Genomic DNA, 56,506 nt, shown 5'->3' on the forward strand with positions numbered 1-56,506 from the left:
CGGCGGGGTCGTAGCCGTGGTCCCACGCCATGGTGTAGACGACCTTGCCCGCGAAGCTCTCGATTCCGGGGATATCGGGGGACTTCGGCTGCGAGAGGAAGCCGGTCGCGGTGACCAGAAAGCGTGTCGTCAGGCTCGTGCCGTCGGCCAGCGCCACCTGCCACAATCGCTGGTCCTCGTCCCAGCTTGCGGACTCGACCGTCGTGTTGAACCGCATGTGGCGGTGCACGTCGTACTTGTCGGCCACGTTCTCGGCGTAGCGCTGCAGTTCCCGACCCGGCGGGAACAGCCGTGACCAGTACGGATTGGGCTCAAACCAGTACGAATAGGTGGTGGCCGGGATATCGACGGCCAGGCCGGGGTAGGTATTGACGTGCCAGGTCCCGCCCAGATCCGCCTCGCGATCGAGAATTGCGATCTTGTCGTATCCGAGCCGCTTGAGCTGGATGGCTGTGCCAATGCCCCCGAAACCGGCGCCCACTATGACGGCGTCGAGATTATCCATGGTGTGAGGAGGTCCTTTCGTGGAGTCCGGGCAACTGGTGTTTCGCCAGATGCCCCCCACGGCGAACTTGATCAGGTGGAATCTTAGTCGGAAATCCGATTCGTCGCCCACAGGCCCTGGCCACGGGTCGGCCTGAGCTCTGTCACATCTCGATAAAAATGGGGAGCGCTACTTCTCCAGCGTGAATTGGTTTACGTCGATATAGCCGATGCGAAACGCCTTGGCGCACCCGGTCAGGTACTTCATGTACCGCTCGTAGACCTCTTCGGATTGCACCGCGATGGCCTCGTCCCGATGCGCCTCGAGGGCCTCAGCCCACAAGTCGAGGGTCCTGGCATAGTGCGGCTGCAGCGATTGCCGCCGGGTCAACGTGAAGCCCGCTTTCGACGAGTGCTCCCCGACTTTCTCGATCGACGGCAACCGGCCGCCGGGGAAGATTTCGGTGACGATGAACTTGATGAAGCGGGCCATTTCGAAGGTCAGGGGGATGCCGCGTTCGATGCACTGCGTTCCGGTCAGCCCGGTGATCGTGTGCAGCAGCATGACCCCGTCGGCGGGCAGCACGGAGTGGGCCATCCGGAAGAAGTCGTCGTAACGATCGTGGCCGAAGTGCTCGAACGCGCCGATCGACACGATCCGGTCCACGGGCTCGTCAAACTGTTCCCAGCCGTTCAGCAACACCCGCCTGCTGCGTGGGCTATCCATCTCGTCGAACGTCTTCTGCACATGGGCGGCCTGGTTCTTCGACAACGTCAAGCCGATGACGTTGACGTCGTAGCGTTCGATGGCCCGCCGCATGGTGGCGCCCCAGCCGCAGCCGACGTCGAGCAGCATCATGCCCGGCCGCAGGCCCAGCTTGCCCAGTGCCAGGTCGATCTTGGCGATCTGCGCCTCTTCCAGCGTCATGTCGTCGCGCTCGAAGTACGCGCAGCTGTACGTCTGGGTGGGGTCCAGGAAGAGGCGGAAGAAGTCGTCAGAGAGGTCGTAGTGCGCCTGCACGTCGGCAAAGTGCGGCGTCAGTTTGTCGGCCATGATTGGTGCCCCCGTCACGAACGCTACTTGGTGAGCGTGTACTGCGCCACGTTCGAGATCCCTTTGCGGAAAAGGTCCGCGCAGCCGGTGAGGTAGCGCATGAAGCGGTTGTAGACCTCTTCGGACTGGACGGCGATGGCGCGTTCGCGATTGGCCTGCAGGTTGGTCGCCCACGTGTCCAGGGTCCGCGCGTAATGCGGCTGCAGATATTGGACCTTCTCGATCGAAAAACCGCTGTCTTGCGCAAAGTCGACGATGTCGCGTTCGCCGCACATCTGGCCGCCGGGAAAGATCTCCGTGCCGAGGAAGTGGAAGAAACGCAGGTCCGTCATCGTGATGGGGATGCCGCGCTCCTTCCATTGCGACTGCGGATACGTGAAGATGCTGTGCATCAGCATCCGGCTGTCATCGGGAAGGGTCTTGTAGGCCCAATCCCAGAACGCGGGCCAGCGTTCCTTTTTGAACGCGTCGAAGGCCTCGAAGCTCATGATCCGATCGACTTGCCCGTCAAACTCTTCCCAGCCCTGCAGCCGAGCCTCGGCGCGACGCGTCGTGGGGATCTCGGCCAGCCGCGCCTTGCTGCGCTCGTAGTGATTGCGGCTCAGGGTGAGGCCGATGACGTTGACGTCGTACTTCTCGACCGCGCGGACCAGCGCTCCGCCCCAGCCGCAACCGACGTCGAGCAGCGTCATGCCGGGCTCGAGGTTCAGCTTGTCCAGCGCCAGATCCAGCTTGGCGAGCTGCGCCTCTTCCAGCGTCATGTCGTCGTCTTTGTAGTAAGCGCAGGTGTACACCATGTTGGGGTCGAGGAACAGCGCGAAGAACTCGTCAGAAATGTCGTAGGTTGCCTGCGACTCTTCGTAATACGGCTTCAGCTCCGCCATTACCAGACATCCTCCCAACGCCAACGGTATCAACCGTGTGAGACGTGTGTGAAATTCGGCAGGGTTACCCTAAACGCCGCCCGATCCGGGATTCAGCGGGCCTCGGCGAAGTTACTAGTCAGCACGCTGATCAACGGGTCCCAGAGTTGCCGAGGCAGGTCGTGGCCCATGCCGTCGAACAAGATTAGTCGAGCGCCCTCGATGGCGCGCGCGATCGCCCGGCCACCGAAGGGCCGCATCAGCTTGTCGGAGCGGCCATGGACCACCACGGTCGGTGCGGCGATGCGGCGGTCGTACGGGGCCAGGCTGCCGCTGCCCAGGATCGCGGCGAAATGGCGGGCGATGCCTTGCGGGTAGTAGTTGCGGTCGTACCCCTCGGCCGCCTCGGCGCGAACCTGCTCTTCGGGTACGCGGTAGCGGGGGCTGCCGATGATATTGCTGACACGCACCGCGTTGTCGATGATCACATCGCGCGACGCGTTCTGCGGTGGGCCCTTGAGCAGCGCGAGCAACGCGCTCGGGGCCGGCGGCGGCAGGAACGGTGAGTTGTTGCTGGAGAACAGGATTCCCAGCGTCTTCGTCCGCGTCGGGAATCGTGCCGCGAAAACCTGGGCGATCATGCCTCCCATCGACGCCCCCACGATGTGTGCGCGCTCGAGACCCAGGTGATCGAGGAGGGCCGCCGCGTCGTCGGCCATGTCTTCCAGCGTGTATGCCGCGTTGCTGCGCAGACCGAGCCAGGACCTGGCCAGCCGCGTCACCAGCGGCTGCCCGGAGCTGCGGTGCTCGGTCTTGCTGGACAGGCCGACGTCGCGGTTGTCATAGCGGATCACCCGCAGGCCCTGCCCAACGAGCTTCTCGCAGAACGCCGTTCGCCACAGCAGCAGCTGCGCGCCCAGGCCCATGATCAGCAGCACGGGCGGGTCGGCAAGGTCGCCCATGTCCTCGTAGTAGAGCTTCAGGTCGCCCGATAGCGCGTTCCCGCTGCGGACCTCCACTAGACCTCCACGTCGGTCTGGTGCTCGCGGCTGACCTCGACCATGAAGTTCGCGAAGTATCCCGTCAGCTGCGGATCCGACATCATCTGCCACTTGGGCGCGAGCAGCTTCATGTAGCGCTCGACGTAGAGGAACTGCTTGCCGATCAGCACCAGCTCGCGGGGCAGCTTGACGTCGTAGGCGTCGGCCAGCGCGGAGAGCTGGCGGCCGATGTCGGCATAGGACAACTCGCCCAGCGTCTGCATGGTCAGCGGCGTGGCGAAACGCTCCAGGTCCTTGGCGGCCTGGGCTTCGGGCTTCATGGTGCCGACGGCGCCCATCAGCACGACGATCTTGCCGGCCGCGGCATGGTCCTTCTTCACCAGCAGCGCGTACACGAGTTCGCGCAGCAGCCAGCGGGTGCGCGGGTCGATGCGGCCCATGATCCCGAAGTCGAAGAAGACGATGCGGCCCTGATCGTCGACGTACAGGTTGCCCGCGTGCAGGTCGCCGTGGAACAGCCCGTGCCGCAGACCGCCCTCGAACAGGCTGAACAGCAACGCTTTGACCAGCTCGGTGCCGTCGAAGCCGGCCTTGCGGATGGCGGCGGCGTTATCGATGCGGATGCCGTGCACACGCTCCATCGTCAGCACCCGGTCGGTCGTCAGGTCCCAGTACACCTGGGGGACCCGGATGTTGCGGCCCAGCGGTGAGGCGTGCAGGTGGGAGACCCAGGCCTCCATCGACTGCGCCTCGAGGCGGAAGTTCAGCTCCTCGGCCAGGTTGTCGGAAAAGTCGGCGACCACGTCCTGGGCGGACAACCGCCGGCCGAGCTTGGCCAGCTCCACCGTCTGCGCGAAGCGCTTCAGGATCTGTAGGTCCGCGGCGACGCGGCGGCGGATGCCCGGCCGCTGGATCTTGACGACGACGTCCTCGCCGCTGTGCAGGGTCGCGTAGTGCACCTGGGCGATGGACGCCGACGCGAACGGTTCTTCCTCGAAGCTGGCGAACAATTCCGAGGGCTGACCGCCGAGCTCCTCGGCGAACAGCTTGTGCACCTCGTCTTTGTCGGCCGGCGGCACGCGGTCGAGCAGGTCGCGGAATTCGCGGGAGAGCGATTCGCCGAACGCCCCGGGGCTGGACGCGATGATCTGCCCGAACTTCACGTACGTCGGCCCCAGATCGGCGAAGGTCTGCGGGAGCTGCTTGATCACCTTCTGCTGCCACGGGCCCCTGCCCGGCAGCTTGGTGACGACGCGAGCCGCGGTGCGGGTGACCTGCCAACCGGTGGCCGCCACCCGGGCCGCTTCGACCGGCAACGGCACCCGGTCGAGCCTGGCCACCTCGCGGTGTTTGGTAGAACTCATTCCAGCAGTCTGCCAAACCGGCGGTGTCAAGTCCCAATTCGGTGTGAGGGCACTCACTTTGCTTTCCAGGGCTGAACCCAGCCCTCGATCTGCCAGTTCTCCAGGCCGGCGATCAATTCGTACATGGTGGCGCCGTCGATGGTTTCCCGGATGATGTCGGCGTGGCCGGCATGCCGGGCCAGCTCGTTGATCACGTGCAGGATCACCCAGCGCACCGACCAAGCCGGCTGGTTTTTGGGGAACCACGGGATTTCTTGTGGAACGGGCACGGCGGTGTCGAGATCCGCGGCTTCCACCAGCCGCAGCGATTTCTCGTTCTGCGCTTCGAAGGCCCGCAGCAGCCCCTCCAGCGTCTCGTCGGGCCGCATGACGTGCTGGTCGCCGAACTCCTGGGCGATCTGCTCGAAAGGGCGAGTGTCCTTCGGTGGCTCCGCCGGCGCGGCCGCCACGCGCGCCATCCAGGTGCGCTGCATCGCGGTGGCGTGCTTGACCAGCCCGCCGATCGAAAGCGCACTGGCCGCGGGGGCGGACCGGGCCTGCTCGTCGGTCAGGCCGTACGACACCGCGAAGTACGCGCTTTGGTGGAACGCTAGGTATTCGCGCAGGGCGCTGCGTTCGTCGGCGACGGGCGGTGCAAGGGCGGGCATTCTCAATCCTCCTGGATGGGGTGGCTGTGCAGGTAGAGGTCTCGGAGGCAGGCGATTTCGGCACCATGGTGGATCGCTTCTCGATTGATGTGCAACACCAGCTCGCTCAGCGGGTAGTCGGCGTAGGGCCCTTCGGCCGGGCCGCAGCGGCGGGTCAGGTCGGCGGCGGACAGCGACCGCACGCCGTTGATCCACGCCGCGTATGTCTCGTCCAATTGCCGCAGCGCGGTGGCGGCGTCGGTCGCGTAGTCCCAACTCTGGTAATCCGCGGGCGGTCCGCCGAAATGGTGATGGGCGCGCATCGCGAACACGCCGACGACGACGTGTGCGGTGCGCCACGCGATCGTGGTGAACGGTACGGGGCTGGGCGCCGGGAAGGCGAAGTCGATCGACCCGTCGGGATGCACGGTCCAGCAGTTGGGCACCGGCTGCCAGAAGTACTCGTCGTCGGTCAGGCCGTCCAGGCGAGGGCGCAGCTGGTTGCGCCAGTGCCAGTCGAGCTGGTCGGCCAGTTGGGTAGTCAGATCTGCCATGGCACCGAGCTTTCCACCAACCGGTGACAGCCGCCCCTGCGCGACGTCATATCGCGGCGCGGGCCGCGTAAAGTGCGGACATGCAGGTGATTTCGGCGGAGTCGACGGAGCTTTTCGTCGGGCCGCCGGACGCGCCGTCGCAACTGGTGCGTGTCAGCCTCGCCGAGGTGGGCGGGCCGACGCGGGTCCGCGTCGACGGCGACGGCCTGCGCGGCGAGGCGGTCGCCGACGCCGGCGCCGAGCTCCTCGAGGTTCCCGTCACCGTTGACCGTCCCGCCGTCGGTCAACGCCGCGCCGCGCGAGCGCACGCCGACCGCGCGGGCACGCCGTTCGAGTTCGTCGTCGCCGAACCCGGGTGGACGATGTACATGATCAGCCACTTCCACTACGACCCGGTGTGGTGGAACACGCAGGGTGCCTATACCAGCGAGTGGGCCGCGGACCCGCCGGACCGGCAGGCCAACGCCTTCGAACTGGTGCATGCGCACCTGGAGATGGCGCGGCGCGAGCCCGAATACAAATTCGTGTTGGCCGAGGTGGATTACCTCAAGCCGTACTGGGACACCCGGCCCGAGGACCGCGCCGACTTGCGCCGCTTCCTCGCCGAGGGCCGCGTCGAGGTGATGGGCGGCACCTACAACGAACCCAACACCAACCTCACCGGGCCGGAAACGACGATCCGGAACCTGGTGCACGGCATAGGTTTTCAACGCGAGGTGCTCGGCGCCGATCCGGCCACCGCATGGCAGCTCGACGTGTTCGGCCACGATCCGCAGTTTCCCGGAATGGCCGCCGACGCCGGGCTGACGTCGAGTTCGTGGGCGCGCGGGCCGCACCACCAGTGGGGCCCGACCCACTCCGGCGGTGTCGAAGGCATGCAGTTCTGCAGCGAGTTCGAATGGATCGCGCCGTCGGGCCGCGGCCTGCTGACCCACTACATGCCGGCGCACTACGGGGCGGGCTGGGGCATGGACTCGTCGGCCAGTCTCAGCGAGGCGCAGGACGCGACCTACCGGTTGTTCCGTCAGCTCAAGAAGGTGGCGCTGACCCGCAACGTGCTGTTGCCCGTGGGTACCGACTACACCCCGCCGAACAAGTGGGTCACCGCGATCCAGCGCGACTGGGCCCGGCGCTACACCTGGCCGCGATTCGTGTGCGCGCTGCCGCGGGAGTTCTTCGCGGCGGTGCGGGCCGAACTCGCCGAGCGCGGGTGTGCGCCGTCGCCGCAGACCCGCGACATGAACCCGATCTACACCGGCAAGGACGTGTCCTACATCGACACCAAACAAGCCAACCGGGCCGCCGAGAACGCTGTCCTGGACGCCGAGCGCTTCGCGGTGTTCGCCGCGTTGATGAGCGGCGCCGAGTACCCCCAGGCCGCCCTGGCCAAGGCGTGGGTGCAGCTGGCCTACGGCGCACACCACGACGCGATCACCGGATCGGAATCCGACCAGGTGTACCTCGACCTGCTGACCGGCTGGCGCGACGCGTGGGAGCTGGGCCGCGCGGCTCGCGACAACTCGCTTGCGTTGCTGTCCAGCGCGATCGGTACCGCCGGACGTTCGGTCGTGGTGTGGAATCCGCTGACGCACTCGCGCACCGACATCGTCACCGCCCGGCTCGATTCGCCGATCGCGGCGGGGGTGCAGGTGCTCGGCCCTGACGGCGCCGAGCTGCCCGCGCACGTCGAGCACGACGGCCGCTCGGTCACCTGGCTGGCGAGCGACGTGCCCTCGCTGGGCTGGCGGGCCTATCGGCTGGTGCCTGGCGGCGAAGGGGCCGGCTGGGAACCGGCGCCCGGATCCGAGATCGCCAACGAGTACTACCGGCTGGCGGTCGACCCGGCGCGCGGCGGGGCGGTCTCCTCCCTGGTTCAGGACGGCCGCGAGCTGATCGCGGCCGGCCGGGTGGGCAACGAGCTTGCCGTCTACGAGGAATACCCGGCGCACCCGAGGCAGGGCGAGGGCCCGTGGCACCTCCTGCCCAAGGGGCCGGTGGTCTGCTCGTCGGAATCGCCCGCGCGGGTGCGGGCCTACGATGGCCCGCTCGGTCAGCGGCTCGTCGTGCGCGGCGGCATCGGCACCCTGCTGCGCTACACCCAAACCATCACCCTGTGGCGGGGCGTCGCGCGGGTGGACTGCCGCACCACCATCGACGAGTTCAGCGGGGAAGACCGCTTGGTGCGCCTGCGCTGGCCGTGCCCGGTTCCGGGCGCCATGCCGGTCAGCGAGGTGGGTGACGCCGTCATCGGGCGAGGTTTCGCCTTGCTGCACGACGGGTCGCAATCCGTGGACACCGCGCGCTACCTGTGGACGCTGGACAACCCGGCCTACGGCTGGTTCGGGCTTTCGTCGGCAGCCCGGGTCCGGGTTTCGAATTCCGCCGTGCGCGCGATATCGGTGGCAGAGGTGGTGTCGCCGGCCGAGTCGACGTCCGGACCGCTGGCCCGCGAGCTGATGGTCGCGCTGGTCCGCGCCGGCGTCACGGCCACCTGCAGCGGCGCCGATCAACCGCGTTACGGCCACCTCGACGTCGACTCCAATCTGCCCGACGTGCGGATCGCCCTGGGCGGGCCCGGACGCAACGCCTTCACCAAAGCCGTGCTCGCCGAGGCGGATCCGGACTACACCGCCGAACTCGAACGCCAGCTGGCCGAGACCGGCCGGGCTCGCGTATGGGTGCCGGCGGCAACGCCGTTGGCGCGGGTGTGGGTGCCCGGCGCCGACCTGCGCGGGCTTCGCGCCCTGCCGGTGCTGGTGATCGCCGGCTCCGACGACGCCAACCTCATCGACGAAATCGCCTCGGTGACAAAGGATCTCGGCGACGCCGAGATAGTGGTCACCCAGCAGGCGCCGGCGGCGATGGAACCCTTCGAGGCCCGCACCGTGGCGCTCCTCAACCGCGGCGTGCCGAGCTTCGCCGTCGACACCGAAGGCACCCTGCACACCGCGCTGATGCGCTCGTGCACCGGCTGGCCGTCCGGCGTCTGGATCGACGAGCCCCGCCGCACCGCGCCCGACGGCTCGAACTTCCAATTGCAGCACTGGACACACGATTTCGACTACGCGCTGGTCGGCGGCGACGGGGACTGGCGGCGCGCCGGAATCCCCGCCCGCAGCGCGCAGTTCTCCCACCCACTGCTTGCCGTCGTCGTGGGCAAAGGGCGGGGCGGACTGCCGCCGACCGGATCGCTGCTGGGAGTCGAGCCCGCAGACGCGGTGCACCTCGGGGCGCTCAAGGCGGCAGGCAACCCGCTGACCGCGGGCAGCGCGAAGCCGGTCGACCCCGCCGCGGTGGCCCTGCGGCTGGTGGAAACCCGCGGCACACATGCCCGCGTCAGCATCGGTTCGGCGCTGGGCAAGGTGAGTGCGCTCGAACTCGCCGACCTGCTGGAAACGCCGCGGGGACGACAACGATCGATCGACCTGCGCGGCTATCAGGTCGCCACCGTGCTGGCCCGGCTCGACATCCCCGAGGCGTTCTCCGACGGCGACGGCCGGCCCGTCGCGCTGGCCCCGAACGCCGAGACCGCCCAGCCGCTTTACGCGCGATATTGGCTGCACAATCGCGGACCCGCGCCGCTCGGCGGGTTGCCCGCGGTCGCCCACCTGCACCCGCGCCTTGTCACCGCGCGGCCCGGCGACAAGGTGGTATTCCGGCTCACCGCGGCCAGCGACTGCGGCGATTCCCCGCTGGAGGGCGCGGTGGCGGTGGTGTGCCCGGGCGGCTGGTCGGCCACGCCCACCGAGCGGCCGTTCACGCTGGGCAGTGGCGAGTATCGCGAGACCGACGCGGCGGTGGACGTTCCGGCGAGCGCACAACCCGGCCTGTACCCGATCCGCGCCCAGCTGTGTCTCACCGGCGATTCGGTGCCGGCCGCGTGGCACCAGGCGGTCGAGGACGTGGCCGTGGTGGCCGTCGGTATGGAGGAGGTCGACCTCGCCGACCTGCTCTACCTCGTCGACGGGCCCGCCGACGTCACGCTGCGCGCCGGCGAGACGGCCCGATTGACCGTCACCGTCGGCACCCACGCCTGTGCAGAGGTCGGGCTGGAGGCGCATCTGATCAGCCCGTGGGGCACCTGGGAGTGGATAGGGCCGCTCGCGATCGGCGCGGTCCTGCCCGCACGCGGCACGGTCGAGCTCGGCTTCGCCGTCACTCCGCCGGCGTGGCTGGAACCCGGCCAGTGGTGGGCGCTGGTCCGGGTTGCCTGCGCCGGCCGGCTCGTCTACTCCCCGGCGGTGAAGGTGACCGTGAAGTGAGCGCCCAACTCGTCGCGACCGTCGCCGGCACGCCGGTTGCGGTCGACGAGGTCGACGCCCGCGAGGCTCGGTTGCGCAGCGGTCCGCGCGCGGCGGCGCTGCCGGCCGGCGGCACCAGCGAGGGACGGCAGCTGCGGCGCTGGCTCACGCAGTTGATCGTCACCGAACGGGTCGTCGCCGGCGAGGTGGCAGCGCGCGGCCTGACCGCGGGGGGCGCGCCCGGCGAGGCGGAGCTGCTGCCCGACGACACGGCCCGGCTCGAGATCGGGAGCGTCGCGGCGGCCGCGCTGGCCGATCCGGCCGCGCGGGCCCTGTTCGCCGACGTCACCGCCGCGGTCCGGGTCAGCGATCAAGACGTGGCCGACTACCACGCCCGCAACCCGCTGCGGTTCGCCGCACCGCGCCCGGGCCGTCACGGCTGGCGCGCCCCGTCGCGGGTCGGCCCGCCGCTGGGACAGGTGCGGTCCGCGATCTCCGAGCATCTGCGCGGCGCCGCGCGCCGGCGCGCCTTTCGGGTGTGGCTCGACGCGCGCACCGCGGAGCTGGTGCGGCTAGCTCCCGGCTACGAGCATCCCGGCGATCCGCGCCAGCCCGACAACACTCACCGGCACTGATCGCCCATGCTCACCCTCTGCTTGGACATCGGCGGCACCAAGATCGCCGTCGGCTTGGCCGACGACGGCGGCACGCTGGTCCACACGGCCATCCGACCCACTCCGCCGGGCGCCTCGGCCGAGGAGGTCTGGGCCGCGGTCGCGGCATCGATCGCCGACGCCCTCCACGCGGCCGACGGCGGGGTCGCGGCGGTGGGCATTGCGTCGGCGGGCTCGATCGACCTGCACACCGGATGCGTCAGCCCGATCAACATCGGGTCGTGGCGCGGGTTCCCGCTGCGCGACCGCGTTGCGGCCGCGGTACCCGGAGTGCCCGTGCGGCTGGGTGGTGACGGCATGTGCATGGCCCTGGGCGAGCACTGGCGCGGCGCCGGACGCGGGGCGCGCTTCCTGCTGGGCATGGTGGTGTCCACCGGCGTGGGCGGCGGGTTGGTGCTCGACGGCGTCCCCTTCACCGGGCGCACCGGAAATGCCGGCCACGTCGGTCACGTGGTCGTCGACCCGGACGGCCGGCCCTGCACCTGCGGTGGCCGCGGCTGCGTCGAGACCGTCGCGGCCGGCCCGTCGCTGGCGCGCTGGGCGAGGGCCAACGGTTGGTCCGCGCCGCCCGGTGCCGGCGCCGAGGAGCTGGCCGACGCGGCGGGGCGCGGCGACGCCGTGGCGCTGCGGGCGTTCCACCGGGGCGCCACCGCGCTCGCGGCGATGATCGCCTCGGTCGCGGCGATCTGCGACCTCGACCTCGTCGTCATCGGGGGAGGCGTGGCGAAATCCGGTCGCGTGCTTTTCGACCCACTGCGCGCGGCACTGGCCGACTACGCCGGACTGGATTTTCTGCACGGCCTGCGGGTAGTGCCGGCCGAGCTCGGCGGCGAGGCCGGTCTAGTCGGCGCGGCCCGGCTGGCGAGACTCACCGCGTAGCAGGCGTGACGCCAATCCCGTTGCGCTGCATGTGCTTTCGTCCCCAATCGCACAGCCCGGCCAGCACCGGGGCCAGGGTCATCCCGTAATCGGAAATCGAGTAGTGCACGCACGGCGGCACGGTACGAGCGTCGTGGCGCTCGATGATCCCGTCGTCGACCAATTCGTGTAGATGCCGGATGAGCATCCGCTCGGTGATGCCGGGGATGCTGCGCCTCAGCTGGGCGGTCCGCATCGGCCCGTCGCAGAGCCGCCAGAGGATCGTGCCCTTCCAGCGCCCGTCGATCACCGACAGCGCGGCGTCGATCGGGCAGTCGCTGGCTTCTTTTTTCGAGACCGCCATCGCAGCTCCCAGCCTCCCGCATATGCTGACTAATTTGTCAGTACCTTGATATTTGACAGCATAACAGCCAGGGTCGTCGTCATGAACGACATCACCGACGCAGTCGCGGTTGTCATCACCGGACCAATGGTCGGTGTCGAGCTGGCGGTCGCGGCCTTCTTCAATCCGCTGTTCGACCGGCTGCCCGACGATGCCTTCCGCGCGGTGCGCGGCGGGGCGGCCCGCGTCCTGGGCGCGGTGATGCCCTTCTGGTACTCCGCCGCACTGCTACTCATCGCGGTCACCGCCATCGGCGCGGGCGGCGGAACGCGCACCTGGCTGTGCGGCATCGCCGGGGGCCTGCTGGCCGCCGTGGTGGTGCTGACGGTCACCATGCTGGTGCCGATCAATAACCGCATCGCGAAGTGGCCCGCAACCGGTGAACTCTCCCGCGAGCTCGCGGCCCGATGGGACCGGCTGCACTGGCTGCGGGTGGCCGTGCTGGTGCTGCTCTTTGCCGTGCTGGTCGTCGCCGTCACCTGATGAGCGGAGCCGTTTTGGCTGATCGCGGGTGGTCACGCTATTGTGGTTGCCGATCCACCGAAGACCGTCGGTCACCGAGCAATCGGTTGAAGGTCCGGGAACATCCCGGCGGCCCACGCAGGAGGACGAGGCATTACCGCCGGCGTGCGCCGGCGCATTTCAACGCCCCGGCCGCTTCCTGCGCCGGGGCGTTCGTCGTTCTCCGGTGATCACAGACGGCTAGTCGCACTAGGACTTTCACCTCAGGAGGTATGCATGGCCAAGGCTGACAAGGCCACCGCCGTTGCAGACATCGCCGAACAGTTCACTGGCTCGACGGCCACCTTGATCACCGAATACCGCGGTTTGACGGTGGCCAACTTGGCGGAGCTGCGGCGGTCTCTGGCGGGGTCGGCCACCTACGCGGTGGCCAAGAACACGCTGATCAAGCGTGCGGCGTCGCAGGCCGGGATCGAGGGCCTCGACGAACTGTTCGTGGGTCCGACGGCCATCGCGTTCGTCACCGGTGAGGCGGTTGACGCCGCCAAGGCCATCAAGAAGTTCGCCAAGGACAACAAGGCGCTGGTCATCAAGGGCGGCTACATGGATGGCCACCCCTTGACGGTTGCCGAGGTCGAGCGCATCGCCGACCTGGAGTCCCGCGAGGTGTTGCTGGCCAAGTTGGCCGGCGCGATGAAGGGCAACCTCGCCAAGGCGGCCGGCCTGTTCAACGCGCCCGCCTCGCAGGTGGCTCGCCTGTTGGCCGCGTTGCAGGAAAAGAAGCCCGCCGAACCCGCCGCCGCGGCCGAACCCGCCGCCGAACCGGCTGCTGAAGCACCCGCCGAAGCGTCCGCGGCCGAAGCATCCACCGAGACACCGGCTGAAGCCGAATAACCCAACCCAAACCCACCCAGGAAGGACCACACCATGGCAAAGATCTCCACCGACGACCTGCTCGACGTCTTCAAGGAAATGACCCTGTTGGAGCTCTCGGACTTCGTCAAGAAGTTCGAGGAGACCTTCGAGGTCACCGCGGCCGCGCCCGTCGCGGTCGCCGCGGCCGGCCCCGCCGCCGGTGGCGCACCGGCCGAGGCCGCCGAGGAGCAGTCCGAGTTCGACGTCATCCTCGAGGCCGCCGGCGACAAGAAGATCGGCGTGATCAAGGTTGTCCGCGAGATCGTCTCGGGCCTGGGCCTCAAGGAGGCCAAGGACCTGGTCGACGGCGCACCCAAGCCGCTGCTGGAGAAGGTCGCCAAGGAGGCCGCCGACGAGGCCAAGACCAAGCTCGAGGCCGCCGGCGCCACCGTCACCGTCAAGTAGTTCACTGCACGAAACCCCCGGTCATTCCTCGGGAGGCCCGGGGGTTTCGCCCGCTTAGCCGGCGCGGATTGCTGCGTGCCGCGACTGCTCGACCCGCTCGGGTGAATCTCCCAGGGCGACAAGCAGATTCGTTGTGATCGCGCCAAGCACCGGCCCGACGGCCTCGCCTTCGTTGCCATAGAAACCGGCCAGTTCCAGCATCACGAACCCGTGTATCAGCGCCCAGAACTGGGCCGCGGTCGCCACAACCGAGGCGTCGTCGTCCGCGGAACACGCGGTGATGCGGCCCGCCAGGACAGACCGGTGCACAGCCCGTACGACGTGCGCGAAGCTGGGTTGGTGCTGCTCGATCTCGGCGATGGTCAGCGTCAGGACGTTCCCGGCGGGCGCGTTGATGCCGTGGGCGCTGGTACTGCCGAACATCAGCCGGTACATGTGCGGCCGCTCGATGGCATAGCGGCGATACGCGGCTCCGACGGCCATCAGATCCGCCACCGGGTCGGCCGTTTGAGGCACCGTCAGCGCCGTGTCGAACTGACGCAACCCCTCCTGCGCGACCTCGGCGATCAGCGACCGCATCCCGCCGAAGTGCGTGTACACCGCCATCGTCGAGGTCCCGGCGGCACCGGCCACCTTGCGGGTTTGCAGCGCGTCGGGCCCGTCGTCGTCGAGCAGGCAGACCGCTGCGTGGAGCAGCTCATCGCGCACCGTCCGTTGCGTCTGCGAAGTCATCTCGGAAGACATCCTTGCCATCTTCTCATCGGCGGCGTACCTTGCCAATAACAGCGAAATAACAATGTTATAGGAGCTCAGCCGTGACCGCCGCGCAAACTGTCAAGTCCCGCAATCCCTACCTCGAGGGCTTCCTGGCGCCGGTGAGCGCCGAAGTGACCGCGACCGACCTGCCGGTCACCGGACACATCCCCGAACACCTCGACGGGCGCTACCTGCGCAACGGGCCCAACCCGGCCGCCGAGGTGGACCCGGCCATCTACCACTGGTTCAGCGGCGACGGCATGGTGCACGGGGTCGCGCTGCGCGACGGTAAGGCCTGCTGGTACCGCAACCGCTGGGTGCGCACTCCGCCCGTATGCGCCGCGTTGGGTGAACCGGCGCCCACGGGACTGGACCCGCGGATCGGAATGCTGTCGGTGGGCCCCAACACCAACGTGCTGGCCCATGGCGGCCGGACGTTAGCGCTCGTCGAGGGAGGCGGCGCCAATTACGTGCTCACTGACGAGCTGGACACCGTGGGGCCGTGCGATTTCGACGGAACCCTGTTCGGTGGTTTCACCGCGCACCCGCACCGCGACCCGGCGACTGGCGAATTGCACGCGCTGTCCTACTCGTTCGCACGCGGACGGACCGTGCAGTACTCGGTGATCGACATCCAAGGACGTGCGCGGCGGACCGTTGACATCGAGGTCAGCGGGTCGCCGATGATGCATGACTTCTCGCTGACCGACAAATACATAGTGATCTACGACCTGCCGGTGACGTTCGACCCAATTCAGATCGTGCCCATGGAGGTGCCGCGCTGGCTGAGCTCGCCGGCCCGGCTGGTAATGCAGTCCGTGCTCGGTCGGGTCCGGATCCCCAGCCCGATCGCCACGATGATCAACCGCAATCCGCAGCCGATCAGCAAAATGCCCTACCGGTGGAACGACAACTATCCGGCGCGCATCGGCGTCATGCCGCGCGAGGGCGGCAATGAGGACGTCCGCTGGTTCGACATCGAACCCTGTTACGTCTACCACCCGCTCAACGCCTATTCCGAGATGCGCGACGGGACAGAGGTTTTGGTGCTCGATGTGGTCCGTTACTCACGGATGTTCGACCGCGACCTTCGTGGTCCGGGCGACAGCCGGCCCACGCTCGACCGCTGGACCATCAACCTGGCGACCGGTGCGGTGGCCAGCGAACGCCGCGACGATCGGCCACAGGAGTTTCCCCGCATCAACGAGACCCTGCTTGGCGGGCCGCACAGGTTTGGCTACACCGTCGGCGTGGACGGCGGGTATCTCTCCGGCGGCGCATCGGACATGTCCACCGCGCTGTACAAGCACGACTACGCGACGGGATCCAGCACGGTGGCCGCCCTGGACCCCGCCCTTTTGCTCGGCGAGATGTCTTTTGTGCCCAACCCCGGCGCCGACGCGCGGAATGCGGGCGAGGACGACGGCATCCTGATGGGCTACGGCTACCACCGCGGCCGCGACGAAGGCCAGCTGATCTTGTTGGATGCGCCAACTCTCGAGCCGATAGCGACGGTGCATCTGCCGCAGCGGGTGCCCATGGGCTTCCACGGCAACTGGGCGCCGGCCAGCTAACGCTGGCTTAGACACGTGTTGACCAGCGCGGCAGCGCTGATCTCGAGTTGGGTAATTTTTCCCCCGGGTGCTGTGCAACCCTGATGCGGCGCCTCGGGCGTGCGCTACAGTGACTCAAGCCACAACAAACGGGCAGGTTGCGGGCATGAGCGTCGACGGAAGGATTTCCCCATGGGCGTCGCTATCGAGGTGAATGGACTTACGAAGTCCTTCGGTTCCTCGAGGATCTGGGAAGACGTGACGTTGGATATCCCCGCCGGGGAGGTCAGCGTCCTGCTGGGGCCGTCGGGTACCGGCAAATCGGTGTTCCTCAAGTCCCTCATCGGTCTGCTGCGCCCGGAACGCGGCTCGATCATGATCGACGGCACCGACATCATTGAATGCTCGGCCAAGGAGCTTTACGAAATCCGCACCCTGTTCGGTGTGATGTTTCAGGACGGCGCGCTGTTCGGCTCGATGAATCTGTATGACAACACGGCGTTCCCGTTGCGTGAGCACACCAAGAAGAAGGAAAGCGAAATCCGTGACATCGTCATGGAGAAGCTGGAAATGGTCGGTCTTGGTGGTGACGAGAAGAAGTTCCCCGGTGAGATCTCCGGCGGTATGCGCAAGCGCGCGGGCCTGGCCCGCTCGTTGGTCCTCGACCCGCAGATCATCCTGTGTGACGAGCCCGACTCGGGTCTTGACCCCGTCCGTACCGCCTACCTGAGCCAGCTGATCCTCGACATCAACGCCCAGATCGACGCCACCATCCTCATCGTCACGCACAACATCAACATCGCCCGCACCGTGCCGGACAACATGGGCATGCTGTTCCGCAAGCACCTGGTGATGTTCGGCCCCCGTGAGGTCTTGCTGACCAGCGACGAGCCGGTGGTGCGGCAGTTCCTCAACGGCCGCCGCATCGGGCCGATCGGCATGTCGGAGGAGAAGGACGAGGCCACCATGGCCGAAGAGCAGGCCATGGTCGACGCGGGCCACCACTCCGGCGGCGTCGAGGAGATCGAGGGCGTGCCGCCACAGATCGTCGCGACGCCGGGCATGCCCGAGCGCAAAGCGGTCGCGCGGCGCCAGGCCCGGGTGCGCGAGATCCTGCACACCCTGCCCAAGAACGCCCAAGCGGCGATCCTCGACGACCTCGAGGGCACTCACAAATACCAGGCGCACGAGTTCGGCGGCTAGCGCGGCCGCGTCCCCGCACGCACTGCCCAACCAGCACGGTTCGGCGGGTTTTGTCGCCGCGCCCGCCCGATGGGCCGCGACCCGAAGTTTTCACGATAACTTCGCGCAACTTGCCGCTCTTCCTCTTGACGACGGGGCGTAAACGGGTCAGTCTGTTGGGCAGCATGTGCCCTCGGGAACTCAAGATGCCAGCCAGCGCCGATGTTCCCTGGATGGGTACTTGAGGAATGCGCGCGCCTGCGCTATTGTTGGACGTTGCGCTGGCTACTTCCTGCCCACCTCACCCGCCACTCGACACCGTGGTCTTAGCCTGAGCCCCCTCTTCGGCCCAGCTATTTAGTTGCGCGCGTGAGATCTGGGCAGATCGTTCGCCGGCCTAACCGACACAATTCGCGGCGAACAGGCCCGGTGGCCCCGGTTCTCGTGAGTCGCACGAGGTGCTGGAAGGATGCATCTTGGCAGATTCCCGCCAGAGCAAGCGTCGCCAAAAAAGTTCCACCAATGGCTCCGTGCCTGGAGCACCCAACCGAATTTCCTTCGCCAAGCTCCGCGAACCGCTCGAGGTTCCGGGGCTTCTTGACGTGCAAACCGACTCGTTCGAGTGGTTGATCGGGTCGCCGCGCTGGCGCGAGGCCGCGTCGGCACGTGGAGACGTGAAGCCGGTGGGTGGACTCGAAGAGGTGCTCTACGAGCTCTCTCCGATCGAGGACTTCTCCGGCTCGATGTCGCTGTCGTTCTCCGACCCCCGGTTTGACGAGGTCAAGGCGCCGGTCGACGAGTGCAAAGACAAGGACATGACGTACGCGGCCCCGCTGTTCGTCACCGCGGAGTTCATCAACAACAACACCGGTGAGATCAAGAGTCAGACGGTGTTCATGGGTGACTTCCCGATGATGACCGAGAAGGGCACGTTCATCATCAACGGCACCGAGCGTGTCGTCGTCAGCCAGCTGGTGCGCTCACCGGGTGTGTACTTCGACGAGTCGATCGACAAGTCCACCGAGAAGCTGCTGCACAGCGTCAAGGTGATTCCTAGCCGCGGCGCATGGCTGGAGTTCGACGTCGACAAGCGCGACACCGTCGGCGTCCGCATCGACCGCAAGCGCCGCCAGCCGGTCACCGTGCTGCTCAAGGCGCTCGGTTGGAGCAACGAGCAGATCACCGAGCGGTTCGGGTTCTCCGAGATCATGATGTCCACGCTGGAGAAGGACAACACCGCCGGCACCGACGAGGCGCTGCTGGACATCTACCGCAAGCTGCGTCCGGGCGAACCGCCGACCAAGGAGTCCGCGCAGACGCTGCTGGAGAACCTCTTCTTCAAGGAGAAGCGCTACGACCTGGCCCGCGTCGGCCGCTACAAGGTCAACAAGAAGCTCGGGCTGCACGCCGGTGAGCCGATCACCAGCTCGACGCTGACCGAGGAAGACGTCGTCGCCACCATCGAATACCTGGTTCGCCTGCACGAGGGCCAGGCCACGATGACCGTCCCCGGCGGCACCGAGGTGCCGGTGGAGACCGACGACATCGACCACTTCGGCAACCGCCGGCTGCGCACCGTGGGCGAGCTGATCCAGAACCAGATCCGGGTCGGCATGTCGCGGATGGAGCGCGTCGTCCGCGAGCGGATGACCACTCAGGACGTCGAGGCGATCACGCCGCAGACGCTGATCAACATCCGGCCCGTCGTCGCCGCGATCAAGGAGTTCTTCGGCACCAGCCAGCTGTCGCAGTTCATGGACCAGAACAACCCGCTCTCGGGTCTGACGCACAAGCGCCGCCTGTCGGCGCTGGGACCGGGTGGTCTGTCGCGCGAGCGTGCCGGGCTGGAGGTCCGCGACGTGCACCCGTCGCACTACGGCCGGATGTGCCCGATCGAGACCCCGGAGGGGCCGAACATCGGTCTGATCGGGTCGCTGTCGGTGTACGCGCGGGTCAACCCGTTCGGCTTCATCGAGACGCCGTACCGCAAGGTGGTCGACGGTGTGGTCAGCGACGAGATCGAATACCTGACCGCCGACGAGGAGGACCGCCACGTGGTGGCGCAGGCCAACTCGCCGATCGACGACGACGGCCGCTTCACCGAGGCGCGCGTCCTGGTCCGCCGCAAGGCGGGCGAGGTCGAGTACGTGTCCTCGGCCGAGGTCGACTACATGGACGTCTCGCCGCGCCAGATGGTGTCGGTGGCCACGGCCATGATCCCGTTCCTCGAGCACGACGACGCCAACCGTGCCCTGATGGGCGCCAACATGCAGCGCCAGGCGGTTCCGCTGGTGCGCAGCGAGGCGCCGCTGGTGGGCACCGGCATGGAGCTACGTGCCGCGATCGACGCCGGCGACGTCGTCGTCGCCGAGAAGTCCGGCGTCATCGAGGAAGTCAGTGCCGACTACATCACCGTGATGGCCGACGACGGCACCCGGCACACCTACCGGATGCGCAAGTTCGCCCGCTCCAACCACGGCACGTGCGCCAACCAGTCGCCGATCGTGGACGCCGGGGACCGGGTGGAGGCCGGCCAGGTGATCGCCGACGGTCCGTGCACCGACAACGGCGAGATGGCGCTGGGCAAGAACCTGCTCGTCGCGATCATGCCGTGGGAAGGCCACAACTACGAGGACGCGATCATCCTTTCCAACCGCCTGGTTGAGGAGGACGTGCTCACCTCGATCCACATCGAGGAGCATGAGATCGACGCCCGCGACACCAAGCTGGGCGCCGAGGAGATCACGCGGGACATCCCGAACGTCTCCGATGAGGTGCTCGCCGACCTCGACGAACGCGGCATCGTGCGCATCGGCGCCGAGGTTCGTGACGGCGACATCCTGGTCGGCAAGGTCACCCCGAAGGGGGAGACCGAGCTGACGCCGGAGGAGCGGCTGCTGCGCGCGATCTTCGGTGAGAAGGCCCGGGAGGTCCGCGACACCTCGCTGAAGGTGCCGCACGGTGAGTCCGGCAAGGTGATCGGCATTCGGGTGTTCTCCCGCGAGGACGACGACGAACTGCCGGCCGGCGTCAACGAACTGGTCCGCGTCTACGTCGCCCAGAAGCGCAAGATCTCCGACGGCGACAAGCTCGCCGGCCGGCACGGCAACAAGGGCGTGATCGGCAAGATCCTGCCCGTCGAGGACATGCCGTTCCTGCCGGACGGCACGCCGGTGGACATCATCCTGAACACCCACGGTGTGCCGCGACGGATGAACATCGGCCAGATCCTGGAGACGCACCTCGGTTGGTGCGCGCACAGCGGCTGGAAGATCGACACCGGCAACGGAGTTCCCGACTGGGCGGCCAAGTTGCCCAAGGAACTGCTGGACGCTGAGCCGAACGCCATCGTCTCGACGCCGGTGTTCGACGGTGCCCAGGAGGCCGAGTTGCAGGGGCTGTTGTCGGCCACGCTGCCCAACCGGGACGACGAAGTGCTGGTGGATGCCGACGGCAAGGCGGTGCTGCTCGACGGCCGCAGCGGTGAGCCGTTCCCGTACCCGGTGACCGTTGGCTACATGTACATCATGAAGCTGCACCACCTGGTGGACGACAAGATCCACGCCCGCTCCACGGGGCCGTACTCGATGATCACCCAGCAGCCGCTCGGTGGTAAGGCACAGTTCGGTGGCCAGCGCTTCGGTGAGATGGAGTGCTGGGCCATGCAGGCCTACGGTGCTGCGTACACACTGCAGGAGTTGCTGACCATCAAGTCCGACGACACCGTCGGTCGGGTCAAGGTGTACGAGGCGATCGTCAAGGGCGAGAACATCCCCGAGCCGGGTATCCCCGAGTCGTTCAAGGTGTTGCTCAAGGAGCTGCAGTCGCTGTGCCTCAACGTTGAGGTGCTCTCGTCCGACGGCGCGGCGATCGAGCTGCGCGAGGGCGAGGACGAGGACCTTGAGCGTGCGGCTGCCAACCTGGGAATCAACCTGTCCCGCAACGAATCCGCGTCCGTTGAGGACTTGGCTTAACTAGTTACTAAACCCGCAAGGGGAAAGGGAGTTACGTGCTCGACGTCAACTTCTTCGATGAACTCCGTATCGGCCTGGCCACCGCGGAGGACATCAGGCAATGGTCTTACGGCGAGGTCAAGAAGCCGGAGACGATCAACTACCGCACGCTGAAGCCTGAGAAGGACGGCCTGTTCTGCGAGAAGATCTTCGGACCGACTCGCGACTGGGAGTGCTACTGCGGCAAGTACAAGCGCGTGCGCTTCAAGGGCATCATCTGTGAGCGCTGCGGCGTCGAGGTGACCCGCGCCAAGGTGCGCCGCGAGCGGATGGGTCACATCGAGCTCGCCGCTCCGGTGACACACATCTGGTACTTCAAGGGTGTGCCCTCGCGCCTGGGGTACCTGCTCGACCTCGCGCCGAAGGATCTCGAGAAGATCATCTACTTCGCCGCGTACGTGATCACGTCCGTCGACGAGGAGATGCGGCACAACGAGCTGTCCACGCTCGAAGCCGAAATGGTGGTGGAGCGCAAGGGCGTTGAGGACCAGCGCGACGCCGAGCTGGAGGCCCGTGCGCAAAAGCTCGAAGCCGACCTGGCCGAGCTGGAGGCCGAGGGCGCCAAGGCCGACGCCAGGCGCAAGGTTCGCGACGGCGGCGAGCGGGAGATGCGCCAGATCCGTGACCGCGCCCAGCGTGAGCTGGACCGGCTGGAGGACATCTGGAGCACCTTCACCAAGCTGGCCCCCAAGCAGCTGATCGTCGACGAGAACCTCTACCGCGAACTGGTCGACCGCTACGGCGAGTACTTCACCGGCGCCATGGGCGCGGAGTCGATCCAGAAGCTCATCGAGAACTTCGACATCGACGCCGAGGCCGACTCGCTGCGTGACGTCATCCGAAACGGCAAGGGGCAGAAGAAGCTTCGTGCTCTGAAGCGTCTCAAGGTGGTCGCGGCGTTCCAGCAGTCGGGCAACTCGCCGATGGGCATGGTGCTCGACGCCGTCCCGGTGATTCCGCCGGAACTGCGCCCGATGGTGCAGCTCGACGGTGGCCGGTTCGCCACCAGCGACCTCAACGACCTGTACCGCCGCGTGATCAACCGGAACAACCGGCTCAAGAGGCTGATCGACCTCGGTGCCCCCGAGATCATCGTCAACAACGAGAAGCGGATGTTGCAGGAGTCCGTGGACGCGCTGTTCGACAACGGCCGCCGCGGCCGCCCGGTCACCGGGCCGGGTAACCGCCCGCTGAAGTCGCTGTCGGATCTGCTCAAGGGCAAGCAGGGCCGGTTCCGCCAGAACCTGCTCGGTAAGCGCGTCGACTACTCGGGCCGTTCGGTCATCGTGGTCGGCCCGCAGCTCAAGCTGCACCAGTGCGGTCTGCCCAAGCTGATGGCGCTCGAGCTGTTCAAGCCGTTCGTGATGAAGCGGCTGGTCGACCTCAACCACGCGCAGAACATCAAGAGCGCCAAGCGGATGGTGGAGCGTCAGCGTCCCCAGGTGTGGGATGTCCTCGAAGAGGTCATCGCCGAGCACCCGGTGCTGCTGAACCGCGCGCCCACCCTGCACCGGCTGGGTATCCAGGCGTTCGAGCCGATGCTGGTGGAAGGCAAGGCGATTCAGCTGCACCCGTTGGTGTGTGAGGCGTTCAACGCCGACTTCGACGGTGACCAGATGGCCGTGCACCTGCCGCTATCCGCGGAGGCGCAGGCCGAGGCGCGCATCCTCATGTTGTCTTCCAACAACATCCTGTCGCCCGCGTCGGGCCGGCCGCTGGCCATGCCGCGCCTGGACATGGTGACCGGGCTGTACTACCTGACTACCGAGGTCGAGGGCGACACCGGCGAATATGTCCCCGCGGCCAAGGACCGCCCGGAGACCGGCGTGTACGCCTCGCCGGCCGAGGCGATCATGGCGGCCGACCGCGGTGTGCTGTCGGTGCGGGCCAAGATCAAGGTGCGGTTGACCCAGCTGCGTCCGCCGGTCGAACTCGAGGCCGAGCTGTTCGGCGAGTCCGGCTGGCAGCCGGGTGACGCGTGGATGGCCGAGACCACCCTTGGTCGGGTGATGTTCAACGAGCTGCTGCCGCAGGGGTATGCGTTCGTGAACAAGCAGATGCACAAGAAGGTGCAGGCCTCCATCATCAACGACCTGGCCGAGCGCTACCCGATGATCGTGGTCGCGCAGACCGTCGACAAGCTCAAGGACGCCGGTTTCTACTGGGCGACCCGCAGTGGTGTCACGGTGTCGATGGCCGACGTGTTGGTGCCGCCGCGCAAGAAGGAGATCCTCGACCAGTACGAGGAGCGGGCCGACAAGGTCGAAAAGCAGTTCCAGCGTGGTGCTTTGAACCACGACGAGCGCAACGAGGCGCTGGTGGAGATCTGGAAGGAAGCCACCGACGAGGTGGGTCAGGCGCTCCGCGAGCACTACCCCGCCGACAACCCGATCATCACCATCGTCGACTCGGGTGCCACGGGTAACTTCACGCAGACCCGAACGCTGGCCGGCATGAAGGGTCTGGTGACCAACCCGAAGGGTGAGTTCATCCCGCGTCCGGTCAAGTCGTCGTTCCGCGAGGGCCTGACCGTGCTGGAGTACTTCATCAACACCCACGGCGCTCGAAAGGGCTTGGCGGACACCGCGTTGCGTACCGCCGACTCGGGTTACCTGACCCGTCGCCTGGTGGACGTCTCACAGGACGTCATCGTCCGCGAGCACGACTGCGAGACGGAGCGCGGCATCGTCGTCGAGCTGGCCGAGAGCCAACCCGACGGCACGCTGATCCGCGACCCGTACATCGAAACCTCGGCGTACGCACGGACTTTGGGCACCGACGCGGTCGACAAGGACGGCAACGTCGTCGTCGGGCGCGGCGAGGACCTGGGTGACCCGGAGATCGACGCCCTGCTGGCGGCCGGCATCACGTCGGTCAAGGTGCGCTCGGTGTTGACGTGCACCACGGGAACCGGCGTCTGTGCGACCTGCTATGGGCGTTCCATGGCCACCGGCAAGCTGGTCGACATCGGCGAGGCCGTCGGCATCGTCGCCGCCCAGTCCATCGGTGAGCCCGGCACGCAGCTCACCATGCGCACCTTCCACCAGGGTGGTGTCGGTGAGGACATCACCGGTGGTCTGCCACGTGTGCAGGAGCTGTTCGAGGCCCGCGTGCCGCGCGGCAAGGCGCCGATCGCCGACGTCACCGGGCGCGTCCGGCTCGAGGACGGTGAGCGCTTCTACAAGATCACCATCGTTCCCGACGACGGCGGCGAGGAAGTCGTCTACGACAAGCTCTCCAAGCGGCAACGGCTGCGTGTGTTCAAGCACGACGACGGTTCCGAGGGAGTGCTGTCCGACGGTGACCACGTCGAGGTGGGCCAGCAGTTGATGGAAGGCTCGGCCGACCCGCACGAGGTGCTGCGCGTGCAGGGCCCCCGCGAGGTGCAGATCCACCTGGTCCGCGAGGTCCAGGAGGTCTACCGCGCTCAGGGTGTGTCGATCCACGACAAGCACATCGAGGTGATCGTTCGCCAGATGCTGCGCCGGGTCACGATCATCGACTCGGGCGCGACGGAGTTCCTGCCCGGTTCGCTGATCGAGCGTGCGGGGTTCGAGGCGGAGAACCGCCGGGTGGTGGCCGAGGGCGGCGAGCCCGCCGCCGGCCGCCCGGTGCTGATGGGCATCACGAAGGCGTCGCTGGCCACCGACTCGTGGCTGTCCGCGGCGTCGTTCCAGGAGACCACGCGAGTGCTGACCGATGCGGCGATCAACTGCCGCAGCGACAAGCTCAACGGTCTGAAGGAGAACGTGATCATCGGAAAGCTGATCCCGGCCGGTACCGGTATCAACCGCTACCGCAACATCCAGGTGCAGCCCACCGAGGAGGCCCGGGCCGCGGCGTACACGATCCCGTCCTACGAGGATCAGTACTACAGCCCGGACTTCGGCCAGGCCACCGGTGCCGCCGTTCCGCTGGACGATTACGGTTACAGCGACTACCGGTAGTCAGTGCGAAAAGCCCCCGCCGCGTGCGGGGGCTTTTTCGTGCGGACCCGGGTTGACTTGCTTCGAAGTAAGTTTCAGCGTGTGCTCGTAGTTGAATAGGTGAGCGGCGGCACGATCGTAGTGAGGAGGTGTAAAACGCGATGGCGGCAACGGGCGGGATTGACGCGGGTGATGCGGCGGTCGAGGACCGGCTTGTTTACCAAGGCGAGGTGTTCATCAATTTCCAGACCAGCCGGCAATGGGTTTCGATCAAATTGTTCGACTTGCCCGCCGACACGGACGACGACGCGGTATTGGCGCTTTTGATCGGCCATGTGCGCTACCGCGACAGCTACGGGGGCACCGGTGACAAAGACATGAAAGACATTCACGGGCCGTACTGGTTGAACGCCATTAGCCCACAAGTGTTTTCGCGTGTATCGGCAGCCGACGCCGAAGCACTGATCAGGACCTGGGCCGACTACACCGTGCCCTTAACCGCCGACGATCGCGCCGCTATGGAACGCGAGGTCTATCCGCGGCTGGAACGCGCCGCCAGCTGCTACCAGTTACCCGACCTACGCGAGACCGCACTTCACGAATGGGGCTCCTCGGTCGGTTCGGACGGATTTCACGAGTTTGTATTGATCGATCGCCAGTCCGACACTGTGGCCTTGGTGGTGGCCAGCGATGACTAGCGGGCGCGATCCGGGGCTCTGAGCGCTGCAACGAACCCTTGGTACACAGCGTCGCCCATTTGGGAAATGTCTTCAGCCAGCCGGCCACGGGACGCGGCATCGACGAATACACTGTGCACGATTAGCCGGCCTGCGCGCGGCTGCTCGGATCCGGCCACGTAGTTGCTTTGCTGGACCCATACGCGCCGGCCACCGATGAGACAAGTGCCGCTACTCCGGAGTGCCGCCGCCCACCGCGTCGGTGGAATCGGCAGCACCTTTGTGACGATGTCGGTGGCACCAAGGTCGCGTAGCGTGCCGGCAGCGTTGCTCAACACCTCGTAAAACACAGGCCAGCCGGTGTAGCCAAACACGCTGATGGTTTCGGCAGCCTCCCAACCTCCGTCTTCTCGCGGTCCGAGCACCGCCATCCGCGCTAAAGGCACCCTCGGTATTTCGTAAAGCTGCACGAGCTGCCAGCCTTCCGGAATACCCAACTGCCGCACCCATCCGGGCACCTGGGCGATGCTGAGCGCACCCACGTCCTCGATGTCTTCATCGTCGATCAGCACGTCGACGAGTGAGGACGCTGTCGGGGGTTGCCCTTGTGGCGGCGGAGGCGGTGCGGTCATGGGGTGGGTACTCGCCCACCCTGGCCACCGAAGATTCCACCCACCAAAGCTCCCCCTATCACAATCCATGAAAACACCGTCTTGCCGGCCTCACCGAGGTCATGGCCGATCTCCGGTAACCACGACGACCCACCCCCCGGTGCTGGCGTCGTCGGCTGGGTTACTGGTGGTGCCGTAGAGCCCGGCTGATCCCATTCGAACACGGGCGGCGGCTGCACCGGGCTAACTTGAAATCCTGGCGGGGAGGGATTTCTCAACCACGGCGGTAGATCAGCCGGGTCTGCGAATTGAGTCGGCGGCAGCGGGACTGGAAGAGGATGTCCGGGTTGTGGTGGCGGGGGTGCCGTCGGTGGGTGATCGAGTACCGGCGGCAGCTGGGGCGGATCATCGACCAACGGCGACAAGGGCAAGTGAATCTTGGGCCCCTTATTGGCACCGGGGGGTATGACGTCGACGACGGGCCCTCCCGACTTGCTGTCAGGACGCAGGCTGATCTCGGTGCCGTCCTCGAGCACCTTCCGTGGAAATCCGACTGGCGGCAAATCACCGACGGCGCCCCTGCTCAGCCACTCCCAAAACTTTCGGATCTCCTCAGGAGTGTCCAACTCCCTGTTCGGCTTATTTTCGCCCGGACGCAATTGACGCAACGCATCGCGGACGTCTTGCAACGTTTTCGGCGGAGGCCGGTCCTGCCACGGTGTGTCAGGATCCGGTTCAGGCTTTGGCGCAGGGTCTTGCTTCCAGTGACGATCGACGGCTTGGATCTGGGGTTTCGGAGGTGTACTGGGGCTAGGACTTTGCGGGAAGGTCTCGCGGATTCCGGCCACGGCTGCGGTCACTTTGCCGGCGACCTGTTGATCGAGGGCGACCAGTTGCGCGGCGCGCTGGCGGATGTCGCCCGCCAACATCTGTGCCTGGGCTTGGCGGGCGACACGCTGCGCGGCCGACCCTCCGCTCGAGCGGTCGGTCACTGATAGGTCTTCACCAACATTGAACCCGGCCGTTCGGGCATCCTCGACCGCGTAGCCGACCCGGGATCGAGCTGCGGAGATATCTGAAGCCCCGCTGCGCGCAACCTTCGCCGCCGCGTGCAGCTGGTCTGCAACCGCGCTCGTCGTCACCATGTCGGAATGGGTTGCGGTACGCAGTGATTCCGCGGCCTCGCCTTGCCACTCGATTGAGAGCGCATCGCGCCAGACCTGGTTGGCCACCCCGTAGCTTCGCGCGCCGACGGTCTCCCAGTGGTCGGCCGCCTGGGTCAGATGGTCGGTGGGCCAGGCCAACAGTTGCGAAAGGCTGGGTATACCTGCGACCGCGGACATTGCTACACGCCGGTCACCGGAGGGGGCACAGCGGCGAGCTCGGTGGCCGAGTCAGCTTCGTTGGCGATGTAGTACGTGTTTGCGGCGGCGACGTGCGTTGCGCGGCTTTCTACTTGGGCGGCCAACGCAGCTGTGAAAGTGCTGACGTTGGCGTGGGCGACGCTCACCGCGGCGGCACTGGCCTGACACGACAAGCCAAGTCCTGCGGGTGCCGCTGTTTCCTCTAGTTCGCCCGCTGAAACGCCCCACCGGTTGGCCATCGCCAGCGCGGCAGCGGTATCAAAGCGCAGTTCCGACGGCATAGACCGAAGTTTAGTCGGACCATCCTGCAGCGAAAGTCAGTTGGCCGCGCCATCACATCAATCACAGCAGCACCTCATGGCAACCGATACTCGATCCGCGAAAGCACTATCGCATGCGCTAGCGGATTTGAAAGTCGTCTATCGATCCAGACGCGGCGGCATCGCCGTCTGTCACGATCCCTCACTAGACTGACCGACGTGCTCATCGGTTCACATGTCCACCAAGACGATCCCCTGGCCGCCGCACAGGCCGACGGCGCCGACGCGGTACAGTTCTTCCTCGGCAACCCGCAGAGCTGGAAGAAGCCGAAGCCGCGGGACGACGCCGAGGCGCTGAAGGCGTCGACCATCCCGCTGTACGTCCACGCGCCGTATCTGATCAACGTCGCATCGGCCAACAACCGCATCCGCATCCCGTCGCGAAAGATATTGCAGGACACCTGCGACGCCGCGGCCGCGATCAACGCGACCGCGGTGATCGTGCACGGCGGCCACGCGGACGACAACGACATGGAGGCCGGTTTCGAGCGCTGGGTCAAGGCGCTGGACTACCTCGAAACGGACGTGCAGGTCTACCTGGAGAACACCGCTGGCGGCGATCACGCGATGGCCCGCCACTTCGACACGATCGGCCGGCTCTGGGATCACATCGGGGACAAGGGAATTGGCTTCTGCCTGGACACCTGCCACGCGTGGGCCGCGGGTGAGGAGCTGATCGACGCGGTCGACCGGATCAGGGCCCTGACCGGACGCATCGACCTGGTGCACTGCAACGACTCACGGGACGCGGCGGGCTCGGGCGCCGACCGACACGCCAACCTGGGCAGCGGCCAGATCGATACCGACCTACTCGTCGCGGCGGTCAAGGCCGCCGATGCGCCGGTGATCTGCGAAACCGCCGACGCGGGCCGCAAGGACGACATTGCCTTCCTGCGGGAGAACACCGCCTAGGCGCTATTACAGCTCTTGTGCGCCTGTCGGAAAAATGTAACATGGACGGCATGCCCGATACTCATGCCGTCACCAACCAGGTTCCCCCGCTGGAGAACTACAACCCCGCGACGTCCGCCGTGCTCGTCGAGGCCCTGATCCGCGAGGGCGGGCAGTGGGGCGTCGATGAGGTGACCGAGGTGGGCGCGATCGCGGGTAGCCGCGAAGCCCAGCGGTGGGGTGAGCTCGCCGACCGCAACCGCCCCATCCTGCGCACCCACGACCGCTACGGTCACCGTGTCGACGAGGTCGAGTACGACCCCGCCTACCACGAGCTGATGCGCACCGCGATCGGGCACGGCCTGCACGCCGCGCCGTGGTCCGACGAGCGGCCGGGCAATCATGTGGTGCGGGCCGCCAAGATGTCGGTCTGGAACGTCGAGCCCGGACACACCTGCCCCGTCTCGATGACCTACGCCGTCGTACCCGCGTTGCGCTACAACCCCGAACTGGCGGCCGTGTACGAGCCGCTGCTGACCAGTCGCGAATACGACCCAGAACTCAAGCTGGCCACCACCAAGCGCGGCATCACGGCCGGCATGTCGATGACGGAGAAGCAAGGCGGCTCCGACGTGCGCGCCGGCACCACCGAGGCGACCCCGAACGGCGACGGCAGCTACAGCCTGACCGGTCACAAATGGTTCACCTCGGCGCCGATGTGCGACATCTTCCTGGTGCTCGCGCAGGCCCCGGGTGGTCTGTCCTGCTTCCTGTTGCCGCGGATACTGCCCGACGGCAGCCGCAACCGAATGTTCCTGCAGCGCCTCAAGGACAAGCTCGGCAACCACGCCAACGCTTCGAGCGAGGTCGAATACGACGGCGCCGTCGCGTGGTTGGTCGGCGAGGAGGGCCGCGGCGTGCCGACCATCATCGAGATGGTCAACCTCACCCGGCTCGACTGCACGCTGGGAAGCGCCACCAGCATGCGCACCGGCCTGACCCGTGCGATCCACCACGCCCAGCACCGAAAGGCGTTCGGCGCCTACCTGATTGACCAGCCGTTGATGCGCAACGTGCTGGCCGACTTGGCGGTGGAGGCGGAGGCCGCCACTATCGTCGCGATGCGGATGGCCGGTGCGACCGACAGGGCGTTGCGCGGGGACGAGAGGGAGGCGCTGCTGCGCCGCATCGGCTTGGCGGCCAGCAAGTACTGGGTGTGCAAACGCGCCACCCCGCACGCCGCCGAGGCGCTGGAATGCCTGGGCGGCAACGGCTACGTCGAGGACTCGGGCATGCCGCGCCTGTTCCGTGAGGCACCGCTGATGGGCATCTGGGAGGGCTCGGGCAATGTCAGCGCGCTGGACACGTTGCGCGCCATGGCAACTCGCCCCGAATGCGTCGAGGTGCTGTTCGCCGAACTGGGCGAGAGCACCGGTCAGGATCCGCGGCTGGGGCGCCACGTCGAGGGGCTGCGGCAGGACCTGACCGACCTGGACACAATCCAGTACCGGGCCCGCAAGGTGGCCGAGGACATCTCGCTGGCGCTGCAGGCCTCGCTGCTGGTGCGCCACGGTCATCCCGCCGTCGCCGAGGCCTTCCTGGCCACCCGGCTGGGCGGCCAGTGGGGTGGGGCATACGGCACCATGCCGACCGGCCTGGACCTCGCGCCCATCCTCGAGCGTGCTCTAGTAAAGGGATGACTCACGCCATCAGGCCTGTCGATTTCGACAACCTGAAGACGATGACCTACGAGGTCACCGACCGGGTTGCCCGCATCACCTTCAACCGGCCCGAGAAGGGCAACGCGATCGTCGCCGACACCCCGCTGGAGCTCTCGGCGTTGGTGGAGCGTGCCGACCTCGACCCGAACGTGCACGTCATCCTGGTGTCCGGTCGGGGCGAGGGTTTCTGCGCGGGCTTTGACCTGTCCGCCTATGCCGACCGAACCGGTTCGGCCGGCGGGACGGGCGCGTATGCGGGCACCGTGCTCGACGGCAAGACGCAGGCGGTCAACCACCTGCCGGACCAGCCGTGGGACCCGATGATCGACTACCAGATGATGAGCCGCTTCGTGCGCGGCTTCTCCAGCCTGATGCATGCCGACAAGCCGACTGTGGTCAAGATCCACGGCTACTGCGTGGCCGGCGGCACCGACATCGCGCTGCACGCCGACCAGGTGATCGCCGCCGCCGACGCCAAGATCGGCTACCCGCCAACCCGGGTGTGGGGCGTCCCGGCGGCGGGTCTGTGGGCGCACCGGCTTGGTGACCAGCGCGCCAAACGCCTTCTGCTGACCGGTGATTGCATCACCGGCGCGCAGGCCGCCGAATGGGGCCTGGCCGTCGAGGCGCCCGACCCGAAAGACCTCGACGAGCGCACCGAGCGGCTGGTGGAGCGGATCGCCGCGGTGCCGGTCAACCAGCTGATCATGGTCAAGCTCGCGCTGAATTCCGCCCTGCTGCAACAGGGTGTGGCCACCAGCAGGATGGTCAGCACCGTGTTCGACGGCGTTGCCCGGCACACGCCGGAGGGGCATGCCTTCGTCGCCGATGCGGTCGAGCACGGCTTTCGGGACGCCGTCAAGCATCGCGACGAGCCCTTCGGGGACTACGGCCGCCAGGCGTCACAGGTGTAGCCATGCCCAACATGACAGCGCGGTCGGTGGTGCTCAGTGTGCTGCTCGGCGCCCACCCCGCCTGGGCCACGGCCGGCGAATTGATCAGGCTTACAAATGATTTCGGCATCAAGGAGGCGACGTTGCGGGTTGCCCTGACCCGCATGGTCGGCGCCGGCGACCTGATCCGCTCCGCCGACGGCTACCGGCTGTCGGATCGCCTGCTGGCCCGCCAGCGCCGGCAGGACGATGCCATCGATCCACGGGTCCGGGCCTGGCGCGGCGACTGGTTCCTCCTCATCGTGACCAGCGTGGGCAACGACGCGCGTACCCGGGCCGCGCTGCGAACCGCCATGCACGGCAAGCGCTTTGGTGAACTGCGTGAGGGCGTGTGGATGCGGCCGGACAACCTGGAGCTGGACCTGGATCGCACGCTCGAAGCCCAGGTGCGGACCCTGACGGCGCGCGACGACGCCCCGGCCGAGCTGGCCGGACGGCTGTGGGATCTGCCCGCGTGGGCGCAGACCGGGCACCGGCTGCTCGGCGAGATGGCCGCCGCGCCGGACGTTCCCGCCCGTTTTATGGTGGCCGCGGCGACGGTGCGGCACCTGCTGACCGACCCGGTGCTGCCCGACGAATTGTTACCGTCCGACTGGCCGGGTGCCCGGCTGCGCGCGGCGTACCACGACTTTGCCGCCGAGCTTCTCAAACGGCGCGATCCGACCCAACTCCTGGAGGCGACATGAGTGACCCGGTGCGAGTAGAGCGCAATGGCCCGGTGACGACGGTGATCATCAACCGGCCGGAGGCGCGCAACGCCGTCAACGGTCCGACGGCCGCGGCGCTGTACGCGGCGTTCGAGCAATTCGACCGTGACGATTCGGCGTCGGTGGCCGTGCTGTGGGGCGACGGCGGAACCTTTTGCGCGGGAGCCGATTTGAAGTCGTTCGGCACGGCGGAGGCCAACGCGGTGCACCGGACCGGTCCCGGCCCGATGGGCCCGTCGCGCATGGTTCTCTCCAAGCCGGTGATCGCCGCGGTGAGCGGTTACGCCGTCGCCGGGGGCCTGGAGTTGTCGTTGTGGTGCGACATGCGGGTGGCCGAGGAGGACGCGGTGTTCGGTGTCTTCTGCCGCCGCTGGGGCGTGCCGCTGATCGACGGCGGCACCGTGCGGCTACCGCGGCTGATCGGGCACAGCCGGGCGATGGACATGATCCTCACCGGCCGCGGTGTCAAAGCCGACGAAGCGCTCGCGATGGGATTGGCGAATCGGGTGGTGCCTAAAGGCCGGGCCCGCCAGGCGGCCGAGGACTTGGCGGCCGAATTGGCCGCCCTGCCGCAGCAGTGCCTGCGTTCGGATCGGCTCTCGGCTCTGCATCAGTGGGGGCTGCCGGAATCCGCGGCGCTGGACGGCGAATTCGCCAGCATTTCCCGGGTCGCCGGGGAGGCGCTGGAGGGGGCGGGCCGATTCGCCGGGGGAGCGGGCCGGCACGGCGCGCCCGCGAATTAGGCGGGCCGTCAACAGCTTTCGGTCAGCCGCCCTTGTTGATGGTATTGGTCGACCCGATGTTGTCGATCTTCGGGTCGCCGTCTTTGTAGGTGATGGTGTTGTCCCGGCCCAACACCGTGAGCTTGGTGTTGATCTTGTCGATCGTGATCTTGTTGTTGGTGCCGCCGACATTCACCTTCTCGCAGGTGCCGGTGACCGTCAGCGTGTTGTTCGAACCGGCGACGTTCAGCGATTTGCCGCTGGCGCAGTCGAGCGTGGCCGTGGTTCCCATCGATCCGTAGTTCAGCGTGTTGCCGATCTCGACCGATGCGGTGGTGCTCGCCCCGCTCGTGCCCGTGGTCGTGGCCCCCGCGCTCGTCGTCGTGGTCGCGCTGCTCGCGGTCGTCGTGGCGGATCCGCCGGGCGGGTTGGCCGTCGAACTGCAGCCGGCCAGCACCAGGGCCGCGAGTGCCGGCGCCAGCGCGTAGGCGGCCAGGCCGCGTGGGTGCTCAATGTTTCGGGCTGCACGCATCATTCGTCGATTCCCCTCGTCTCAGGCGGGCACCTGCTGGAGCCGGTTGGTCATGCCCAGTTCGCGGCCGCGGTCCCACAGTATCGGCGCGCCGTTGTGGAAGAACACCGTCTGGTTGTAGCCGTACACGGTGATGTCGTGCGTCACCGAGTCGGCAATGACGGTGTTGCCCGAGCCCATCACGGTCACGGCCCAACAGTTGCCCATCGCGTTGACGGTGTTGTTGGTGCCGTTGACGATCAGGGTGGCGTCGTTGCAGTCCAGCGTCTGCTCGACGCCCATGCCGGTCACGTGGGTGTCGCCGTTCTTGGCGTGGGCCGGGGGCGCCCCGGCGGCAAGTGAGACGATGACACAGGTTGCAAGCGACCCGGCGACGGTTGTCCACCTCACTGCCGGCCCCCTTCGCTTCGGCTGGTATTCGCTGGACTGAGCGTACGTGCATTTGCCTGCTCGATGGCAGACTTTTTTCTCTCACATCACCGCGGCGCCGCCCCGGCCGGGCCGGAGCCGTTTCCCGCCGCCGTCAACTAGAGTCATTAGTTGACCTCCAGCCGTTCAGTGAAATCGAGGTGCGGTCGCCATGACAGCTCAGCCGGAACAACCGTCAGCCGGCGGGCGACAACGCGCCGGGAGGTCCGCCTCCCGTCCGGCCAAGCTGAGCCGCGACGGCATCGTCGACGGCGCGCTGACCTTCCTGGACCGGGAAGGCTGGGACTCGCTGACCATCAACGCGCTCGCGACGCAGCTGGGCACCAAGGGGCCGTCGCTGTACAACCATGTGGACAGCCTGGAGGACCTGCGGCGCGCGGTGCGGATCCGGGTCATCGACGACATCATCACGATGCTGAACCGCGTCGGCGAGGGGCGGGCCCGCGACGACGCGGTGCTGGTCATGGCCGGTGCCTACCGCAGCTACGCCCACCACCATCCGGGCCGCTACTCGGCGTTCACCCGGATGCCGCTGGGCGGTGACGACCCCGAGTACACCGCCGCCACCCGCAACGCGGCCGCGCCCGTTATCGCGGTGTTGTCCTCCTACGGCCTGGACGGGGAGGAGGCGTTCTACGCGGCACTCGAATTCTGGTCCGCGCTGCACGGCTTCGTGTTGCTGGAAATGACCGGTGTGATGGACGACATCGACACCGATGCGCTGTTCTCCGACATGGTGCTGCGCCTCGCGACGGGCCTGGAAAGGCGGACGGCGCACAAGGGCGCGAACCCGACCTAAGCCACTTTGACCTGCACGACCAGCGGCGGGTATTGTGGTTGCTCGTGCCTGGCGGCTTACGGCGCCTGACGTAAGGAAGTGGATGCCGGGCGAATTCGCATGTCCACGATGCATCGGATGAATCCGGTGCTGAGCGCATGCGACACCACCCGTGCTAGCAAGACGCCGAACACAGAAAGCCGGTAGATGCCAACCATTCAGCAGCTGGTCCGCAAGGGTCGTCGGGACAAGATCGGCAAGGTCAAGACCGCGGCTCTGAAGGGCAGCCCGCAGCGCCGTGGCGTATGCACCCGCGTGTACACCACCACCCCGAAGAAGCCGAACTCGGCGCTTCGCAAGGTCGCGCGCGTGAAGCTGACGAGCCAGGTCGAGGTCACCGCCTACATCCCCGGCGAGGGCCACAACCTGCAGGAGCACTCGATGGTGCTGGTGCGCGGTGGCCGAGTCAAGGACCTGCCCGGTGTGCGGTACAAGATCATCCGCGGTTCGCTCGACACCCAGGGTGTCAAGAACCGCAAGCAGGCTCGCAGCCGTTATGGCGCCAAGAAGGAGAAGAGCTAATGCCGCGCAAGGGGCCCGCGCCCAAGCGTCCGCTGGTCAACGACCCTGTATACGGATCGCAGCTGGTCACCCAGCTGGTCAACAAAGTTCTGCTCAAGGGGAAGAAATCGCTGGCCGAGCGCATTGTTTATGGAGCGCTCGAACACGCCCGGGACAAGACGGGCACCGATCCCGTCATCACCCTCAAGCGTGCTCTCGACAACGTCAAGCCCGCCCTGGAGGTGCGCAGCCGCCGCGTCGGTGGTGCGACCTACCAGGTGCCCGTGGAGGTGCGTCCGGACCGGTCCACCACGCTGGCGCTGCGCTGGCTTGTCAGCTTCTCGCGGCAGCGCCGGGAGAAGACCATGATCGAGCGGCTGGCAAACGAGATCTTGGATGCCAGCAACGGCCTCGGGGCCTCCGTCAAGCGGCGTGAGGACACCCACAAGATGGCCGAGGCAAACCGCGCATTTGCGCACTATCGCTGGTAGGGGCCGGAACGGCGCCAACTGGCAGTGCGGCCGGCCGGGCGCAAACCGACAGCGAATTAACTAAGCAACCGGAAAGAGTGGGAAGACTTCTGTGGCACAGAAGGACGTGCTGACCGACCTGAGCAAGGTCCGCAACTTCGGCATCATGGCGCACATCGATGCCGGCAAAACGACAACTACCGAGCGGATCCTGTACTACACCGGCATCAACTACAAGATCGGTGAGGTCCATGACGGCGCCGCCACCATGGACTGGATGGAGCAGGAGCAGGAACGCGGAATCACCATCACCTCCGCGGCCACGACGACGTTCTGGAAAGACAACCAGCTCAACATCATCGACACCCCGGGACACGTCGACTTCACCGTCGAGGTGGAACGCAACCTGCGCGTGCTCGACGGGGCCGTTGCCGTGTTCGACGGCAAGGAGGGTGTCGAGCCGCAGTCCGAGCAGGTCTGGCGGCAGGCCGACAAGTACGACGTCCCCCGCATCTGCTTCGTCAACAAGATGGACAAGATCGGTGCGGACTTCTACTTCTCGGTCCGCACCATGGAGGAGCGCCTCGGCGCCAACGCGGTGCCGATCCAGCTGCCGATCGGCTCGGAGGGCGACTTCGAGGGCATCGTCGACCTGGTCGAGATGAACGCCAAGGTGTGGCGCGGTGAAACGAAGCTCGGCGAGACCTACGACACCGTCGAGATCCCGGCCGACCTGGCCGAAACGGCCGAGGAATACCGGACCAAGCTACTCGAGGTCGTCGCGGAGACCGACGAGGAGCTGCTGGAGAAGTACGTCGGCGGCGAGGAGATCACCGTCGAGGAGATCAAGGCCGCGATTCGCAAGCTGACCATCGCCTCGGAGATCTATCCGGTGCTGTGCGGCAGCGCGTTCAAGAACAAGGGCGTGCAGCCCATGCTCGACGCCGTCGTGGACTACCTGCCGTCGCCGCTGGACGTGCCGCCGGCCGTCGGGCACGCGCCCGGCAAGGAGGACGAGGAGGTCGTGCGCAACGCGACGACCGACGAGCCGTTCTCCGCGCTGGCGTTCAAGATCGCCACGCACCCGTTCTTCGGCAAGCTGACCTACATCCGCGTGTACTCGGGCACCGTCGAGTCCGGCAGCCAGGTCATCAACGCCACCAAGGGCAAGAAGGAGCGGCTGGGCAAGCTGTTCCAGATGCACTCCAACAAGGAGAACCCGGTCGAGCGCGCTTCCGCGGGTCACATCTACGCGGTGATCGGCCTCAAGGACACCACCACCGGTGACACCCTGAGCGACCCGAACCAGCAGGTCGTGCTGGAGTCGATGACGTTCCCCGCCCCGGTGATCGAGGTGGCCATCGAGCCCAAGACCAAGAGCGACCAGGAGAAACTGTCCCTGTCGATCCAGAAGCTCGCCGAAGAGGACCCGACGTTCAAGGTGCACCTCGATTCCGAGACCGGCCAGACCGTGATCGGCGGCATGGGCGAGCTGCACCTGGACATCCTGGTGGACCGCATGCGCCGCGAATTCAAGGTCGAGGCCAACGTCGGCAAGCCGCAGGTGGCCTACAAGGAGACCATCAAGCGGGTCGTGCAGAACGTCGAGTTCACCCACAAGAAGCAGACGGGTGGCTCGGGCCAGTTCGCGAAGGTCATCATCAACCTCGAGCCGTTCACCGGCGAAGACGGTGCGACCTACGAGTTCCAGAACAAGGTCACCGGCGGCCGCATCCCGCGCGAGTACATCCCGTCGGTGGATGCCGGTGCGCAGGACGCCATGCAGTACGGCGTGCTGGCCGGCTACCCACTGGTGAACCTGAAGGTCACCCTGCTCGACGGCGCCTACCACGAGGTCGACTCCTCGGAGATGGCGTTCAAGATCGCGGGGTCGCAGGTACTGAAAAAGGCTGCGGCGCAAGCCCAGCCGGTGATCCTCGAGCCGATCATGGCGGTCGAAGTGACCACACCCGAGGACTACATGGGTGACGTGATCGGCGACCTGAACTCCCGCCGTGGCCAGATCCAGGCCATGGAGGAGCGGGCCGGTGCGCGCGTCGTTCGGGCACACGTGCCGCTGTCCGAGATGTTCGGCTACGTCGGGGACCTGAGGTCCAAGACGCAAGGCCGGGCCAACTACTCCATGGTGTTCGACAGCTACGCCGAAGTCCCGGCGCAGGTGTCGAAGGAGATCATTGCGAAGGCGACGGGCGAGTAGACAAAACGCTACGAGTAAGCTGACGCGGTCACCGCGGCACAACGGAAAACATCAACACTGCTTAACAAGCACCAAACAAGTCGGAGGACACAAAAGTGGCGAAGGCGAAGTTCCAGCGGACCAAGCCCCACGTCAACATCGGGACCATCGGTCACGTTGACCACGGCAAGACCACACTGACCGCGGCTATCACCAAGGTCCTGCATGACAAGTTTCCGGACCTGAACGAGTCGAAGGCGTTCGACCAGATCGACAACGCTCCCGAGGAGCGTCAGCGCGGTATCACGATCAACATCGCGCACGTCGAGTACCAGACCGACAAGCGCCACTACGCGCACGTCGACGCCCCTGGTCACGCCGACTACATCAAGAACATGATCACCGGCGCCGCCCAGATGGACGGCGCGATCCTGGTGGTCGCCGCGACCGACGGCCCGATGCCGCAGACCCGCGAGCACGTGCTGTTGGCCCGTCAGGTCGGCGTGCCGTACATCCTGGTGGCCCTGAACAAGGCCGACGCCGTGGATGACGAGGAGCTGCTCGAGCTCGTCGAGATGGAGGTCCGCGAACTGCTGGCCGCCCAGGAGTTCGACGAGGAGGCCCCGGTGATCCGGGTTTCGGCGCTCAAGGCGCTCGAGGGCGACGCCAAATGGGTCGAGTCCGTCGAGGAGCTGATGGCCGCGGTCGACGAGTCGATCCCGGACCCGGTCCGCGAGACGGACAAGCCGTTCCTGATGCCCGTCGAGGACGTCTTCACGATCACCGGCCGCGGCACCGTGGTTACCGGTCGTGTCGAGCGCGGCGTGATCAACGTGAACGAGGAAGTCGAGATCGTCGGCATCCGCCCGGAGACCACCAAGACCACGGTCACCGGCGTCGAGATGTTCCGCAAGCTGCTCGACCAGGGGCAGGCCGGCGACAACGTCGGGCTGCTGCTGCGTGGTATCAAGCGTGAGGACGTCGAGCGCGGCCAGGTCGTGACCAAGCCCGGCACCACCACGCCGCACACCGAGTTCGAGGGCCAGGTCTACATCCTGTCCAAGGACGAGGGCGGCCGGCACACGCCGTTCTTCAACAACTACCGTCCGCAGTTCTACTTCCGCACCACCGACGTGACCGGTGTGGTGACGCTGCCGGAGGGCACCGAGATGGTGATGCCCGGTGACAACACCAACATCACGGTGAAGCTGATCCAGCCCGTCGCCATGGACGAGGGCCTGCGGTTCGCGATCCGCGAGGGTGGCCGCACCGTCGGCGCCGGCCGGGTCGTCAAGATCATCAAGTAAGTCTCTTCCGCAAAGCCCGGATTGCCGCTCTCGGCAGTCCGGGCTTTTGCGTTCCGGCCAGGGACGAAGCTGGCCAAAAAGTCGCAAAAAGCCCGGGTACGGGCCTACGATTTGGTTTGTCCAGTCTGCGGTTGGCGGCCGGGTGCTTACCTGACCGCCGTGGCCTGGTCGGAGGGTGTAGATGTCGTACGTAAAGGCGACGCCCGCATACGTGGCGGCGGCGGCATCCGACTTGGCCAACATCGCCTCCACGATCGGTTCAGCAAACTCCGCGGCGGCGGGGCCCACGTCCAGCGTGCTGCCGCCCGGCGCCGACGAGGTCTCGGCGAGCATCGCCGCGTTGTTCGGCACGCACTCCCAGATCTACCAGCAGCTCAGCGCCCAGGCGGCGCTGTTCCATCAGCAGTTCGTGCAATTGATGGCTTCCAGTGGGGCCGAGTACGCCGCCACCGAGGCCGTGAACGCGGGGCCCCTGCAGGCCGCGGGGCAAACCGCACTGGGAACCGTGGGCTCGGCGGGTTCGATGGTGGCCGGGGTGCCGGCGGTGGCGACGGCCGGGCTGGCGGGCGGACCGGCGGCCGCGGCACCGGCGGCACACCTGGCGGCGGCGGTGTCGCCGGCGCCGGCGGGACCGGCCGCGCCCCCAGCGGCCGCCGCGCCGCTCGCGGCGGCTCCGGTGCGCCCCGGGCCGCTGGGACCGCCCGGCGCGCCGTCGGGGGCGGTGCAGCCGGAAACCCATCCCCCGACACAGGCGACGCTCGTGCACAGCACCCAGCCCGCCGCGGGCGCGGAAGCGGAAACGCCGGAAGGCTCTCCGGCGTCGGCGATGCCGGCACCCCTCGCGGCGTCGGCGGCGGCCACCGCCGCTGTTTCTCCGGCGAAGCGGTCGTTTTCTCCCGCGGCGGGGGCAGGGGGGTCGCTCACGGGGCAGCCGGCGCACCCGGCGCCGACGTGACACCCGGATGTGGTTTGCGCGTATGACGCTCGCCGGAGGACCGCGGGCGCTAATCTGACACGGATTCCCAGCAAGGCGAGGAGAGACACGTGTTTGCGCGCTACCTGAAGACCCAGTTAGTGGTGTTGCTGTGCGGCGGCCTGGTTGGGCCGATCTTTTTGGTCGTCTACTTCACGATGGGGCTGGGCAGCCTGCTGTCGTGGATGTTCTATGCCGGCCTGCTCATCACGGTGGCCGACGTGTTGATCGCGCTCTGGCTGACCAATTTCGGGGAGAAGTCGGCCGCCAAGGCGGCCGAACTCGAGCAGCACGGGGTGCTGGCGCTCGCTCAAATCACCGGGCTCACCGAAACGGGAACCCGGATCAATGAACAACCGCTGGTGAAGGTGGACCTGCACATCGCCGGGCCCGGATTCGTGCCGTTCGACAGTCAGGACCGGGTCATCGCCAGCGTGACCCGGCTGGGCAACCTCACCGCGCGCAAGCTTGTCGTCCTGGTCAACCCCACCACCCAGGAATACCGGATCGACTGGGAGCGAAGCGCTTTGGTCAACGGGTTGGTGCCCGCCCAGTTCACCGTGGCCGAAGACAACAGGACCTACGACCTGAGCGGGCAAGCCGGCCCGCTGATGGAGATTTTGCAGATCCTCAAGGCCAACAACGTCCCGATCAATCGGATGGTCGACATCCGGTCGAATCCGGCATTGCGGCAGCAGATCCAGGCCGTGGTGCGCCGGGCGGCCGAACAGCAGCCACAACCCGCGGGGGCGGGCGCGCCGGCCGCTCCGCCACCGCCGCAAGCGTCGATCGCCGACCGGCTCGCCGAGCTCGACAAGCTGCGGGCCAGCGGTGCGCTCAGCGACGAGGAGTACAACAACCGGCGGACTCAGATCATCTCCGAGATCTGAACCCCTCGAGTTAGAACACGTTCCAGTTTCGCTGCTAGCCTGTCTTCGTGGCTGCACAGGTTGGATCACTACAAGGACGGGTGGCATTCGTCACCGGCGCTGCCCGCGCCCAGGGGCGATCGCACGCGGTGCGACTCGCCCGCGAGGGCGCCGACATCATCGCGCTCGATATCTGCGCGCCGGCGTCGGACACCCTGACCTATACGCCGGCCACGCCCGAGGATCTCACCGAGACCGTCCGCCTGGTGGAAGCCGAGGGGCGCAAGGTGCTGGCCCGCGAGGTGGATATCCGCGACGACACCGCGCTGCGCGAATTGGTGGCCGACGGCGTCGAACAGTTCGGCCGCCTCGACGTTCTGGTCGCCAACGCCGGTGTGCTGGGCTGGGGCCGGGTCTGGGAACTCACCGATGAGCAGTGGGACACGGTCATCGGGATCAACCTGACCGGCACCTGGCGCACCCTGCGCGCCACCATCCCGGCGATGATCGAGGCCGGCAACGGGGGTTCCATCATCGTCGTCAGCTCGTCGGCGGGCATCAAGGCGACGCCCGGCAACGGCCATTACGCGGCCAGCAAGCACGGGCTGACCGCGCTGACCAACACCCTGGCGATCGAGCTCGGTGAATACGACATCCGGGTCAACTCCATCCACCCGTATTCGGTCGACACCCCGATGATCGAGCCGGAGGCGATGATGGAGATCTTCGCCAAGCACCCGCGTTTCGTGCACAGCTTCCCGCCAATGCCGTTGCAGTACAAGGGCTTCATGACGGCCGACGAGGTATCCGACGTCGTGGTGTGGCTCGCCGGCGACGGCTCGGGCACGCTGTCGGGCACCCAGATTCCCGTCGACAAGGGCGCCCTGAAGTACTAGCGGGCCAGCGTGGTAAGAACTCCACGTGACTGAAAAGGGCATCCTGATCGTCGGCGGCGGGCTCGCCGGTGCGCGGACGGCCGAGCAACTGCGTCGATCCGGCTACTCCGGTCGCATCACCATCGTCAGCGACGAGGTTCACCTGCCCTACGATCGCCCACCGCTGTCCAAGGAAGTACTGCGCAAAGAGGTCGACGACGTCGCCCTCAAACCGCGCGCGTGGTACGACGAGAACGACATCACGCTGCGGCTGGGCTCGGCCGCCACCGGTCTCGACACGACCGCGCAGACCCTGACCCTCGACGACGGCACAGAGCTGGGCTACGACGAGCTCGTCGTTGCGACCGGCCTGGTGCCGCGGCGCATTCCGGCGTTCCCCGACCTCGAGGGCATTCGGGTGCTGAGGTCGTTCGACGAGAGCATGGCCCTGCGCCAGCACGCGTCGCAGGCGCAGCGGGCCGTGGTCATCGGCGCCGGCTTCATCGGCTGCGAGGTCGCGGCGAGCCTGCGCAGCCTGGGCGTCGACGTCGTGCTGGTCGAGCCGCAGCCGACGCCGCTGGCATCCGTGCTCGGCGAGCAGATCGGTGAGCTGGTGGCGCGGCTGCACCGCGACGAAGGCGTCGACGTTCGTCTCGGCGTCAGCGTGGCGGAAGTGCGCGGCGATTCCCGCGTCGACACCGTGGTACTCACCGACGGCACCGAACTCGCGGCCGACCTGGTGGTGGTCGGCATCGGCTCACGGCCGGCGACCGAGTGGCTCGAGGGCAGCGGCGTCGACGTCGACAACGGAGTCATCTGCGACGAGGCCGGGCGCACCAGCGCGCCCAACGTGTGGGCGCTGGGCGACGTCGCCTCGTGGCGCGATGCAACGGGACACCAAGCGCGCGTGGAACATTGGAGCAACGTGGCCGACCAGGCCCGGGTGGTGGTGCCGGCTATGCTCGGCCAGGACGTGCCGTCGGCGGTGGTCGTCCCGTACTTCTGGAGCGACCAGTACGACATCAAGATTCAGTGTCTGGGCGAGCCGGAGGCCACCGACATCGTGCACGTGGTCGAGGACGACGGACGCAAGTTCCTGGCCTACTACGAGCGCGACGGGGTGGTCGTCGGCGTGGTGGGCGGCGGGATGCCCGGCAAGGTGATGAAGGTCCGCGCCAAGATCGCCGCCGCCACCCCCATCTCGGAAATTCTGAATCCGGCCTAGAACTCGCCCAGGTAGAAGCGCGCGCCCTGATCGTCGACGCATTCGGCGGAGATGCCGTACGGCTGACGGGCCGGCTCGGCCAGCACGGTGCCGCCCGCTTCCCGCACGCGTGCGACGGCCGCCTCGATGTCCGCCACCGTCCACATCGGCACGGTGGTCGAGCCCCGGCCACCGCCGGCGGCGCCGGCCATCGGATGCGTTCCCACCACCTGCCAGCCGTCCGCGACGCGGCCGGGTTCGAATGTCCAACCAAGCACCCGGCCGTAGAAATCGCGGAAGCCGGTCGAATCCGGCACCTCGTAGGTGACATACGACAGCTCGCCGGGTCCAGATCCGTTGAGTTGCGGGCGCTTTTGTCCCGGGGCCGGTTCGTACACCGCGAACGGCGCACCCTGCGGGTCGGTGGCGTCGAGCAGGATGCCGTAGCCGGTGTCACGGATTTCGCCCGGGGCGCCGCCCGCCCCGGCGATCGCCGTCCGAGCGGCCGCTATGTCGTCGACGGCGTAGCAGCAAAACAGGGTTGGCGGCCCGGCGCTGGCCGAAATCCCGGTCGGCAGTTCGGTATTCGTGACCTGATGTGCCGCGGAGTCGTATGCCCAGCCCAGCACATGACCGTAGAAGGCGGCCGCCCGCTCAGCGTCGGGGACCCATACCGAGACGTAACCGATGTCGCCGTGGCGGATGCCGGCAACCGTGGGGCCCGACAGCATCCAGCGGTGGCCGAACGGGTCGATGATGGTGGCGCTGCGGGAGCCGTAGTTCTCGTAGATCTCGCGTTGGACGGCGGCGCCGTGTTCGCGCGCCTTCTGCAGGGCCGCGTCGGTGTCGTCGACGCGCAGCATCAGGCTGACCGAAACCGAGCCGGGCGCAGGCGCTTTGAGCCCGAGCTCGGGATACTCGTCGGCGAGATACAGCACGCCGCCCGCGATCGCCAGTTCGGCGTGACCAATTCGCCCGTCGTCCATCACGATTGGTTCGCCAACCACCGCAGCGCCGAAAGCGTCCGTGTACCAGGCGATGGCCGCGCGCGCGTCCGCCACGCTCAGGTACGGCAACGCCGCCGGGCGTGGATCCCGCTGGGGCGCGGTCGGTTCGGTCAACTCGGAAATTGTGCTGGCGGTACCGCTCATGACAACTCCTTCCGGGAGGGATAGTGCGGATTCCAACCGGCGGCGCAGCCGGGCCGCGAACGCCGGATCGGGTTGGACCGGAAGGTCATCGGTGCGCAGCACGCTCAATGGATCGTTGAGTTGACTCATGACGTGCCTCCTTCCGGATATTGCTGTCTGAAAGCGCGCCGGGCGCGGACCAGGAGCGCCTCGGTGGCATGGACGGTGCGGCCGATCAGCTCGGCGCATTCGGGCACCGAGCAGTCGTCCATGTAGCGCAGCACGAGCACCGTGCGATGGGGCTCGGCGAGCCGGGCCAGCACCGCTTCAGCGATCATGCGATCCAGCTCGGCGTCCCAGTCGTCGGCCGTCGCATCACCGCCCGGTTCGGGTAGCTCGGCCACCGGCACGGTCGGCCGGGCCGCGCGGCGCCGATAGTGGTCGGCCAGCTTGTGCCGCGCCACGCCGAGCAACCACGGGACCGAGATCGCCGGCGCGTCGCGCTTGCGCGCGGCGTCCATCGCCGCGAGGAAGGTCTCCGACGTCAGGTCCTCGGCGGCATCGCCACAGCGACGGGCGAAGTAGCCGTACACCACCGGCAACGCCTCGTCGTACAGCGCCAGCAGCGCGCGTCGAGGATCCGATCGGAAGTCCGCTTCGGCGCTCACACCCTTATCGTCGTCGCGGCGGGCCAAACTCCGACGGGGTGTGCGCGAAAATCTTTGGCGGTTGCCTCTATTGCCAGTTCACCGGCGGGCCGTGCGGATGGCATTCGCCCAGAATCTCCAGCTCGCCACCCGGCCAGCGACGCGCCCGGACCAGGAACCTGATGGGCGTACCGGGCCCGTCGCGCGCGGGCTCCAGGGTGAGGTGGGCGAACGGCGCGGAGGCAGTGGCCTGGGCGCCGAGCGCGTCGACGCCGTCGCGAATCGCGGCGCGTTCGTCGGCGGCGAGATATTGCCAGGTGATCGAATGCCACAGCACGGTCAGCGCGCCGTCGGCCAGCGTCACGTCCGCGACCGCGTCGCCGGCCCGCCGGCGGTGCAGCCGCGCGGGTACCTCGCGCGCGACGGCGATGGCGCCGCGCAGCCGATCCAGCCGGGCGGCCTGGTCGGGCCAGACGTAGCTCAGCGCGGTCAGTTCCCCGTCGGCCCCGGTGACGTCGACGGGCGCGATGTCGTAGCCGTGGCGCTCCACGATCCGCACCGTGCCGTCGGGCGGCAACCGCCCGCGCCAGGCGTCGTCGATGGTCACCGGCGAGTAGGCCGGTCCCCACCGGCCGTCGGCGTACCGGTAGTGGTAGCGGTCGGCCCGCAGGTTCAGCCCGGCGCTCGATCCGATCTCGAAAAGCCTTACCGGCAAACCGAATCCGCGGTCCAGCCGCAGCAGGCCGCCGATCAGCGCGGCGGAGCGACCCACCTCGTTGGTTTGTGGCGGTTGGGCGAGCGCATCGCGCAGCACGTCGGCGTGGTCGTCCGCGACGCGGGTGATCGCGGGCCACGCAGGTCCGGCGTCCCAGGTGCCGCCGGTACTGGGATACCAGCGGCGCAACGCCGCAGCCCGGCCGTCGAGCACCAACCGGTGCAGGCCGCCCAGTAGCCGGAGCGGCACGGCTGCACGCGACGGATCGTCTTCGTGGCCGGAGAGGATGCTCGCGAAGACAGCGCCGGCTTCGACGTCGGCGGCCACCAGTTCGAACAGCTCGTCGTACATCGGGGATCCCGAAGCGCCGCAGAACCGCCCCTGCTCCCGCAGGTTGTGCACCAAGTGCGCGGTGCCGCTCATCGCCCCAACCGTCCCAGACCGGCGCCGACCACGTCGAAGGCGTTGCCGAGCGCGGTCGGCAACGTGACGGATTCGTCGCCCAGCCAGTGCTCGTAGGCCGACAACGCGACGGCGAGCATGGTCCAGGCGACCGTCTGGGGCAGCAGGTCGGCCGTCTTGACGCCCGAGCGACGGGCAACGAATTCGGCGATCACCTCGCGCCAGCCGGCGTACATCGTCATCGAATAGGCCTGCAGTTCCGGCGTTTGCAGGATGACCCGCATGCGCTGGCGATGCTGGACGGTCTCGGACTCGTCAAAGGTGTTGAATGCCAACAGCGCCGCGCGCAAAGCCCGGCCCAGCGGAACGCGCGGATCGGCATCGTCGAGCAGTTCCCGTAGATGCGCGAGGTGGGTGTCGAACTCGCCCCAGGGGATGGCGTTCTTGGACGCGTAGTAGCGAAACAGCGTGCGGCGGGAGATGCCGGCGGCCTGGGCGACGTCGTCGACGCTCACCTCGGCGAAACCCCGGGCGGTGAACAACTCGATGGCCACGTCGGACACGTGCTGCGGTGTCGTCGAGCGGCGCCGGCCCACCCGCGACTGCGGCAGCATCAGACCCGCCCTTCCATTTCGGCACTCGATGCCATATTCTGACGACGATTGTGACAAGATCGACCATCGTTGTCGAGACCTGACGAGAGGCAATGCATATGGACCGCGAGACCGACACGGACACCGAGCTCGTTACCGAGACTCTGGTCGAAGAGGTGTCCATCGACGGGATGTGCGGGGTCTACTGACCGCGTGCTTGACCCCGACCGCGGCTGGCGATTGCACCCTCAGGTGGCGGTTCGCCCGGAACCCTTTGGCGCACTGCTGTATCACTTCGGCACCCGCAAGCTGTCCTTTCTGAAGAACCGCACCATCCTCGAGGTGGTGCGGTCGCTGGCCGACCATCCGGACGTCCGGTCCGCCTGCCGCGCCGCCGGGGTGGACGACTCGGGACAGCAGCCGTATCTGCACGCGCTGGGTGTGCTCGCCGAATCCAACATGCTGGTGCCTCAGGAGGCTTCATGACGCTGGCCGTACCGCGACTCATCGAGCAGTTCGAGCATGGGCTGGACGCCCCCATCTGCCTGACCTGGGAGCTGACATACGCGTGCAACCTGGCCTGCGTGCACTGCCTGTCCTCCTCGGGCAAGCGGGACCCGCGTGAGTTGTCCACCCGTGACTGCATGGACATCATCGACGAGCTGGAACGCATGCAGGTGTTCTACGTCAACATCGGCGGTGGGGAACCCACTGTGCGGCCTGATTTTTGGGAGCTCGTCGACTACGCCACCGCGCACCACGTCGGCGTCAAGTTCTCCACCAACGGGGTCCGGATCACGCCGGAGGTCGCAGCGCGGTTGGCGGCCAGCGATTACGTCGACGTCCAGATTTCGCTCGACGGGGCCACGGCCGAGGTCAACGACGCCGTCCGCGGGCCGGGGTCCTTCGCCATGGCGGTGCGGGCGCTGGAGAACCTGGCCGCCGCGGGCTTCCGTGACGCCAAGATCTCCGTCGTGGTGACCCGGCACAACGTCGACCAGCTCGACGAATTCGCCGCGCTGGCAAGCCGTTACGGTGCCACCCTGCGGATCACCCGGCTGCGTCCGTCGGGGCGCGGCGCGGACGTCTGGGACGATCTGCACCCCACCGCCGCCCAGCAGGTGCAGCTCTACGACTGGCTGGTCGCCAAGGGGGAGAAGGTGCTCACCGGCGACTCGTTCTTCCATCTGTCGCCGCTTGGCTCCTCCGGTGCCCTGGCCGGCCTCAACATGTGCGGGGCCGGACGGGTGGTCTGCCTGATCGACCCGGTGGGCGACGTGTACGCCTGCCCGTTCGCCATTCACGACCGCTTCCTGGCCGGAAACGTGTTGTCCGACGGCGGTTTTGACAACGTCTGGAAGAACGCCCCACTGTTTCGCGAGTTGCGCGAACCGCAGTCCGCCGGTGCGTGTGGCAGCTGCGGGCACTACGACAGCTGCCGGGGCGGATGCATGGCGGCCAAGTTCTTCACCGGCCTGCCGCTGGACGGCCCGGATCCCGAATGCGTCCAGGGGCACAGTGCGGCGGCGCTGGACCGGACGCGCGAAACGCCCCGACCGCGGGCCGACCACTCGCGCGGGGTGCGCCAACCGGTGCCGTTGACACTGACCGTGCGACCTCCGGCACAAACGCCGGCAAATCCGCCGGCGCGCCTTTGCAACGAAAGCCCGCTATAAAATGGCCGACGAATGGTTTGAAACGGTCGCCATCGCCCAGCAACGCGCTAAGCGGCGGCTACCAAAATCCGTTTATTCCTCGCTGATTTCAGCGAGCGAAAAAGGAATTACGGTCTCCGACAATGTCGAAGCCTTCAGTGAGCTGGGCTTTGCACCGCACGTCATCGGTGCGCAGGAAAAGCGCGATTTGTCGACCACCGTTATGGGACAAGATATTTCGCTGCCAGTAATCATCTCGCCCACCGGCGTGCAGGCGGTCGACCCCGACGGCGAGGTTGCTGTCGCGCGTGCCGCGGCCGCGCGAGGAACGGCGATGGGGCTATCGTCGTTTGCTAGCAAACCCATCGAAGATGTCGTCGCAGCAAACCCCAAAGTCTTCTTCCAGGTGTACTGGCTCGGCGGGCGGGACGCGATCGCCGAGCGGGTGGAACGGGCGCGTCAGGCCGGCGCGGTCGGCCTGATCGTGACCACGGACTGGACGTTCTCGCATGGCCGGGACTGGGGCAGTCCCAAGATTCCCGAGGCGATGAACCTGCGGACCATCCTGCGGTTGTCGCCCGAGGCGATCCTGCGGCCGCGCTGGCTGTGGAAGTTCGGCAAGACGGGCAGGCCACCGGAGCTGCGGGTGCCGAACCAGGGCCGCCGCGGCGAGCCCGGCCCGCCGTTCTTCGCCGCCTACGGCGAGTGGATGTCGACGCCGCCGCCGACCTGGGAAGACATCGCCTGGCTGCGGGAACTGTGGGGCGGGCCGTTCATGCTCAAGGGCGTAATGCGCGTCGACGACGCGAAAAGAGCCGTGGATGCGGGTGTTTCGGCGATATCGGTGTCCAACCACGGCGGCAACAACCTCGACGGTACGCCGGCGTCGATCCGCGCCCTGCCCGCCGTGGTGGCGGCGGTCGGCGACCAGGTCGAGGTGTTGCTGGACGGTGGCATCCGGCGGGGGAGCGACGTCGTCAAGGCCGTGGCCCTGGGGGCGCGCGCGGTGATGATCGGCCGCGCCTATCTGTGGGGCCTCGCGGCGGCCGGCCAGACCGGCGTCGAAAACGTTCTCGACATTCTGCGCGCGGGCATCGACTGCGCACTGATGGGCCTCGGGCACTCCTCTGTGCACGCGTTGTGTCCGGACGACGTCGTGGTGCCCGCCGGTTTCACGCGGGCGCTGGGTGTTCCCTCCGCTGGTGACGCGCGGCCCTAATTCAGGTCAAACCGGGCAGCTTTCCCCACATAATCGACGCGAAAATCGTGGTACCGACGTGGCAACCGTGACGGACGAGCCGAAAATCGGACCGACCGATGAACGGCCGAGAAAAAAATTTCCTTTGAACGTACAACAATTGGTGCACGCCAGGTGAATTCGTCCTACCATCAGCCAGTGCCCGTACTCGGCGAATTAGGAACTGTGACGTCGAGCCAGCTATTAAGCACCTCGCCGCCGATAATGATCCCGCTGGGATCGACCGAACAACACGGTCCACACCTGCCGCTGGATACCGACACCAGGATCGCGACCGCGGTCGCCCGGGGGGCTGCCACGCGGCTCGGGCAAGAGTGGTTGGTGGCTCCGGCCATCGCCTATGGCGCCAGCGGTGAGCATCAAAGTTTCGCGGGAACGATCTCCATCGGCGCCGAGGCCCTGACGATGATGCTGGTGGAGTATGGCAGGTCAGCCGCGTGCTGGGCCCGGCGTCTGGTCTTTGTCAACGGCCACGGCGGCAATGTCGGCGCACTGAACAAGGCGGTGGCCACGCTGCGCGCAGAAGGCCGGGACGTCGGGTGGTCGCCGTGCGCCGCCGCGGGCAGTGATGCCCATGCCGGCCATACCGAAACGTCACTGTTGCTCCATATCTCGCCGACCGACGTGCTGACCGACCGGTGGCTCCCGGGCAACCGGGCGCCCCTGCCCGAGTTGCTCGAACCGATGCGCCGCGGCGGAGTCGCGGCGGTCAGCCGCGTGGGTGTCTTGGGGGACCCGACCACCGCGACCGCCGCCGAGGGGAAGCGCATCTTGGCGGAGATGGTCGACGGGTGTGCGCGTCGCGTCGTTCGGTGGGCGCCCGGGCCCGACGGGATGCTGGCATGAGCGGGCCCCGCCTGCCGGACGGGTTCGCTGTCCAGGTCGATCGCCGCGTGCGGGTGCTCGGTGATGGCTCGGCCCTGCTGGGTGGCTCGCCGACCCGCCTGCTGAAGCTGGCACCCGCCGCTCAGGACATGCTCGCCGATGGCCGGCTCAAGGTACGCGACGACGTCAGCGCCCAACTGGCGCGCACCCTGCTGGACGCCACGGTGGCCCATCCGCGACCCGCGGGTGGGCCGTCGCACCGCGACGTGACCGTGGTAATTCCGGTGCGCAACAACGTTTCTGGTGTCCGCCGCCTGGTGAGCTCGCTACGCGGGCTGCGCGTCATCGTGGTCGACGACGGCTCGTCGCCCGCCATTGAGCCTGAGGACTTCGTCGGCGCCCACTGCGACGTCGAGGTGCTGCGCCACGCGTACAGCAAGGGTCCGGCGGCGGCCCGCAACACCGGGCTGGCCGCCTGCGCCACCGACTTCGTCGCGTTCCTGGACTCCGACGTCTCGCCGCGCCGCGGCTGGCTGGAAGCCCTGCTCGGTCATTTCTGCGACCCCACCGTCGCCCTGGTCGCGCCGCGCATCGTCGGCCTGTCGCACAGCGAGAACCTGGTGGCGCGCTACGAGGCCGTGCACTCGTCGCTGGACCTCGGGGAGCGCGAAGCCCCGGTGTTACCCCACAGCACGGTGTCGTATGTGCCCAGCGCGGCGATCATCTGCCGCCGCTCGGCGATCGGCGATGTCGGGGGGTTCGACGAGTCCATGCAGTCCGGCGAGGACGTCGACCTCTGCTGGCGGCTTATCGAGGCGGGCGCTCGGCTGCGCTACGAGCCGATCGCGCTGGTCGCCCACGATCACCGCACCGAACTACGGGATTGGCTCGCGCGCAAGGCTTTTTACGGCGGCTCGGCTGCCCCGCTGTCGGTGCGTCACCCGGACAAGACGGCGCCGGTGGTGATATCCGGCTGGGCCCTGATGGCCTGGATACTCATGGCCCTCGGGACGAGCCTGTCTCGGATGGCGTCGCTCGTGGTCGCCATCCTGACGGGTCGCCGGATCGCCAAAGCCATGCGCACCGCCGAGACCTCGGTCGCCGATGTGCTGCTGATCGCCGCCCGCGGCTTGTGGTCGGCGGCGCTGCAGCTGGCGTCGGCTCTGTGCCGGCACTACTGGCCCCTGGCGCTGCTGGCGGCCATCGTGTCGCGGCACTGTAGACGGGTCGTGCTCGTCGCGGCCGTGATGGACGGCGTGGTGGACTGGCTCAACCGGCGGGACGCCAACGGCGACGACGACGAGCCGATCGGCCTGCTGACCTACCTGTTGCTCAAGCGGGTCGATGACCTGGCTTACGGCCTGGGCCTGTGGTGGGGTGTGGTGCGCGAGCGCAACGTGCGCGCGCTCAAACCGCAGATCCGGAGTTAGCCGTCGCCTTGACTTCGCCTTGAGTAAAGCCGTCCCGCACAGCGATGTGCTGATCGTCGGCGCGGGAAGTGCTGGATCGGTTGTCGCCGAACGTCTTTCCGCCGATCCCAGCCGCGCGGTGACCGTCCTGGAGGCCGGGCCCGCGCTCACCGATCCGCAGTTGCTGGCGCAGGTCAGCAATGGGTTGCAACTGCCGATCGGGGTCGGCAGCCCGCTGGCTTCGCGCTACCTGACCCGGCTCACCGACCGGCACGCTCTCCAGCTGCCGATCGTGCGCGGATCCACGGTCGGCGGCTCGGGGGCGATCAACGGCGGTTACTTCTGCCGCGGGTTGCCGCGCGACTTCGATCGGGCCGCGATGCCCGGCTGGGCGTGGTCGGATGTGCTGAGCCATTTCCGCGCGATCGAGACGGACCTGGATTTCGACGGTCCCGCTCATGGCGACAGCGGTCCCATCCTGGTGCGTCGAACGCGCGAAATGACCGGCACCACCGAACTTTTCATCGCCGCGGCCGAACGTGCGGGCTTTCCCTGGATCGCCGACCTCAACGATTGTGGGCCGGATCTGGTCTCGGGTGTGGGCGCGGTCCCGCTCAACATCGTCGACGGCGTACGCATCGGATCGGGTGTCGGATATCTGTTGCCCGCCCTTGGACGGTCGAACCTTACCTTGCTGGCGGCGACGCGGGCCGCGCGATTGCGTTTCTCCGGTGCCAGCGTGGTGGGGGTGGATGCGATCGGCCCGGATGGACCGGTCAGTCTGAGTGCCGATCGAATCGTGTTGTGTGCCGGTGCCATTCAGTCGGCCCACCTGCTGATGCTCTCCGGCGTCGGCGACGAGTCGATGCTGCGCGCCGCCGGCGTGCCGCTGGTAGCGCCCCTGCCGGTGGGAATGTTCTGCAGCGACCACCCCGAGTGGGTGCTGCCGACCAATTGGACCGTGGCGCCGGGCCGGCCCGTGGTGGAGGTCATCCTCAGTACGGCCGACGGTCTTGAGATCAGGCCGTACACGGGTGGCTTCGTCGCCATGACCGGCGACGGCACCGCGGGCCATCCCGATTGGCCGCACATCGGGGTGGCGCTCATGGCGCCCCGATCCCGCGGACGGATCACGCTCACCTCACCCGACCCCCGAGTCCCGCCGCGGATCGAGCACCGCTACGACAGCGAGCCCGATGACGTCGCCGCGCTGCGCCAGGGCAGCGAATTAGCCCGCGAATTAGCCGGTGCGGCAACCCATGTCGGGTCGCCCGTGTGGTCGACCTCCCAGCACCTGTGCGCCAGCGCACCGATGGGCGCCGAGGACGACCCGCGGGCCGTCGTGGATCACCGGTGCCGGGTGCGTGGCATGGAGAACCTGTGGGTGATCGACGGGTCGGTCCTGCCCACGGTCACCAGCCGCGGTCCGCATGCGACGATCGTGATGCTTGGGCACCGCGCGGCAGAGTTCGTTCAATGAATGAGCCGGCGCACCGGCCGCAGCTGCCGACCGTCGCGTCCGGGGGCCCAGAGCCCGATCAGGACCGCGGCGAGGGCGACGATCGCGGCCATCACGATCGTGGAAGCGTGCATCGCCGTCAGGAATGCGGCCTTGCTGACCTCGGCCAGCGCCGTCCCCTGCGGTCCGAGCCTGCCGGCCACTTCGACCGCCTTGGCCAGCGAGTCGGTGGCAGGGCCGCGGACCGGCGCCGGAAAGCTCTCCAGTTTCGGCGCGAGCACATGGGAATACCGTCCGGCCAGGATCGAGCCCGCCACGGCGATTCCCAGCGCCCCGCCCATCTCCCGCGACGTGTCGTTCACCGCGGAGGCGACGCCCTGCTTCTCGTCGGGAACTGCCCCCATGATCGCCGAGGTCGTCGGCGCGGTGCACATTCCGATGCCGGTGGCCAATATCAATGTCGGCCAGGCGAATTCGGCGTACGTCGAATGCAGGGTCAAAAAAGACATGCACGCGAAGCCAACCGCCATCAACAGCGTGCCGATGAATAACACAAGACGCAGGCCCAATTTCGGCACATACCAGAAAGACAACGCGGAGAAAATTGCCAACGGAACCATGAACGGACCGAAGGCCAATGACGTCGTCAGCGCCGAGTAGCCCATGATCTGCTGGACGTACTGCATGCCGATGAAGAAGAACCCGAACGTTGCGCCGAACAGAATGACGATCGCCGCCACGCCGGTGGCGAAATTGGGATCGGCGAACAGCCGAACGTCCAGCAGCGGGTGGCGCCTGCGCAGTTCGACCGCCCCGAACACCGCCGCGGCGGCGACGCCCACGGCTATGCCGCCCCACACCAGCGGATCGCTCCACCCGCGCTCGGGTGCGTCCAGGATGGCAAACACGGCGATCGCCACCGCCGCACCGATGAGAACCGCACCGAGCCAATCGACTCGGGGAGCGTGGGTTTCGCGCGACGAGGACACCGTGCAGCCGAGGGCGAAGATCACCAGCCCGGCGGCGCCCAGCGACCAGAAGATGTCGTGCCAATCCCAAAACCGAAGCAGCAGGCCGGAACCGAGCATGCCGAGGACTCCGCCGGAACCGGCCGTGCCGGCCCAGATGCCGACGGCCTTCATCCGGTCTTCCTTCGGGTAGGCGACGGTCAGCAGCGACAGCGTCGCGGGCATCACAAAGGCGGCGCCGATGCCGGCCACCGCCCGCCCCGCGATGATCTGCAGCGGATTGTGCAACATCGCCGGCGCGGCCGAGCCGAGTGCGAACACCACCAAGCCGGCAAGCAGCGCACCCCGCCGCCCATAGCGGTCGCCGATCGCCCCGGCCGGCAGGAGCAGGCAGGCCAGCGCCAGCGTGTATCCGTCCACGATCCAGGTCAGTTGCGTCTGCGTCGCCGAGGTGGCCACCGCGAGGTCTCCCAGCGCGGTGTTCAGCGCCGTCATCGAGCCGACGACCAGCGCGACACCCATGCAGGCGACGGTCAGCGTCCAGGCGCGCGCTCGGGGACTACCGCCGATGCTCGCTGCATCAGTACGCTGGTCAGGCCGGATAAGGGTTTCGACCATAAAAAAGCGCCTCCCCTCGGGGGCGTAGAGGTTTTGAGACTAATGGTCTTGTAGGTAGACCGATAGTCTTGTTCTCAAACACGGAGGTGGCTCACAATTACCGAGGCGACTACCGATCCCCGTCCCGCGCGGTCCCGGGCTCGCTTGCTCGAAGCCGCGGCGGCGCTGTTGCGCTCGGGGGGTCCCAGCGCGGTGACCGTCGATGCGGTCACCCGAAGCGCCAACGTAGCGAGGGCCACCCTGTATCGCCACTTTCCCAGCGGAAACGATTTGCTGGCGGCGGCGTTCAACACCCTCATACCGCCGTCACCGGCGCCGCCGGACGAGGGCTCGCTGCGGGATCGGCTGATCGCGATCGTGTTGGCCCAAGCCGAAGCGGTGGCCCAGGCGCCGGCCGTCATGACCGCCATGGCCTGGTTGGCCCTGGGGCGCGACCTCGAAGAGATCCCGGGGCCCCAGCATGACCGCGGCGCCGACAGCTCCTCGATCACCACGTTGCGCGAACGCATCGCAGCGCAGTACGCGGCGCCGTTCGACGCCGTATTCGACAGCCCGGAGGCCGCCGCGGAGCTCGGGGAGGTCGACCGATCGCGCGCCATCGCGCTGCTGATCGGCCCGCTGGTGCTGGGGCGGCTGTCCACCCTGCCGGACTTCGATTACCGCGAGTGCGCGCGCGCCGCCGTCGACGGCTTCTTGCACGTTCAGCGGGCACAGAACACAAGCGCCGCGGCGAGTGCCGAATCGACGGGCGCCTGACCCCGGTTCGGCCGCGGCAAACGGGGGCCTGACCACCGGATTCACCGCCGGGCGGGACCATGCCGGTGAGGTTTGCCCGAGATTTGGCCAGAGCCACGATCGTCAGGCATACTGTTCGGGTTGCCTTGCGCCGGGTTCACGCCTGGCCGGGCATACGACCAGCGCCCAACCGGGCGCGTCCGGTCCCATCCTTGGAACGCGACCAATTTGGCCGCGAACGAGGCTGCGTAAGGGTGACACACCCGACCGCGGGGGCCGGTGGACCACGACAGGTAAACAGCGGCGCAGTATCCGGCGCGACGCTCGATCGGCCCCGAACGGCCGGGTCGATTCAGCGCGCCGGGGGCACCAGGTCCGGACCCGGACCTTAAGTGGAGTGAGGGTAGGAGAAGCGTGGCGGGACAGAAGATCCGCATCAGGCTCAAGGCCTACGACCATGAGGCTATCGACGCATCGGCGCGAAAGATCGTCGAGACCGTCGTCCGTACGGGTGCCAGCGTCGTAGGGCCGGTGCCGCTGCCGACCGAGAAGAACGTGTATTGCGTCATCCGCTCTCCGCATAAGTACAAGGACTCGC

Annotated in this window: 53 protein-coding genes (2 of these 53 only partly in view); 34 read left to right on the forward strand and 19 right to left on the reverse strand. The window is 67.4% G+C overall.

Annotated features, from left to right (window positions below):
- The 7 genes from ACQI5H_RS02035 to ACQI5H_RS02065 all read right to left on the reverse strand — a co-directional run.
- A protein-coding gene (locus ACQI5H_RS02035) for a flavin-containing monooxygenase (RefSeq protein WP_427077771.1) crosses the window boundary here: on the reverse strand, positions 1 to 505 show its 5' portion. It extends 971 nt beyond the left edge of the window; 505 of the gene's 1,476 nt are visible here — the first part of the coding sequence; the start codon lies at positions 503 to 505; its stop codon lies beyond the left edge, outside the window.
- A gap of 168 nt (positions 506 to 673) precedes the next feature.
- Entirely contained in the window at positions 674 to 1,537 is an 864-nt protein-coding gene (gene mmaA2 / locus ACQI5H_RS02040) for a cyclopropane mycolic acid synthase MmaA2 (RefSeq protein ID WP_427077984.1), read from the reverse strand.
- Between the two features lie 23 nt (positions 1,538 to 1,560).
- Complete coding sequence (locus ACQI5H_RS02045) at positions 1,561 to 2,421, reverse strand: cyclopropane mycolic acid synthase family methyltransferase (protein ID WP_427077772.1); 861 nt, start codon at positions 2,419 to 2,421, stop codon at positions 1,561 to 1,563.
- A gap of 92 nt (positions 2,422 to 2,513) precedes the next feature.
- Complete coding sequence (locus tag ACQI5H_RS02050) at positions 2,514 to 3,419, reverse strand: alpha/beta fold hydrolase (RefSeq protein ID WP_427077773.1); 906 nt, start codon at positions 3,417 to 3,419, stop codon at positions 2,514 to 2,516.
- Entirely contained in the window at positions 3,419 to 4,765 is a 1,347-nt protein-coding gene (locus tag ACQI5H_RS02055; protein ID WP_427077774.1) for an ABC1 kinase family protein, read from the reverse strand. The genes ACQI5H_RS02050 and ACQI5H_RS02055 overlap by 1 nt, the downstream gene beginning before the upstream one ends.
- A 53-nt stretch (positions 4,766 to 4,818) precedes the next feature.
- A complete protein-coding gene (locus ACQI5H_RS02060; protein WP_427077775.1) occupies positions 4,819 to 5,412 on the reverse strand; it encodes a DinB family protein in 594 nt (197 codons plus the stop codon).
- Between the two features lie 2 nt (positions 5,413 to 5,414).
- Positions 5,415 to 5,945 (reverse strand): DinB family protein, encoded by a 531-nt coding sequence (locus tag ACQI5H_RS02065; RefSeq protein WP_427077776.1) that lies wholly within the window; start codon positions 5,943 to 5,945, stop codon positions 5,415 to 5,417.
- 80 nt (positions 5,946 to 6,025) lie between these two features.
- Between ACQI5H_RS02065 and ACQI5H_RS02070 the strand changes: the two genes are divergently transcribed.
- Genes ACQI5H_RS02070 through ACQI5H_RS02080 form a run of 3 tightly spaced genes read left to right on the forward strand, consistent with a single transcriptional unit; the run spans position 6,026 to position 11,739 of the window.
- Positions 6,026 to 10,207, forward strand: a complete 4,182-nt coding sequence (locus ACQI5H_RS02070; RefSeq protein ID WP_427077777.1) for an NEW3 domain-containing protein — start codon at positions 6,026 to 6,028, stop codon at positions 10,205 to 10,207.
- On the forward strand, positions 10,156 to 10,821 hold the full coding sequence (locus ACQI5H_RS02075; protein WP_427077985.1) for a DUF7158 domain-containing protein: 666 nt from the start codon (positions 10,156 to 10,158) through the stop codon (positions 10,819 to 10,821). Before ACQI5H_RS02070 ends, ACQI5H_RS02075 begins: the two co-directional genes overlap by 52 nt.
- A gap of 6 nt (positions 10,822 to 10,827) precedes the next feature.
- Positions 10,828 to 11,739: an ROK family protein gene (locus ACQI5H_RS02080; RefSeq protein WP_427077778.1), complete on the forward strand. Its 912-nt coding sequence runs from the start codon at positions 10,828 to 10,830 to the stop codon at positions 11,737 to 11,739.
- Here the strand turns inward: ACQI5H_RS02080 and ACQI5H_RS02085 are convergent.
- Positions 11,729 to 12,082 carry a winged helix-turn-helix transcriptional regulator gene (locus ACQI5H_RS02085; protein WP_427077779.1) on the reverse strand — a complete coding sequence of 118 codons (354 nt, stop codon included), beginning with the start codon at positions 12,080 to 12,082 and terminating at the stop codon, positions 11,729 to 11,731. The genes ACQI5H_RS02080 and ACQI5H_RS02085 overlap by 11 nt on opposite strands.
- Before the next feature lie 81 nt (positions 12,083 to 12,163).
- Here ACQI5H_RS02085 and ACQI5H_RS02090 point away from each other — a divergent pair, with 81 nt between their 5' ends.
- The 3 genes from ACQI5H_RS02090 to rplL all read left to right on the forward strand — a co-directional run bounded on the left by ACQI5H_RS02090 (position 12,164) and on the right by rplL (position 13,903).
- The gene (locus ACQI5H_RS02090) at positions 12,164 to 12,604 is read left to right on the forward strand and encodes an anthrone oxygenase family protein (protein WP_427077780.1); all 441 of its coding nucleotides are present in this window, start codon (positions 12,164 to 12,166) and stop codon (positions 12,602 to 12,604) included.
- Positions 12,605 to 12,859: 255 nt separating this feature from the next.
- The gene (gene rplJ, locus ACQI5H_RS02095) at positions 12,860 to 13,477 is read left to right on the forward strand and encodes a 50S ribosomal protein L10 (protein ID WP_427077781.1); all 618 of its coding nucleotides are present in this window, start codon (positions 12,860 to 12,862) and stop codon (positions 13,475 to 13,477) included.
- Between the two features lie 33 nt (positions 13,478 to 13,510).
- Complete coding sequence (rplL, locus tag ACQI5H_RS02100) at positions 13,511 to 13,903, forward strand: 50S ribosomal protein L7/L12 (RefSeq protein WP_076061444.1); 393 nt, start codon at positions 13,511 to 13,513, stop codon at positions 13,901 to 13,903.
- A gap of 54 nt (positions 13,904 to 13,957) precedes the next feature.
- Here rplL and ACQI5H_RS02105 read toward each other — a convergent pair whose 3' ends face one another.
- Positions 13,958 to 14,635, reverse strand: a complete 678-nt coding sequence (locus tag ACQI5H_RS02105) for a TetR/AcrR family transcriptional regulator (protein WP_427077782.1) — start codon at positions 14,633 to 14,635, stop codon at positions 13,958 to 13,960.
- Positions 14,636 to 14,718: 83 nt separating this feature from the next.
- Between ACQI5H_RS02105 and ACQI5H_RS02110 the strand changes: the two genes are divergently transcribed.
- The 5 genes from ACQI5H_RS02110 (at position 14,719) to ACQI5H_RS02130 (ending at position 26,031) form a co-directional block, all read left to right on the forward strand.
- The gene (locus ACQI5H_RS02110) at positions 14,719 to 16,233 is read left to right on the forward strand and encodes a carotenoid oxygenase family protein (RefSeq protein WP_427077783.1); all 1,515 of its coding nucleotides are present in this window, start codon (positions 14,719 to 14,721) and stop codon (positions 16,231 to 16,233) included.
- A gap of 171 nt (positions 16,234 to 16,404) precedes the next feature.
- Positions 16,405 to 17,415: an ABC transporter ATP-binding protein gene (locus ACQI5H_RS02115; protein WP_076061450.1), complete on the forward strand. Its 1,011-nt coding sequence runs from the start codon at positions 16,405 to 16,407 to the stop codon at positions 17,413 to 17,415.
- A gap of 455 nt (positions 17,416 to 17,870) precedes the next feature.
- Positions 17,871 to 21,368, forward strand: a complete 3,498-nt coding sequence (locus ACQI5H_RS02120; RefSeq protein ID WP_427077784.1) for a DNA-directed RNA polymerase subunit beta — start codon at positions 17,871 to 17,873, stop codon at positions 21,366 to 21,368.
- 35 nt (positions 21,369 to 21,403) lie between these two features.
- The gene (locus tag ACQI5H_RS02125; protein WP_427077785.1) at positions 21,404 to 25,354 is read left to right on the forward strand and encodes a DNA-directed RNA polymerase subunit beta'; all 3,951 of its coding nucleotides are present in this window, start codon (positions 21,404 to 21,406) and stop codon (positions 25,352 to 25,354) included.
- Positions 25,355 to 25,494: 140 nt separating this feature from the next.
- Entirely contained in the window at positions 25,495 to 26,031 is a 537-nt protein-coding gene (locus ACQI5H_RS02130; RefSeq protein WP_427077786.1) for a hypothetical protein, read from the forward strand.
- Here the strand turns inward: ACQI5H_RS02130 and ACQI5H_RS02135 are convergent.
- Genes ACQI5H_RS02135 through ACQI5H_RS02145 form a run of 3 tightly spaced genes read right to left on the reverse strand, consistent with a single transcriptional unit; the run spans position 26,028 to position 28,266 of the window.
- On the reverse strand, positions 26,028 to 26,582 hold the full coding sequence (locus tag ACQI5H_RS02135; RefSeq protein WP_427077787.1) for a hypothetical protein: 555 nt from the start codon (positions 26,580 to 26,582) through the stop codon (positions 26,028 to 26,030). The genes ACQI5H_RS02130 and ACQI5H_RS02135 overlap by 4 nt on opposite strands.
- A 56-nt stretch (positions 26,583 to 26,638) precedes the next feature.
- Positions 26,639 to 27,964, reverse strand: coding sequence for a hypothetical protein (locus ACQI5H_RS02140; protein WP_427077788.1), 1,326 nt, complete (start codon positions 27,962 to 27,964; stop codon positions 26,639 to 26,641).
- 2 nt (positions 27,965 to 27,966) lie between these two features.
- The gene (locus ACQI5H_RS02145; protein WP_427077789.1) at positions 27,967 to 28,266 is read right to left on the reverse strand and encodes a hypothetical protein; all 300 of its coding nucleotides are present in this window, start codon (positions 28,264 to 28,266) and stop codon (positions 27,967 to 27,969) included.
- A 198-nt stretch (positions 28,267 to 28,464) separates the two neighbouring features.
- Here ACQI5H_RS02145 and ACQI5H_RS02150 point away from each other — a divergent pair, with 198 nt between their 5' ends.
- Genes ACQI5H_RS02150 through ACQI5H_RS02170 form a run of 5 tightly spaced genes read left to right on the forward strand, consistent with a single transcriptional unit; the run spans position 28,465 to position 33,320 of the window.
- Positions 28,465 to 29,217, forward strand: coding sequence for a deoxyribonuclease IV (locus ACQI5H_RS02150; RefSeq protein WP_427077790.1), 753 nt, complete (start codon positions 28,465 to 28,467; stop codon positions 29,215 to 29,217).
- A gap of 50 nt (positions 29,218 to 29,267) precedes the next feature.
- Complete coding sequence (locus tag ACQI5H_RS02155; protein ID WP_427077791.1) at positions 29,268 to 30,896, forward strand: acyl-CoA dehydrogenase family protein; 1,629 nt, start codon at positions 29,268 to 29,270, stop codon at positions 30,894 to 30,896.
- On the forward strand, positions 30,893 to 31,831 hold the full coding sequence (locus tag ACQI5H_RS02160) for a crotonase/enoyl-CoA hydratase family protein (protein WP_427077792.1): 939 nt from the start codon (positions 30,893 to 30,895) through the stop codon (positions 31,829 to 31,831). Before ACQI5H_RS02155 ends, ACQI5H_RS02160 begins: the two co-directional genes overlap by 4 nt.
- Before the next feature lie 2 nt (positions 31,832 to 31,833).
- Positions 31,834 to 32,556, forward strand: coding sequence for a PaaX family transcriptional regulator C-terminal domain-containing protein (locus ACQI5H_RS02165; protein WP_427077793.1), 723 nt, complete (start codon positions 31,834 to 31,836; stop codon positions 32,554 to 32,556).
- A complete protein-coding gene (locus ACQI5H_RS02170) occupies positions 32,553 to 33,320 on the forward strand; it encodes a crotonase/enoyl-CoA hydratase family protein (RefSeq protein ID WP_427077794.1) in 768 nt (255 codons plus the stop codon). Before ACQI5H_RS02165 ends, ACQI5H_RS02170 begins: the two co-directional genes overlap by 4 nt.
- 22 nt (positions 33,321 to 33,342) lie before the next feature.
- Here ACQI5H_RS02170 and ACQI5H_RS02175 read toward each other — a convergent pair whose 3' ends face one another.
- The gene (locus ACQI5H_RS02175; RefSeq protein WP_427077986.1) at positions 33,343 to 33,831 is read right to left on the reverse strand and encodes a DUF3060 domain-containing protein; all 489 of its coding nucleotides are present in this window, start codon (positions 33,829 to 33,831) and stop codon (positions 33,343 to 33,345) included.
- A 21-nt stretch (positions 33,832 to 33,852) separates the two neighbouring features.
- Positions 33,853 to 34,221, reverse strand: a complete 369-nt coding sequence (locus tag ACQI5H_RS02180) for a DUF3060 domain-containing protein (protein ID WP_427077795.1) — start codon at positions 34,219 to 34,221, stop codon at positions 33,853 to 33,855.
- Between the two features lie 190 nt (positions 34,222 to 34,411).
- Between ACQI5H_RS02180 and ACQI5H_RS02185 the strand changes: the two genes are divergently transcribed.
- From ACQI5H_RS02185 to ACQI5H_RS02225, 9 genes are all read left to right on the forward strand, one after another.
- On the forward strand, positions 34,412 to 35,059 hold the full coding sequence (locus ACQI5H_RS02185; protein ID WP_076126173.1) for a TetR/AcrR family transcriptional regulator: 648 nt from the start codon (positions 34,412 to 34,414) through the stop codon (positions 35,057 to 35,059).
- A gap of 186 nt (positions 35,060 to 35,245) precedes the next feature.
- Positions 35,246 to 35,620: a 30S ribosomal protein S12 gene (gene rpsL / locus ACQI5H_RS02190; protein WP_003879423.1), complete on the forward strand. Its 375-nt coding sequence runs from the start codon at positions 35,246 to 35,248 to the stop codon at positions 35,618 to 35,620.
- Positions 35,620 to 36,090, forward strand: coding sequence for a 30S ribosomal protein S7 (rpsG, locus tag ACQI5H_RS02195; protein ID WP_076061467.1), 471 nt, complete (start codon positions 35,620 to 35,622; stop codon positions 36,088 to 36,090). The genes rpsL and rpsG overlap by 1 nt, the downstream gene beginning before the upstream one ends.
- A gap of 91 nt (positions 36,091 to 36,181) precedes the next feature.
- Positions 36,182 to 38,287 (forward strand): elongation factor G, encoded by a 2,106-nt coding sequence (gene fusA / locus ACQI5H_RS02200; protein ID WP_076126176.1) that lies wholly within the window; start codon positions 36,182 to 36,184, stop codon positions 38,285 to 38,287.
- 95 nt (positions 38,288 to 38,382) lie between these two features.
- Complete coding sequence (gene tuf, locus ACQI5H_RS02205; protein ID WP_076061470.1) at positions 38,383 to 39,573, forward strand: elongation factor Tu; 1,191 nt, start codon at positions 38,383 to 38,385, stop codon at positions 39,571 to 39,573.
- 181 nt (positions 39,574 to 39,754) lie between these two features.
- On the forward strand, positions 39,755 to 40,528 hold the full coding sequence (locus ACQI5H_RS02210) for a PE family protein (RefSeq protein WP_427077796.1): 774 nt from the start codon (positions 39,755 to 39,757) through the stop codon (positions 40,526 to 40,528).
- 89 nt (positions 40,529 to 40,617) lie between these two features.
- On the forward strand, positions 40,618 to 41,436 hold the full coding sequence (locus tag ACQI5H_RS02215) for an SHOCT domain-containing protein (RefSeq protein WP_427077797.1): 819 nt from the start codon (positions 40,618 to 40,620) through the stop codon (positions 41,434 to 41,436).
- Between the two features lie 47 nt (positions 41,437 to 41,483).
- Positions 41,484 to 42,311 (forward strand): mycofactocin-coupled SDR family oxidoreductase, encoded by an 828-nt coding sequence (locus ACQI5H_RS02220; RefSeq protein ID WP_427077798.1) that lies wholly within the window; start codon positions 41,484 to 41,486, stop codon positions 42,309 to 42,311.
- Positions 42,312 to 42,336: 25 nt separating this feature from the next.
- Positions 42,337 to 43,515: an NAD(P)/FAD-dependent oxidoreductase gene (locus ACQI5H_RS02225; protein WP_427077799.1), complete on the forward strand. Its 1,179-nt coding sequence runs from the start codon at positions 42,337 to 42,339 to the stop codon at positions 43,513 to 43,515.
- Here ACQI5H_RS02225 and ACQI5H_RS02230 read toward each other — a convergent pair.
- The 4 genes from ACQI5H_RS02230 to mftR form a co-directional block, all read right to left on the reverse strand.
- A complete protein-coding gene (locus ACQI5H_RS02230) occupies positions 43,512 to 44,774 on the reverse strand; it encodes a VOC family protein (protein ID WP_427077800.1) in 1,263 nt (420 codons plus the stop codon). The two genes, ACQI5H_RS02225 and ACQI5H_RS02230, sit on opposite strands and share 4 nt — an antisense overlap.
- Positions 44,771 to 45,292, reverse strand: coding sequence for an RNA polymerase sigma factor (locus tag ACQI5H_RS02235; protein ID WP_427077801.1), 522 nt, complete (start codon positions 45,290 to 45,292; stop codon positions 44,771 to 44,773). The genes ACQI5H_RS02230 and ACQI5H_RS02235 overlap by 4 nt, the downstream gene beginning before the upstream one ends.
- Positions 45,293 to 45,359: 67 nt before the next feature.
- Positions 45,360 to 46,409 carry a DUF2332 domain-containing protein gene (locus ACQI5H_RS02240; RefSeq protein ID WP_427077802.1) on the reverse strand — a complete coding sequence of 350 codons (1,050 nt, stop codon included), beginning with the start codon at positions 46,407 to 46,409 and terminating at the stop codon, positions 45,360 to 45,362.
- Positions 46,406 to 47,002, reverse strand: coding sequence for a mycofactocin system transcriptional regulator (mftR, locus tag ACQI5H_RS02245; protein WP_427077803.1), 597 nt, complete (start codon positions 47,000 to 47,002; stop codon positions 46,406 to 46,408). The genes ACQI5H_RS02240 and mftR overlap by 4 nt, the downstream gene beginning before the upstream one ends.
- Before the next feature lie 98 nt (positions 47,003 to 47,100).
- On the opposite strand from mftR, the gene mftA reads away from it, so the two are divergent.
- The 7 genes from mftA (at position 47,101) to mftG (ending at position 53,608) form a co-directional block, all read left to right on the forward strand.
- Positions 47,101 to 47,190, forward strand: a complete 90-nt coding sequence (gene mftA / locus ACQI5H_RS02250; protein ID WP_076061738.1) for a mycofactocin precursor MftA — start codon at positions 47,101 to 47,103, stop codon at positions 47,188 to 47,190.
- A gap of 4 nt (positions 47,191 to 47,194) precedes the next feature.
- Entirely contained in the window at positions 47,195 to 47,467 is a 273-nt protein-coding gene (mftB, locus tag ACQI5H_RS02255; RefSeq protein WP_175611181.1) for a mycofactocin biosynthesis chaperone MftB, read from the forward strand.
- Entirely contained in the window at positions 47,464 to 48,657 is a 1,194-nt protein-coding gene (mftC, locus tag ACQI5H_RS02260) for a mycofactocin radical SAM maturase (protein ID WP_427077804.1), read from the forward strand. The genes mftB and mftC overlap by 4 nt, the downstream gene beginning before the upstream one ends.
- A gap of 1 nt (position 48,658) precedes the next feature.
- On the forward strand, positions 48,659 to 49,855 hold the full coding sequence (mftD, locus tag ACQI5H_RS02265; protein WP_427077805.1) for a pre-mycofactocin synthase MftD: 1,197 nt from the start codon (positions 48,659 to 48,661) through the stop codon (positions 49,853 to 49,855).
- A gap of 153 nt (positions 49,856 to 50,008) precedes the next feature.
- Entirely contained in the window at positions 50,009 to 50,740 is a 732-nt protein-coding gene (gene mftE, locus ACQI5H_RS02270) for a mycofactocin biosynthesis peptidyl-dipeptidase MftE (RefSeq protein WP_427077806.1), read from the forward strand.
- Positions 50,737 to 52,149: a mycofactocin biosynthesis glycosyltransferase MftF gene (gene mftF, locus ACQI5H_RS02275; protein WP_427077807.1), complete on the forward strand. Its 1,413-nt coding sequence runs from the start codon at positions 50,737 to 50,739 to the stop codon at positions 52,147 to 52,149. The genes mftE and mftF overlap by 4 nt, the downstream gene beginning before the upstream one ends.
- A gap of 19 nt (positions 52,150 to 52,168) precedes the next feature.
- The gene (gene mftG / locus ACQI5H_RS02280) at positions 52,169 to 53,608 is read left to right on the forward strand and encodes a mycofactocin dehydrogenase MftG (protein ID WP_427077808.1); all 1,440 of its coding nucleotides are present in this window, start codon (positions 52,169 to 52,171) and stop codon (positions 53,606 to 53,608) included.
- Here mftG and ACQI5H_RS02285 read toward each other — a convergent pair.
- Positions 53,602 to 55,077, reverse strand: a complete 1,476-nt coding sequence (locus tag ACQI5H_RS02285) for an MFS transporter (RefSeq protein WP_427077809.1) — start codon at positions 55,075 to 55,077, stop codon at positions 53,602 to 53,604. The two genes, mftG and ACQI5H_RS02285, sit on opposite strands and share 7 nt — an antisense overlap.
- Before the next feature lie 240 nt (positions 55,078 to 55,317).
- On the opposite strand from ACQI5H_RS02285, the gene ACQI5H_RS02290 reads away from it, so the two are divergent.
- Together ACQI5H_RS02290 and rpsJ are read left to right on the forward strand one after the other, a co-directional pair.
- On the forward strand, positions 55,318 to 55,929 hold the full coding sequence (locus ACQI5H_RS02290) for a TetR/AcrR family transcriptional regulator (RefSeq protein ID WP_427077810.1): 612 nt from the start codon (positions 55,318 to 55,320) through the stop codon (positions 55,927 to 55,929).
- A 393-nt stretch (positions 55,930 to 56,322) separates the two neighbouring features.
- Positions 56,323 to 56,506: the 5' portion of a 30S ribosomal protein S10 gene (gene rpsJ / locus ACQI5H_RS02295; protein WP_003873519.1), read on the forward strand. Its footprint extends 122 nt past the window's final position; the window shows 184 of its 306 coding nt (coding positions 1-184); the start codon lies at positions 56,323 to 56,325; its stop codon lies beyond the right edge, outside the window.

The sequence above is a fragment of the Mycobacterium heidelbergense genome, from assembly GCF_050205645.1.
Taxonomy (GTDB): domain Bacteria; phylum Actinomycetota; class Actinomycetes; order Mycobacteriales; family Mycobacteriaceae; genus Mycobacterium; species Mycobacterium heidelbergense_A.

What these genes read in the sequence shown, in the direction of transcription:
- ACQI5H_RS02185 (WP_076126173.1), top strand. Translation starts at nt 34,412, where the DNA reads ATGACAGCTCAGCCGGAACAACCGTCAGCCGGCGGGCGACAACGCGCC.
- ACQI5H_RS02115 (WP_076061450.1), top strand. Translation starts at nt 16,405, where the DNA reads ATGGGCGTCGCTATCGAGGTGAATGGACTTACGAAGTCCTTCGGTTCC.
- ACQI5H_RS02045 (WP_427077772.1), bottom strand. Translation starts at nt 2,421, where the DNA reads ATGGCGGAGCTGAAGCCGTATTACGAAGAGTCGCAGGCAACCTACGAC.
- mmaA2 (WP_427077984.1), bottom strand. Translation starts at nt 1,537, where the DNA reads ATGGCCGACAAACTGACGCCGCACTTTGCCGACGTGCAGGCGCACTAC.
- ACQI5H_RS02065 (WP_427077776.1), bottom strand. Translation starts at nt 5,945, where the DNA reads ATGGCAGATCTGACTACCCAACTGGCCGACCAGCTCGACTGGCACTGG.
- ACQI5H_RS02165 (WP_427077793.1), top strand. Translation starts at nt 31,834, where the DNA reads ATGCCCAACATGACAGCGCGGTCGGTGGTGCTCAGTGTGCTGCTCGGC.
- mftD (WP_427077805.1), top strand. Translation starts at nt 48,659, where the DNA reads ATGGCCGACGAATGGTTTGAAACGGTCGCCATCGCCCAGCAACGCGCT.
- rpsL (WP_003879423.1), top strand. Translation starts at nt 35,246, where the DNA reads ATGCCAACCATTCAGCAGCTGGTCCGCAAGGGTCGTCGGGACAAGATC.
- ACQI5H_RS02160 (WP_427077792.1), top strand. Translation starts at nt 30,893, where the DNA reads ATGACTCACGCCATCAGGCCTGTCGATTTCGACAACCTGAAGACGATG.
- ACQI5H_RS02140 (WP_427077788.1), bottom strand. Translation starts at nt 27,964, where the DNA reads ATGTCCGCGGTCGCAGGTATACCCAGCCTTTCGCAACTGTTGGCCTGG.
- rplL (WP_076061444.1), top strand. Translation starts at nt 13,511, where the DNA reads ATGGCAAAGATCTCCACCGACGACCTGCTCGACGTCTTCAAGGAAATG.
- ACQI5H_RS02080 (WP_427077778.1), top strand. Translation starts at nt 10,828, where the DNA reads ATGCTCACCCTCTGCTTGGACATCGGCGGCACCAAGATCGCCGTCGGC.
- ACQI5H_RS02175 (WP_427077986.1), bottom strand. Translation starts at nt 33,831, where the DNA reads ATGCGTGCAGCCCGAAACATTGAGCACCCACGCGGCCTGGCCGCCTAC.
- ACQI5H_RS02070 (WP_427077777.1), top strand. Translation starts at nt 6,026, where the DNA reads ATGCAGGTGATTTCGGCGGAGTCGACGGAGCTTTTCGTCGGGCCGCCG.
- mftA (WP_076061738.1), top strand. Translation starts at nt 47,101, where the DNA reads ATGGACCGCGAGACCGACACGGACACCGAGCTCGTTACCGAGACTCTG.
- mftF (WP_427077807.1), top strand. Translation starts at nt 50,737, where the DNA reads ATGAGCGGGCCCCGCCTGCCGGACGGGTTCGCTGTCCAGGTCGATCGC.
- ACQI5H_RS02090 (WP_427077780.1), top strand. Translation starts at nt 12,164, where the DNA reads ATGAACGACATCACCGACGCAGTCGCGGTTGTCATCACCGGACCAATG.
- ACQI5H_RS02240 (WP_427077802.1), bottom strand. Translation starts at nt 46,409, where the DNA reads ATGAGCGGCACCGCGCACTTGGTGCACAACCTGCGGGAGCAGGGGCGG.
- mftR (WP_427077803.1), bottom strand. Translation starts at nt 47,002, where the DNA reads ATGCTGCCGCAGTCGCGGGTGGGCCGGCGCCGCTCGACGACACCGCAG.
- ACQI5H_RS02210 (WP_427077796.1), top strand. Translation starts at nt 39,755, where the DNA reads ATGTCGTACGTAAAGGCGACGCCCGCATACGTGGCGGCGGCGGCATCC.
- ACQI5H_RS02055 (WP_427077774.1), bottom strand. Translation starts at nt 4,765, where the DNA reads ATGAGTTCTACCAAACACCGCGAGGTGGCCAGGCTCGACCGGGTGCCG.
- rplJ (WP_427077781.1), top strand. Translation starts at nt 12,860, where the DNA reads ATGGCCAAGGCTGACAAGGCCACCGCCGTTGCAGACATCGCCGAACAG.
- ACQI5H_RS02230 (WP_427077800.1), bottom strand. Translation starts at nt 44,774, where the DNA reads ATGAGTCAACTCAACGATCCATTGAGCGTGCTGCGCACCGATGACCTT.
- ACQI5H_RS02155 (WP_427077791.1), top strand. Translation starts at nt 29,268, where the DNA reads ATGCCCGATACTCATGCCGTCACCAACCAGGTTCCCCCGCTGGAGAAC.
- ACQI5H_RS02130 (WP_427077786.1), top strand. Translation starts at nt 25,495, where the DNA reads ATGGCGGCAACGGGCGGGATTGACGCGGGTGATGCGGCGGTCGAGGAC.
- ACQI5H_RS02060 (WP_427077775.1), bottom strand. Translation starts at nt 5,412, where the DNA reads ATGCCCGCCCTTGCACCGCCCGTCGCCGACGAACGCAGCGCCCTGCGC.
- ACQI5H_RS02285 (WP_427077809.1), bottom strand. Translation starts at nt 55,077, where the DNA reads ATGGGTGTCGCGCTGGTCGTCGGCTCGATGACGGCGCTGAACACCGCG.
- ACQI5H_RS02170 (WP_427077794.1), top strand. Translation starts at nt 32,553, where the DNA reads ATGAGTGACCCGGTGCGAGTAGAGCGCAATGGCCCGGTGACGACGGTG.
- rpsG (WP_076061467.1), top strand. Translation starts at nt 35,620, where the DNA reads ATGCCGCGCAAGGGGCCCGCGCCCAAGCGTCCGCTGGTCAACGACCCT.
- ACQI5H_RS02085 (WP_427077779.1), bottom strand. Translation starts at nt 12,082, where the DNA reads ATGGCGGTCTCGAAAAAAGAAGCCAGCGACTGCCCGATCGACGCCGCG.
- ACQI5H_RS02145 (WP_427077789.1), bottom strand. Translation starts at nt 28,266, where the DNA reads ATGCCGTCGGAACTGCGCTTTGATACCGCTGCCGCGCTGGCGATGGCC.
- mftC (WP_427077804.1), top strand. Translation starts at nt 47,464, where the DNA reads ATGACGCTGGCCGTACCGCGACTCATCGAGCAGTTCGAGCATGGGCTG.
- ACQI5H_RS02105 (WP_427077782.1), bottom strand. Translation starts at nt 14,635, where the DNA reads ATGACTTCGCAGACGCAACGGACGGTGCGCGATGAGCTGCTCCACGCA.